At 73.9% G+C, this 55,897-nt stretch carries 50 protein-coding genes (2 of these 50 only partly in view); 23 read left to right on the forward strand and 27 right to left on the reverse strand.

The features are described from left to right. The 5 genes from ACFY8W_RS06730 to ACFY8W_RS06750 form a co-directional block, all read left to right on the forward strand. A protein-coding gene (locus ACFY8W_RS06730; protein ID WP_391101053.1) for an AMP-binding protein crosses the window boundary here: on the forward strand, positions 1–1,658 show its 3' portion. The gene continues 172 nt to the left of window position 1, outside the view; the window shows 1,658 of its 1,830 coding nt (coding positions 173–1,830); its start codon lies off the left edge, out of view; it ends in the stop codon at positions 1,656–1,658. A gap of 112 nt (positions 1,659–1,770) precedes the next feature. After that, positions 1,771–3,036, forward strand: coding sequence for an ABC transporter substrate-binding protein (locus ACFY8W_RS06735; protein ID WP_391101056.1), 1,266 nt, complete (start codon positions 1,771–1,773; stop codon positions 3,034–3,036). 13 nt (positions 3,037–3,049) lie between these two features. Then, a complete protein-coding gene (locus ACFY8W_RS06740) occupies positions 3,050–5,899 on the forward strand; it encodes an ATP-binding cassette domain-containing protein (protein ID WP_391101059.1) in 2,850 nt (949 codons plus the stop codon). Continuing rightward, positions 5,896–6,672 (forward strand): ATP-binding cassette domain-containing protein, encoded by a 777-nt coding sequence (locus ACFY8W_RS06745; protein WP_391101062.1) that lies wholly within the window; start codon positions 5,896–5,898, stop codon positions 6,670–6,672. Before ACFY8W_RS06740 ends, ACFY8W_RS06745 begins: the two co-directional genes overlap by 4 nt. Before the next feature lie 100 nt (positions 6,673–6,772). Next, positions 6,773–7,567 (forward strand): aldo/keto reductase, encoded by a 795-nt coding sequence (locus ACFY8W_RS06750; RefSeq protein ID WP_391101763.1) that lies wholly within the window; start codon positions 6,773–6,775, stop codon positions 7,565–7,567. A 149-nt stretch (positions 7,568–7,716) separates the two neighbouring features. On the opposite strand, the gene ACFY8W_RS06755 is transcribed toward ACFY8W_RS06750, so the two are convergent. Continuing rightward, the gene (locus tag ACFY8W_RS06755; protein ID WP_391101064.1) at positions 7,717–8,646 is read right to left on the reverse strand and encodes a methyltransferase; all 930 of its coding nucleotides are present in this window, start codon (positions 8,644–8,646) and stop codon (positions 7,717–7,719) included. 82 nt (positions 8,647–8,728) lie between these two features. Beyond that, a complete protein-coding gene (locus ACFY8W_RS06760) occupies positions 8,729–9,661 on the reverse strand; it encodes a cupin domain-containing protein (RefSeq protein ID WP_391101066.1) in 933 nt (310 codons plus the stop codon). A gap of 118 nt (positions 9,662–9,779) precedes the next feature. Here ACFY8W_RS06760 and ACFY8W_RS06765 point away from each other — a divergent pair, with 118 nt between their 5' ends. After that, complete coding sequence (locus ACFY8W_RS06765) at positions 9,780–10,709, forward strand: NmrA family transcriptional regulator (protein WP_391101068.1); 930 nt, start codon at positions 9,780–9,782, stop codon at positions 10,707–10,709. A gap of 14 nt (positions 10,710–10,723) precedes the next feature. Here ACFY8W_RS06765 and ACFY8W_RS06770 read toward each other — a convergent pair whose 3' ends face one another. After that, positions 10,724–11,674 carry a WYL domain-containing protein gene (locus ACFY8W_RS06770; RefSeq protein WP_391101071.1) on the reverse strand — a complete coding sequence of 317 codons (951 nt, stop codon included), beginning with the start codon at positions 11,672–11,674 and terminating at the stop codon, positions 10,724–10,726. A 39-nt stretch (positions 11,675–11,713) separates the two neighbouring features. Here ACFY8W_RS06770 and ACFY8W_RS06775 point away from each other — a divergent pair, with 39 nt between their 5' ends. Beyond that, on the forward strand, positions 11,714–12,202 hold the full coding sequence (locus ACFY8W_RS06775; protein WP_391101073.1) for a hypothetical protein: 489 nt from the start codon (positions 11,714–11,716) through the stop codon (positions 12,200–12,202). Between the two features lie 117 nt (positions 12,203–12,319). Here the strand turns inward: ACFY8W_RS06775 and ACFY8W_RS06780 are convergent, their stop codons facing one another. Both ACFY8W_RS06780 and ACFY8W_RS06785 read right to left on the reverse strand, forming a co-directional pair. After that, positions 12,320–13,078: a methyltransferase domain-containing protein gene (locus tag ACFY8W_RS06780; RefSeq protein ID WP_391101076.1), complete on the reverse strand. Its 759-nt coding sequence runs from the start codon at positions 13,076–13,078 to the stop codon at positions 12,320–12,322. 197 nt (positions 13,079–13,275) lie between these two features. After that, complete coding sequence (locus tag ACFY8W_RS06785) at positions 13,276–13,581, reverse strand: 4a-hydroxytetrahydrobiopterin dehydratase (protein ID WP_391101078.1); 306 nt, start codon at positions 13,579–13,581, stop codon at positions 13,276–13,278. A 106-nt stretch (positions 13,582–13,687) separates the two neighbouring features. Here ACFY8W_RS06785 and ACFY8W_RS06790 point away from each other — a divergent pair, with 106 nt between their 5' ends. Continuing rightward, positions 13,688–14,497, forward strand: a complete 810-nt coding sequence (locus tag ACFY8W_RS06790) for a helix-turn-helix domain-containing protein (protein WP_391101080.1) — start codon at positions 13,688–13,690, stop codon at positions 14,495–14,497. 8 nt (positions 14,498–14,505) lie between these two features. Here ACFY8W_RS06790 and ACFY8W_RS06795 read toward each other — a convergent pair whose 3' ends face one another. Beyond that, the gene (locus ACFY8W_RS06795; protein WP_391101082.1) at positions 14,506–14,922 is read right to left on the reverse strand and encodes a hypothetical protein; all 417 of its coding nucleotides are present in this window, start codon (positions 14,920–14,922) and stop codon (positions 14,506–14,508) included. A gap of 240 nt (positions 14,923–15,162) precedes the next feature. Between ACFY8W_RS06795 and ACFY8W_RS06800 the strand changes: the two genes are divergently transcribed. Beyond that, a complete protein-coding gene (locus ACFY8W_RS06800) occupies positions 15,163–16,362 on the forward strand; it encodes a low temperature requirement protein A (RefSeq protein ID WP_391101084.1) in 1,200 nt (399 codons plus the stop codon). Positions 16,363–16,515: 153 nt separating this feature from the next. Here ACFY8W_RS06800 and ACFY8W_RS06805 read toward each other — a convergent pair whose 3' ends face one another. From ACFY8W_RS06805 to ACFY8W_RS06825, 5 genes are all read right to left on the reverse strand, one after another. After that, the gene (locus ACFY8W_RS06805; protein WP_391101086.1) at positions 16,516–16,686 is read right to left on the reverse strand and encodes a hypothetical protein; all 171 of its coding nucleotides are present in this window, start codon (positions 16,684–16,686) and stop codon (positions 16,516–16,518) included. A gap of 50 nt (positions 16,687–16,736) precedes the next feature. Beyond that, complete coding sequence (locus ACFY8W_RS06810; protein WP_391101089.1) at positions 16,737–17,045, reverse strand: hypothetical protein; 309 nt, start codon at positions 17,043–17,045, stop codon at positions 16,737–16,739. 101 nt (positions 17,046–17,146) lie between these two features. Then, complete coding sequence (locus ACFY8W_RS06815) at positions 17,147–18,556, reverse strand: amino acid permease (protein ID WP_391101091.1); 1,410 nt, start codon at positions 18,554–18,556, stop codon at positions 17,147–17,149. A gap of 66 nt (positions 18,557–18,622) precedes the next feature. Then, entirely contained in the window at positions 18,623–20,827 is a 2,205-nt protein-coding gene (locus ACFY8W_RS06820) for a phage holin family protein (RefSeq protein WP_391101094.1), read from the reverse strand. A gap of 252 nt (positions 20,828–21,079) precedes the next feature. Continuing rightward, entirely contained in the window at positions 21,080–21,484 is a 405-nt protein-coding gene (locus ACFY8W_RS06825; RefSeq protein ID WP_391101096.1) for a hypothetical protein, read from the reverse strand. Positions 21,485–21,608: 124 nt separating this feature from the next. On the opposite strand from ACFY8W_RS06825, the gene ACFY8W_RS06830 reads away from it, so the two are divergent. Next, on the forward strand, positions 21,609–22,442 hold the full coding sequence (locus ACFY8W_RS06830; protein ID WP_391101099.1) for an MBL fold metallo-hydrolase: 834 nt from the start codon (positions 21,609–21,611) through the stop codon (positions 22,440–22,442). A gap of 34 nt (positions 22,443–22,476) precedes the next feature. Next, the gene (locus ACFY8W_RS06835; RefSeq protein WP_391101101.1) at positions 22,477–23,130 is read left to right on the forward strand and encodes a VTT domain-containing protein; all 654 of its coding nucleotides are present in this window, start codon (positions 22,477–22,479) and stop codon (positions 23,128–23,130) included. Here the strand turns inward: ACFY8W_RS06835 and ACFY8W_RS06840 are convergent. The 3 genes from ACFY8W_RS06840 to ACFY8W_RS06850 all read right to left on the reverse strand — a co-directional run bounded on the left by ACFY8W_RS06840 (position 23,110) and on the right by ACFY8W_RS06850 (position 26,833). Beyond that, complete coding sequence (locus ACFY8W_RS06840) at positions 23,110–24,147, reverse strand: MBL fold metallo-hydrolase (protein WP_391101103.1); 1,038 nt, start codon at positions 24,145–24,147, stop codon at positions 23,110–23,112. The genes ACFY8W_RS06835 and ACFY8W_RS06840 overlap by 21 nt on opposite strands. A 132-nt stretch (positions 24,148–24,279) precedes the next feature. Next, entirely contained in the window at positions 24,280–25,515 is a 1,236-nt protein-coding gene (locus ACFY8W_RS06845; RefSeq protein ID WP_391101105.1) for an aminotransferase class I/II-fold pyridoxal phosphate-dependent enzyme, read from the reverse strand. Positions 25,516–25,609: 94 nt separating this feature from the next. Further along, on the reverse strand, positions 25,610–26,833 hold the full coding sequence (locus ACFY8W_RS06850) for a molybdopterin-dependent oxidoreductase (protein WP_391101107.1): 1,224 nt from the start codon (positions 26,831–26,833) through the stop codon (positions 25,610–25,612). Positions 26,834–27,052: 219 nt separating this feature from the next. On the opposite strand from ACFY8W_RS06850, the gene ACFY8W_RS06855 reads away from it, so the two are divergent. Continuing rightward, complete coding sequence (locus ACFY8W_RS06855) at positions 27,053–27,568, forward strand: GNAT family N-acetyltransferase (protein ID WP_391101109.1); 516 nt, start codon at positions 27,053–27,055, stop codon at positions 27,566–27,568. Positions 27,569–27,692: 124 nt separating this feature from the next. Further along, the gene (locus ACFY8W_RS06860; RefSeq protein ID WP_391101112.1) at positions 27,693–28,517 is read left to right on the forward strand and encodes a methyltransferase domain-containing protein; all 825 of its coding nucleotides are present in this window, start codon (positions 27,693–27,695) and stop codon (positions 28,515–28,517) included. A gap of 313 nt (positions 28,518–28,830) precedes the next feature. Here ACFY8W_RS06860 and ACFY8W_RS06865 read toward each other — a convergent pair whose 3' ends face one another. After that, a complete protein-coding gene (locus ACFY8W_RS06865; protein ID WP_391101114.1) occupies positions 28,831–30,777 on the reverse strand; it encodes a DUF5107 domain-containing protein in 1,947 nt (648 codons plus the stop codon). Between the two features lie 135 nt (positions 30,778–30,912). On the opposite strand from ACFY8W_RS06865, the gene ACFY8W_RS06870 reads away from it, so the two are divergent. After that, positions 30,913–31,245: a DUF6204 family protein gene (locus tag ACFY8W_RS06870; protein WP_391101117.1), complete on the forward strand. Its 333-nt coding sequence runs from the start codon at positions 30,913–30,915 to the stop codon at positions 31,243–31,245. A gap of 300 nt (positions 31,246–31,545) precedes the next feature. Then, positions 31,546–31,947: a hypothetical protein gene (locus ACFY8W_RS06875; protein ID WP_391101119.1), complete on the forward strand. Its 402-nt coding sequence runs from the start codon at positions 31,546–31,548 to the stop codon at positions 31,945–31,947. A 7-nt stretch (positions 31,948–31,954) separates the two neighbouring features. Here the strand turns inward: ACFY8W_RS06875 and ACFY8W_RS06880 are convergent. The 4 genes from ACFY8W_RS06880 to ACFY8W_RS06895 form a co-directional block, all read right to left on the reverse strand. After that, positions 31,955–32,814, reverse strand: a protein-coding gene (locus tag ACFY8W_RS06880) for an IS5 family transposase (RefSeq protein WP_391101121.1) whose coding sequence is annotated in 2 segments (ribosomal slippage) — positions 31,955–32,460 and positions 32,460–32,814 — 861 coding nt in all. Because the reading frame shifts where the segments join, the coding sequence is not laid out codon by codon here. Positions 32,815–32,851: 37 nt separating this feature from the next. Beyond that, positions 32,852–33,442 carry a GNAT family N-acetyltransferase gene (locus ACFY8W_RS06885; protein WP_391101124.1) on the reverse strand — a complete coding sequence of 197 codons (591 nt, stop codon included), beginning with the start codon at positions 33,440–33,442 and terminating at the stop codon, positions 32,852–32,854. Positions 33,443–33,724: 282 nt separating this feature from the next. After that, positions 33,725–34,087 (reverse strand): hypothetical protein, encoded by a 363-nt coding sequence (locus tag ACFY8W_RS06890; protein ID WP_391101126.1) that lies wholly within the window; start codon positions 34,085–34,087, stop codon positions 33,725–33,727. After that, on the reverse strand, positions 34,084–34,326 hold the full coding sequence (locus ACFY8W_RS06895) for a DUF1049 domain-containing protein (protein ID WP_391101128.1): 243 nt from the start codon (positions 34,324–34,326) through the stop codon (positions 34,084–34,086). The genes ACFY8W_RS06890 and ACFY8W_RS06895 overlap by 4 nt, the downstream gene beginning before the upstream one ends. A gap of 176 nt (positions 34,327–34,502) precedes the next feature. Here ACFY8W_RS06895 and ACFY8W_RS06900 point away from each other — a divergent pair, with 176 nt between their 5' ends. Both ACFY8W_RS06900 and ACFY8W_RS06905 read left to right on the forward strand, forming a co-directional pair. Continuing rightward, entirely contained in the window at positions 34,503–35,252 is a 750-nt protein-coding gene (locus ACFY8W_RS06900) for a GntR family transcriptional regulator (RefSeq protein WP_391101130.1), read from the forward strand. 259 nt (positions 35,253–35,511) lie between these two features. After that, a complete protein-coding gene (locus tag ACFY8W_RS06905) occupies positions 35,512–36,591 on the forward strand; it encodes an adenosine deaminase (RefSeq protein WP_391101133.1) in 1,080 nt (359 codons plus the stop codon). A gap of 8 nt (positions 36,592–36,599) precedes the next feature. Here the strand turns inward: ACFY8W_RS06905 and ACFY8W_RS06910 are convergent, their stop codons facing one another. From ACFY8W_RS06910 to ACFY8W_RS06930, 5 genes are all read right to left on the reverse strand, one after another. Further along, positions 36,600–38,324 carry a CocE/NonD family hydrolase gene (locus tag ACFY8W_RS06910; protein WP_391101765.1) on the reverse strand — a complete coding sequence of 575 codons (1,725 nt, stop codon included), beginning with the start codon at positions 38,322–38,324 and terminating at the stop codon, positions 36,600–36,602. Positions 38,325–38,823: 499 nt separating this feature from the next. Further along, positions 38,824–39,768, reverse strand: a complete 945-nt coding sequence (locus ACFY8W_RS06915; RefSeq protein ID WP_391101135.1) for an LD-carboxypeptidase — start codon at positions 39,766–39,768, stop codon at positions 38,824–38,826. Further along, positions 39,765–41,765: an LpqB family beta-propeller domain-containing protein gene (locus ACFY8W_RS06920; RefSeq protein WP_391101137.1), complete on the reverse strand. Its 2,001-nt coding sequence runs from the start codon at positions 41,763–41,765 to the stop codon at positions 39,765–39,767. Before ACFY8W_RS06920 ends, ACFY8W_RS06915 begins: the two co-directional genes overlap by 4 nt. Positions 41,766–41,823: 58 nt before the next feature. After that, positions 41,824–43,158 carry a M20/M25/M40 family metallo-hydrolase gene (locus ACFY8W_RS06925; RefSeq protein ID WP_391101139.1) on the reverse strand — a complete coding sequence of 445 codons (1,335 nt, stop codon included), beginning with the start codon at positions 43,156–43,158 and terminating at the stop codon, positions 41,824–41,826. Continuing rightward, positions 43,151–43,984 carry a M55 family metallopeptidase gene (locus ACFY8W_RS06930; protein ID WP_384412168.1) on the reverse strand — a complete coding sequence of 278 codons (834 nt, stop codon included), beginning with the start codon at positions 43,982–43,984 and terminating at the stop codon, positions 43,151–43,153. Before ACFY8W_RS06930 ends, ACFY8W_RS06925 begins: the two co-directional genes overlap by 8 nt. Positions 43,985–44,249: 265 nt before the next feature. On the opposite strand from ACFY8W_RS06930, the gene ACFY8W_RS06935 reads away from it, so the two are divergent. Then, the gene (locus tag ACFY8W_RS06935) at positions 44,250–45,314 is read left to right on the forward strand and encodes a hypothetical protein (protein WP_391101141.1); all 1,065 of its coding nucleotides are present in this window, start codon (positions 44,250–44,252) and stop codon (positions 45,312–45,314) included. A 308-nt stretch (positions 45,315–45,622) separates the two neighbouring features. Here the strand turns inward: ACFY8W_RS06935 and ACFY8W_RS06940 are convergent, their stop codons facing one another. After that, on the reverse strand, positions 45,623–48,085 hold the full coding sequence (locus ACFY8W_RS06940) for a DHA2 family efflux MFS transporter permease subunit (protein WP_391101143.1): 2,463 nt from the start codon (positions 48,083–48,085) through the stop codon (positions 45,623–45,625). A 289-nt stretch (positions 48,086–48,374) separates the two neighbouring features. Continuing rightward, positions 48,375–48,818 (reverse strand): SRPBCC family protein, encoded by a 444-nt coding sequence (locus ACFY8W_RS06945; RefSeq protein ID WP_391101145.1) that lies wholly within the window; start codon positions 48,816–48,818, stop codon positions 48,375–48,377. Positions 48,819–48,954: 136 nt separating this feature from the next. Between ACFY8W_RS06945 and ACFY8W_RS06950 the strand changes: the two genes are divergently transcribed. The 3 genes from ACFY8W_RS06950 to ACFY8W_RS06960 all read left to right on the forward strand — a co-directional run bounded on the left by ACFY8W_RS06950 (position 48,955) and on the right by ACFY8W_RS06960 (position 52,296). After that, complete coding sequence (locus ACFY8W_RS06950; protein WP_391101147.1) at positions 48,955–50,010, forward strand: Rv2578c family radical SAM protein; 1,056 nt, start codon at positions 48,955–48,957, stop codon at positions 50,008–50,010. 94 nt (positions 50,011–50,104) lie between these two features. Beyond that, a complete protein-coding gene (locus tag ACFY8W_RS06955) occupies positions 50,105–51,706 on the forward strand; it encodes an alpha/beta fold hydrolase (protein ID WP_391101149.1) in 1,602 nt (533 codons plus the stop codon). 173 nt (positions 51,707–51,879) lie between these two features. Then, the gene (locus tag ACFY8W_RS06960; RefSeq protein ID WP_391101152.1) at positions 51,880–52,296 is read left to right on the forward strand and encodes a Rid family hydrolase; all 417 of its coding nucleotides are present in this window, start codon (positions 51,880–51,882) and stop codon (positions 52,294–52,296) included. Here ACFY8W_RS06960 and ACFY8W_RS06965 read toward each other — a convergent pair. Then, positions 52,293–52,907: a HEAT repeat domain-containing protein gene (locus ACFY8W_RS06965; RefSeq protein WP_391101154.1), complete on the reverse strand. Its 615-nt coding sequence runs from the start codon at positions 52,905–52,907 to the stop codon at positions 52,293–52,295. The genes ACFY8W_RS06960 and ACFY8W_RS06965 overlap by 4 nt on opposite strands. A 325-nt stretch (positions 52,908–53,232) precedes the next feature. Here ACFY8W_RS06965 and ACFY8W_RS06970 point away from each other — a divergent pair, with 325 nt between their 5' ends. Both ACFY8W_RS06970 and ACFY8W_RS06975 read left to right on the forward strand, forming a co-directional pair. Further along, positions 53,233–55,014: a 3-hydroxybutyryl-CoA dehydrogenase gene (locus tag ACFY8W_RS06970; RefSeq protein WP_391101156.1), complete on the forward strand. Its 1,782-nt coding sequence runs from the start codon at positions 53,233–53,235 to the stop codon at positions 55,012–55,014. 124 nt (positions 55,015–55,138) lie between these two features. After that, positions 55,139–55,897, forward strand: partial view of a TetR family transcriptional regulator gene (locus tag ACFY8W_RS06975; RefSeq protein WP_391101158.1) — the 5' portion only. It continues 84 nt past the right edge of the window; 759 of the gene's 843 nt are visible here — the first part of the coding sequence; its start codon is at positions 55,139–55,141; its stop codon lies beyond the right edge, outside the window.

Raw genomic sequence — 55,897 nt, forward strand, 5'->3', positions numbered from 1 at the left:
CGCTCGCGAAGGGTCTGATCGCGCAGGGCGTGCGGTTCGGCGACCGGGTCGCGATCATGTCGCGGACCCGCTACGAGTGGACGCTCTTCGACTTCGCGCTGTGGACGCTCGGCGCCCAGTCGGTGCCGGTCTATCCGACGTCCTCCGCCGACCAGGTGCTGTGGATGCTGCACGACGCCGAGGTGACGGCCTGCGTGGTGGAGCACGAGGACCACGCGATGACGATCGGCTCGGTGATCGACCGGCTGCCCCGGCTCCAGCGGCTGTGGCAGCTGGACGCCGGAGAGGGCGCGGTCGCCGAGCTGGTGACGGCGGGTGCGGACATCGACGAGGACGTGGTGCAGCGGCACCGCAGGGCGGTGACGCCCGAGTCCGTGGCGACGGTGATCTACACGTCGGGGACCACCGGCCGTCCCAAGGGCTGTGTGATCACGCACGCCAACTTCATGTTCGAGACGGAGATGCTGGTCGGCCGCTGGGAGTCGGTCTTCCACTCCCGGCCGGGCGACGAGGCGTCCACCCTGCTCTTCCTGCCGCTCGCGCACGTCTTCGGGCGGATGGTGGAGGTGGCCGCGGTACGGACCGGGGTGAAACTGGGGCACCAGCCGGTGCTCGCCGCCTCCGAGCTGCTGCCCGACCTCCAGGCCTTCCGGCCGAGTTTCGTGCTCGCCGTGCCGTACGTCTTCGAGAAGGTCTTCAACGCCGCGCGCCGCAGGGCCGAGTCGGAGGGGAGGCGGGGGCCGTTCGACAAGGCGGTGGAGGTGGCGGTCCGGTACGCGGAGGCCATGGAGCACAAGGCCTTCGGCATCGGCCCGGGCCCGTCGGCGGGACTGCGGATGCAGCACCAGTTCTTCGAGAAGACCGTGTACGTGAAGGTCCGGGAGGCGCTGGGCGGCCGGGTGCGGCACGCCATGTCGGGCGGTTCGGCGATGGACCGGCGGCTCGGGCTGTTCTTCGAGGGCGCGGGCGTGACGATCTTCGAGGGCTACGGCCTGACGGAGTCCTCGGCGGCGGCGACGGCGAACCCGCCGGAGCGCACCAAGTACGGCACGGTGGGTCAGCCGGTGCCCGGCACGACCGTGCACATCGCGGAGGACGGGGAGGTGTGGCTGCACGGCGACCACGTCTTCTCCGGCTATCTCAACAATCCGCAGGCCACGGGCGCGGTCCTGAACGACGGGTGGCTGGCGACCGGGGACCTCGGGATGCTCGACGAGGACGGCTATCTGACGATCACCGGGCGGAAGAAGGAGATCCTGGTGACCTCGGGCGGCAAGAGCGTGTCGCCGGCCGGTCTGGAGGAGCGGGTGCGGGCGCATCCGCTGGTGGCGCAGTGCATCGTGGTCGGCAACGACCGGCCGTACGTCGCCGCCCTGGTGACCCTGGACCAGGAGGCGGTGGAGCACTGGCTGGCGATGCAGAACCGGCCGCCGCTGCCGCCCGCCGAGCTGGTGCACGACGCGACCCTGGAGACCGAGATCCGGCGGGCGGTGGTGGCCGCGAACACCAGGGTCTCGCAGGCGGAGTCGATCCGCACCTTCCGGATCCTGGCCTATCCGTTCAGCGAGGAGCACGGGCTGCTCACGCCGTCCCTGAAGCTCAAGCGGAAGGCGATCGAGCAGGCGTACGCGGCCGAGGTCGAGGCGCTGTACCGCTGACGGCCGCCCCTCGTGCACGATGTGACGCATCATCAAGTGACGGTGCATCAGTTATTGACGGTTCATCAGGCCGGTCACAGAATGCGGTCACCCGACGGAGGGATGACCGACCGTGTCCAGAACGCTCCGCACCCTCGCCGCCGCGGCAGCGGCGCTCTTCCTCGCCACCGCCTGCAACTCCGCTTCCACGGGAGGCACTTCGGCCAAGCCCGGCGCCTCGGGCGGCACCGTACGGGGAGTGACCGCCGACACGGTCAGGGTGGGCGGGATCGTCTCCATGACGAGCGCCAGCGGCTACTCCAAGAAGGACACCGACCTCGGCGCGCGGGCCCGCTACGACCGGGCGAACGCCGAAGGCGGAATCAACGGCCGCCGGATCGAGTACCTCGGCGCGGAGGACGACGGCCAGGACCCGGCGCGCAACCTCGCCGCCGCGCGCAGGCTCGTCCAGCAGGAGAAGGTCTTCGCCGTCGCCCCGATGAGCTCGGTGACCTTCGCGGGCGCCGACTTCCTCGACTCCCAGGCGGTGCCCACCGTCGGCTGGGGCACCCTGCCCTCCTTCTGCGGGCCGAAGCACATCTACGGCTTCAACGGCTGTCTCGTCCCCACTCCCGGCGGCACCCTCAACCAGACCTGGCCCGAGGGCCTGGCCACCGTACTCGGCGGGGCGAAGGGCCGCTCGGTCGCCCTGATCGCGGGCGACAACGACGCCGGCAAGTTCGGCATCCGCACCTTCACCCAGGGCTTCAAGGCGGCCGGCTTCGACCTCGCCTACGCCAAGGCGGCCGTGCCCGCCGGTTCCCTGCCGAGCGACTGGTCCGCGTACACCAAGGAGATCCTGCGCTCCGGACCGGGCGGCAAGGCACCCGACGCCGTCGTGTCCGTGATGCAGACCCCGTACAACATCGGTCTGTTCACCGCGCTCAAGCGGGCCGGGTACAAGGGCGTGCTGTCCGACCCGACCGACTACGACCCGGGGCTGCTCGCCAAGGACGCCACGCGCCAGGCCCTCGACGGCGTGCTCGTGCTGCTCCAGTTCCAGCCCTTCGAGGCGGACGGCCCGGCGATGCGGCAGTTCAAGGCCGACATCAGGAAGGCGGCGGGCAAAGAGGTCCCGCTCAACATGCACATGATGACCGGGTACATGTCGGCCGACCTCTTCCTCGCCGTCGCCGCCAAGGCCGGCAAGGACCTCACCGTCGAGTCCTTCCAGCAGGCGGCGAACGGCTTCTCCGACACCGGCACCCTCGTCGGCGACCGGGCCGAACCCAAGGGCCAGAAGGAGAGCTTCGGCTGCGGCGCCCTCGTCCGGCTGACCGGCGGGCGGTACGAGGTGGCCGTACCGTTCCGCTGCTACCCGCCGATCCCGTTCCGGTAAGGAGCGCGGTGCCGTGGGTGACCTGCTCGGCTTCGTCCTGAGCGGTCTGGTCTCGGGCGCGCTCTACGCGCTGCTCGCGACCGGACTCGTGCTCTCGTCCGCCGCCTCCGGACTCTTCAACTTCGCGCACGGGGCGACCGCCTATCTGTGCGCGCTCGCCTTCCACGAGCTCCACTCCGGCTTCGGCTGGCCCGCCGTCCCGACCGCGCTGCTGCTCGTCCTGCTCGTCGCCCCCGGTCTCGGCTGGGCCCTGGACCGGCTGATGTTCCGCAAGCTGGCCAGGGTCGGCGAGACCGCCCAGATCACGGCCACGATCGGTCTGCTCGTCGCGCTGCCCGCGGCCGGGCTGTGGGCGGTCGAACTCCTGGAGCGGGCCGGAGCACCGGTGAAGCCGGCCGAGAACCAGTTCGGCCTGCCGGGTGTCGGGCCCAGCCCGGCGGTGTCCTGGCAGCCCTTCGAGGGCCTCGGCATCGACGGGGTCGGCGTCGACTCCGACCAGCTGATCACCTGGCTGGTCACGGCCGCGGTGGCGGTCGGTCTCTGGGCGCTGCTCCGGCACACCCGGCTCGGGCTGCGGCTGCGGGCCGCCGTCGACAACCGCGAGCTCGCCGAGCTGCGGGGCGTGGACGCCGACCGGCTGTCCTCCGTCGCCTGGATGCTGTCCTCGGGACTCGCCGGCCTCGCCGGCGTCCTCGCCACCCCGCTGCTCGGGCTCTCCGCGCACGACTACACGCTGTTCCTCTTCGTGTCGGCGACGGCGGCGGTGCTCGGCCGCTTCGCCTCCGTGCCGCTGGCCTTCGCGGGCGGGCTCGGGCTCGGCGTGCTGCAGAACCTGGTGGCCGGTTACGCGAGCTTCGCCGAGGGCGTCACCGGCTTCCGTACCGCCGTGCCCTTCCTCATCCTCTTCGCCGGACTCGTGCTGCTCGCCCGCCGGGAACGGGTCGCGGGCACCGCGGCCGCCGATTCGCCGCCCGACGACCGGCTCGCCGGGCTCGGGCCGGCACCGCGCCGGCTGCCGTGGGCGGTGGCGGCGGTACTGCTCGCCGTCGCCTTCTACACCGTCACCACCCCGTTCTGGAGCGGCATCCTCGCGCAGGGCCTGGCCGTCGGGCTCGTCTTCCTCTCCTTCTCGGTGGTCACCGGGCTCGGGGCGATGGTGTCGCTCGCCCAGGCCACGTTCGTGACCGGCGCGGCGCTGGTCGCCGGGCTCCTGATGAGCCGCGGCTGGCCGTTCGCGGCGGCGGCGCTCGCCGGTACGGCCGTGGCGGCGCTGCTCGGCGCGGTGGTGGCGCTGCCCGCGCTGCGGCTCGGCGGCCGTTCGCTCGCCCTGGCGACCCTCGCGCTGGCCTTCCTCGCCGACCAGGTCCTGTTCCAGTTCGGGTGGCTGCGCAACGGCGACACCGGCTGGGAGATCCCTCGGCCCGTCCTCGGGCCGCTCGACCTGTCGGACGACCGGGCGATGGGCGTCACGCTGGTCGTGCTGTGCGCGGCGGGCGTGGCGGGCCTGAGCCGGCTCCGGGGTTCGCGGCGCGGGCGCGCGATGCTCGCGGTCCGTTCGGCCCCGGCCGCCGCGGCGGCCTCCGGGGTGTCGGTGGTCCGGACGAAGCTGCTGGTGTTCACCGTGTCGGCGGCCCTCGCGGGCTTCGGCGGGGTGCTCTACGCCTCGTACAACACGCGGATCACGGCGACCGACTTCCCGGCGATGGCGGGCCTGGTGTGGCTGGCGGTGGTGGTCGCGGCGGGCGTCCGCAGACCGCAGTACGCGGTGGTGGCGGGGCTGGTCTTCGCGGTCGCGCCCCACCTCCTCGCGACGTACGTCACCGACTCCGCGCACCTGCCGGTCGTCCTGTTCGGCCTCGCGGGCCTGGCCCTGGCCAACGACCCCGACGGCTACGTGGCGGCGCTGCCGACGCGATGGGCGCGGCGGCGCGGCCGGCCGGCGGCCGTCGTCCCCCGGCCCCGCCCGGGTCCGCGGACCGGGCCGGAGCCGGTTGCCGGGCCGGGGCCGGCAGCCGGGCCGGGGCCGGCAGGCGAGGCGGCGCCGGTTGCCGGGCCGAAGCCGCGGGCCGAGACGGCGCCGGGGCCGGGATCCGGTTCGGGCTCCCGGCCCGGGGCGACGCCCGTCGCCGGGCCGGAGGCCGGCTCCGTACCGGCGGCCGCGTCCCCCGCCCTCGAGCTCGACGGCGTACGGGCCGGATACGGCGCCGGTGCGGACGTGCTGCACAGGGTCGGGCTCGCCGTGCGCGGCGGCGAGATCGTGGCCGTGCTCGGGGCCAACGGGGCCGGGAAATCGACCCTGTGCCGGGTCGCGGGCGGGCTGTTGCGGGTCCGGGACGGGGCCGTACGCGTGGGAGGTGCCGAGGCGCGGGCGGACACCGTCGTGGAGCGGGCGCGCCGTGGGGTGCGGCTCGCACCGGAGGGGCGGGGCATCTTCGCCGGTCTCTCGATCGAGGAGAACCTGGCGCTGCAGCTGTCCGCGGCCGAGGACCGGGAGGCCGTCTACGGCCGTTTCCCGGCGCTCGCCGCCCGCCGTACGGTGGCCGCCGGCTCCCTCTCCGGCGGGGAACAGCAACTGCTCGCACTCGCCCCGCTGCTCCAGCGCCCGCCGTCGGTGCTGGTCGCCGACGAGCCGTCCCTGGGGCTCGCGCCGCGCGTGGTCGACGACGTCTTCGCGCTCCTGACGGAGCTCAGGGCGCGGGGCACGGCACTGCTGCTGGTGGAGGAGAAGGCGGCCGAGGCGCTGGGGATCGCGGACACCGTCGCGTATCTGGCGGAGGGCCGGATCGTGTGGAGCGGACCGCGTGCGGAGGCGGACGCCGACCGGCTCGCCGACGCCTACCTGGGGATGGGGGTGCGTACGTGACAGGCGACGCCCTGCTGGAGGCGCGTGGGATCGGCGTCCGCTTCGGCGGAGTCCGCGCGCTCGACGACGTGACGGTCACGGTCCGCCCCGGCGAGATCTGCGGGCTCATCGGACCCAACGGCGCGGGCAAGACCACCCTCTTCGACGTGGTGTCCGGCATCCGCCGCCCGGACCGGGGCCGGATCCTGCTGGACGGCGCCGACATCACCCGCCGCTCCCCCGTCTGGCGGGCCCGGCACGGGCTGCGCCGTACCTTCCAGCGGCAGCAGCTCTTCGGGCAGTTGACCGTCGAGGACAACCTGGTCGTCGCCCAGGAGTGGCGCCGGGGCGGCGGCCGGTCCGTCACCACCGCCCGCCGGGCGCGGGCCGCCGAGGTGCTGCGCTCCTGCGGCCTCGACCCGCTCGCCGCGACGTACGCGGGCGTGCTGCCGGTCGGCCGGGCGCGGATGGCGGAGCTGGCGAGGGCGCTCGCCGATCCGCCGCGGCTGCTCCTCCTCGACGAGCCGGCCTCCGGCATGTCGGCCGGGGAGCGCGGCCGACTCGCGGCCGTGGTGCGGCACATGGCCGAGGAGGAAGGATGCGCGGTGCTGCTCGTCGAGCACCACGTCTCCTTCGTGATGGAACTGTGCGCCCGGGTCGTCGTGCTCGACCTGGGCCGGGTGCTCGCCGAGGGACCGGCGGACGAGGTACGCGCCGACCCGCGGGTCCGGGCCGCGTACCTGGGGACGCCGGCGAACGATTCCGGGCCGGACGGAATGCGATCGGCCCCGTGATCGTTGACGCTGTGAGGAATACCCCCGACGACGTAAGGATCCACCTCTCGTGAGCACGGACAACAAGGTCCCCTACCTCACCCTCAACAACGGCGTGCGCATGCCGCAGCTCGGCTTCGGCGTCTGGCAGGTGCCGGACGACGAGGCCGAGGCGGCCGTGACCACGGCCCTGGAGGCGGGCTACCGCTCGATCGACACCGCCGCGATCTACGAGAACGAGACCGGCACCGGCAAGGCGCTCGCCGCCTCGGGGCTCCCGCGCGAGGAGCTCTTCGTCACGACGAAGCTGTGGAACAGCGAGCAGGGCTACGACTCGACCCTCCGCGCCTTCGACGCCTCGCTCGCCAAGCTGGGCCTCGACCACGTCGACCTCTACCTGATCCACTGGCCGGTCCCGGCCAAGGACGCCTACGTCGACACCTACCGGGCCTTCGAGAAGATCCTGGCCGACGGCCGGGCCCGCGCCATCGGCGTGTCGAACTTCCTGCCCGGGCACCTGGACCGGCTCATCGGCGAGACCTCGGTCGTGCCCGCCGTGAACCAGATCGAGCTGCACCCGCAGCTCCAGCAGGCCGAGTCCCGCGAGGCGCACGCCGGGCACGGCATCGCGACGGAGGCCTGGTCGCCGCTCGGTCAGGGCAAGGGCCTCCTGGAGGTCCCGGCGATCGTGGCGATCGCGCAGAAGCACGGCCGCACTCCGGCCCAGGTGGTGCTGCGCTGGCACCTCCAGACGGGGAACGTGGTGATCCCGAAGTCGGTGACCCCGTCCCGCATCCGCGAGAACATCGACGTCTTCGACTTCGAGCTGGACGCCGAGGACCTGGCGGGCATCGCCGTGCTCGACGAGGGCCGCCGCCTCGGCCCGAACCCGGCGGAGTTCAACGCCGGCGCCTGAGCGGGACACGCCCGAGCCGGGAACGCCCGAGCGTGGACGCCCGAGCCGGGGACTCCCAAGCCGGGAAGAGGAAGCCTGCGGGAAGCGGGGCACGAGGTGGTCGTCCCACCACCGTGCCCCGCTCGCTTTACTCGCCGGGGCGCCGACCGTCAGACCTTGCGCGCCGTGTGGACGGTACGGGCGGTCAGCAGATAGGCGTCCGGGCGCCTGTGGAAGGACAGCGGGTCCGCCGGGTCGAGCAGCCGTTCCACGGCGGCGCGGTCGTCGTCCGCGAGGCGCTCCGCCAGGCCCTCCCGCAGCCGCTCGTAGTGGGCGACGATCTGCTCGCGCACAGGGTCCGGCAGCGGCGCCGGGATGTCGGAGAGGAAGCTGCGGGTGCCGCTGGGCGTGAGTCCGGCGTCGGCGAGGAGGGCGGCCCAGTCGTCGATCTCCTCCTTGCTGTCGGGCAGCGAGGCCCGCATCTCGCCGAACCACTCCGCGTTGACGGCGTCGATCCGGGCCTCCAGGCCGGGGCGGCCGACGCCCGCGTTCCATGGCAGGTGGCGCTGCGGGAGGCCGCCCTCGGCGAGGGCGATCAGACCGCCCGGGTTCAGCAGTTCGGCGAAGGACGCCAGGGCGGCCCGCTGGTCGCCGATGTGGTGCAGGGAGTTGCTGGCCCAGACGAGGTCGGCGGTGCCGAGGCTGTCGAAGTCGCCGGGGAGTTCGGCGCGCAGGGTGGCGACCCGGTCGCCGAGACCGCGCGCTGCGGCGCGTTCCCGGGCGAGCGCGAGGAGTTCCGGCGTGGCGTCCACGGCGACCACCTCGGCCTCGGGGAAGGCCTCGGCGAGCAGCGCGGTGACGACACCGGGTCCGCTGCCGACGTCGAGGACGCGGCGGACCGAACCCGCCGGGACGAGGGAGGCGAGCCAGGCGGCGGCCTCCGCGTAGAGGGGGCTCTGGGTCTCCGCCTGCCGGGTCAGCAGCGGGGCCATCTCGGCCCAGTCGAGGTGGGTGTGGTCATGCCCGTGGCCGGGACCGTGGCCCTTGCCGCCGTGGGTGCCGTGTCCGTGCCCGTGTCCGGAATGCTCGTGTGCGCTCATGGGCACAGCGTGCGGCGCGGCTGCCGGAAAGGCGAGAAAACTTGCCGGTCCGGCAAGCAGCCGCGGCATCGGACGCACCGGATCAGCCGCGTCCGCGATGCTCCTGCGGGCTGATCCCGCGGACCCGCTTGAACGCGGCGCTCAGCGCGAAGGCGCTGCTGTAGCCGACCTGGCGGGCGACGGCCTCCACCGTGGCGTCCGTACGGCGCAGCAGGTCGGCGGCGCGCGCGATGCGCCAGCCGGTGAGGTACGCCATCGGGGGCTCGCCCACGAGCTCGGTGAAGCGGCGGGCGAGCGCGGCCCGTGAGACGCCCGACCGGTCGGCGAGGGAGGCCACGGTCCACGGCTGTGCCGGGTCGTTCTCCAGGAGCCGCAGCGCCCGGCCGACGACCGGGTCGCCCATCGCCCGGTACCAGGCGGGGGCCTCGGCCCCGGGCCGGGAGAACCAGGCGCGGACGGCGGCGATCAGCAGCAGGTCGAGCACCCGGTCCAGGACCACGCTCTGGCCCGGCTCGTCGCGGGAGATCTCCTCTTCCAGGAAAGGCATCAGCGGGCAGTTCCACACCTCGGCGGGCAGGTGGAGCAGGCCGGGGAGCGCGTCGAGCAGCCGGCGGCTGACCTCGCCGGCCAGCAGATAGCTGCCGACGAGGACGGTGGTGCCGCCGTCGGAGGCATTGCCCCAGGTCCGTACGCCCAGGCTCATCGACTCGGCCAGCGGCTCGCCGCTCAGCGTGGCGCACCGGCCGCCGGGTCCGATGACGGCGGTCGGCGGGGCGTCGGAGGTGTGGGCGACCGTGTACGGCTCGGGGCCGCGGGCGATCGCGATGTCGCCCGGCCGCAGCAGTACCGGCGCCCCGCGGTCCGGCACGATCCAGGCCTCGCCGTCGGTCACGCACATCAGGCACAGCGGTGCCTCGTCCGCGATCCGTACGGACCAGGGCGGGGCCATGACCATGCGCAGGACGAAGGCGCCCTTGGCCCGGGGCCCGTCGAGGAGACCGGCGAGTGCGTCCATGGCGGCAAGACTAGGGCGTGCCCGGCGGACCGTGCCGGGGCCGGGGCGTGGACGGTCGCGTATGCGGGTGAGCCGGTGGAGCATGGGCACGCCGGCCCGCGACGACGAGTCTTGAGCCATGACGACGAACACGAACGAGAACGAGAGCGCGACCACGAGCACCAGCACCAGCACCAGCACCAGCACGCGGGCGAACGCGTACCCGTACGGCACGCGGACGGTTCTGGTGACGAGCGCGACCGGCAAGACCGGGCGGCGGGTGGCCCGCGGCCTGGAGGACCGCGGGGCGCGGGTGCGGGCCGGATCCCGTGCCGGCGCGACCCGGTTCGACTGGGAGGACCCGGCGACCTGGGGTCCCGCCCTGGACGGCGCGGACGCCGCGTACGTCGCCTACTATCCCGATCTCGCCGCGCCCGGCGCCGAGGAGGCCATGCGGGTCTTCGGCGGACTCGCCGCCCGGCACGGAGTGCGGCGGCTGACGCTGCTGTCCGGCCGCGGCGAGCCCGAGGCGGTGCGGGCGGAGGAGGCGCTGCGGGCGGCGTTCGGGGACGAACCCACCGTGGTGCGGGCCGCGTTCTTCGCGCAGAACTTCGACGAGGGGCTGCTCGCGGAAGGGGTCGCGGCCGGCACGATCGCGTTCCCGGCCGGCGACACGGCGGAGCCGTTCATCGACGTGGACGACCTCGCCGAGGTCGTCGTGGAGACGCTTCTCGGGGACGGGCACGCCGGCCTGGTGCACGAGGTGACGGGTCCGCGCGCGCTCACCTTCGCCGAGGTCGCGGCCGAGCTGTCGCGCGCCTCGGGCCGGGAGGTCTCGTACGTGCCGGTGGGCGAGGCCGAATTCGCCGGCATGCTGGCCGGGTTCGGCCTCCCGCAGCCCGAAGCGGACTGGCTGGCCGCGCTGTTCACGATGCTGCTCGACGGGCACAACACACCGGTGACGGACGGCGTGAAGCGGGTGCTCGGCCGTGAGCCGCGGGACTTCTCGGCCTACGCGGTACAGGCGTTCGGAGCGGCGGCCGCCCCGGCCGAGCCGTCTCAGGCGTAGCGCGCGGCGCCGTCTCAGGCGTAGCGCGCGGCGAGGGTGCGTACGGTGGCGGCGATCCGCGCGCGGAGGTCCTCGGGTGCGAGGACCTCCACCTCCGTGCCGAGGGCGAGCAGGGTGTCGTGGGCGTGGTCGGGTCCCTCGACGGGCAGCGTGGCCCGGGTCCAGCCGTCGGGCTCCGGGGTGCCGTTCTCGGCGAGCGCCCGGGCGGCGGCGCCGCTGAGCCTGGCGGCGCCGCGCGGGGAGATCCGTACGAGGGCCTCGCCCTGGTGGAGACGCCGGTGGAAGTCGGCCTGACCGGCCCGCCAGTGGGCGGCCAGGTCGAAGTCCTCCGGGACGACGGCCTCTTCGTCGGTGACGGTCAGGCCGAGGATCTGGTCGACCCGGTAGGTCCGCGGCCCCGGCCCGGCGACCAGGTACCAGCGGCCCGCCTTGAGCACCAGTCCGTACGGTTCGAGCCGCCGGTCGACGTCGGTGGGTTCCTTCCAGCGCCGGTAGCGGACGGCGAGGACGCGTCCGGTGCGGACGGCGTCGGCGACCTGTGGCAGGAAGGGCGCCTCGGTGTCCTCCGCGTACCAGCCGGGCGCGTCGATGTGGAAGCGGGTGCGCAGCCGGTCGACGTGGTCGCGCAGCGGCGCGGGCAGCGCGGCCCGCAGCTTGAGCTGGGCGTCGGCGAAGTGCGCGCCGAGCCCGAGCTCGTCGGCGGCGGCCGGCAGTCCGGCGAGGACGAGGGCCTCGGCCTCCCGTGCGTACAGTCCGGTGAGCTTCGAGCGGTACCCGGCGAGCAGCTGGTAGCCGCCGCGGTGACCGGCGTCCCCGTAGAGCGGGATTCCGGCCGCGTGGAGCGCCTCGACATCGCGGTAGACGGTGCGGACGGACACCTCGAGCTCCTCGGCGAGCCGGGCGGCGGTCATCCGGCCGTGGGCCTGGAGGAGCAGGAGGATCGACAGGAGCCGGCTGGACTTCACTGACACAAGATGTCAGTGAAGTGTTCCTACAGTCCAGCCATGGCTTTCGCAGAGAAGTACCTCCTCGCGCTCCCGCCGGTCGACGTGGGCGGCCGGCGACTGAAGCGCTACCACGTCACCGCCGATCCGGCCGGCATCGAGCCGGAGGTGGAGAAGGCGGCGTACGCGCTGCTTCCGGACCTCCTCCCGGAGCCGGACGGCACGGCGGCGGCCGGTTTCGTGGTGCTGCACCGGGGCGGCGACACGGGCGCGTACCTGAACACGTACAGCTGGGTGTGGGACAACGTGCTGCACTTCGCGGGCGCGGCGGCGGGCCAGCCGGCCCTCGACTGTCCGGACACCGACCCCACCCACTTCGTCCGCATCGAACCGGCGGTCCGCAACTGGATCGGCTGTGTCTGGGAGTTGCCGCCGATCGGCCACGAACGGGACGCCTGGGTGCGGCACATGCTGGCGCCGGAGGTGCCGGACCTGGCGGGCTACCTCGGCGACGCGCTGCCGTCCGGCATGACGGGGGCGGGCGCGTGAGCGTTCGGGGCCTGGGGTTGCGGACGGTCCCCACGCCGTCCAGGGACGCGGCCCGTTGGGAGCGGGCCTGCGCGCCGGCCGGTACCGAGGCGTGGGTGGTGAACCGGGTGATGGGGTTCAGCCGCGTGCGGCAGGGCGTCTGACGAAGCACGCGAGGCGGTACGCCGGGTCGGGGCGGGGACGGTCCTGGTCGGGGAGGCCGGCGAGTCGGGCGCACAGGGCGTCCACGTCCGCCGGGGTGCCCGCGAACCAGGAGGCGTAGTAGCCGCGGCGGAGCTTGCGGGCCGTGTCGCGCGGGGTGGTGCCCTGGCCATGGCCGGTGAACACGGTGCCGGGCATCGGGTCGAGGCCGTGGGCGGCGGCGTACGCGGTGACCAGCTCGGCGCGGTCGGAGCCGGCCGCGGCCGCGCGGTGCGGGCGGAGGACGGCGTCGATGTCGCTGTCGACGTCGTGGCAGGCGTCCTTGTCGACGGTCGTCAGGAACGCTCCGCCGGGCCGGAGCACGCGTGCCGCCTCGGCGACGATCTCCTCGGCGAAGGGCACGAGGTGCAGCAGCCAGACCGCGGTGACGGCGTCGACGGCCGCGTCCGGCAGCGGCAGCCGCCGGGCGTCCGCGCGAACCGCCCGCCCGGGCAGGCGGGCGGCGGCGGCGCGCAGCATCCCGTGGGCCGCGTCGGCGCCGAGGACGGTGAGTCCGGACCGGGCGATGCGTTCGGTGACGAGACCGGTGCCGCAGGCGACGTCCAGCAGGGTGCGGGTGCCGGGCGGCAGCAGCCGCAGCACGGCGTCGGCCGCCGCCGCGGCCCGCGGGACGCCGCCGCGGGTCGCGTCGTAGTGCGCGGCCTCGGCGTCGTAGTCGAGCAGCGTGTCCCCCATGCGGGAAATCCTATGCGGGAGCTGCGCGGGACCGGAGCGGACCTGTGCCCCGCACGGACCTGAGCGGGTCCCTGCGGGCGACGCGGGCGGGCATCGGCCGGACAGGGCGGAGGCGCCGGGCCGCTGTCACTCCGCCCCCGTGGCCGGGTGCCCCCGTCGCTGTCACTCCGCCCCGTGGCCGGGTGTCCGGGCCGCTGTCACTCCGCCCCGTGGCCGGGTGCCACCGCCTGGACCCGCTCGGCAAGTTCGAAGTCCTTGCCGGTGACGACGCCACCGGCGGAGTGGGTGTTCACCGCCAGGCCCACCGTGTTGTAACCGAGCGTCAGATCGCTGTGGTGGTCCAGCTCCTGCTGGATCTGGGCGATGTGCACGACGAGCGCGGTGGCGGCGAAGTGGTCGGCGAGACGGTAGTCCCGGGTGAGGCGGTCGCCGTCGACGGACCAGCCGGGAAGCTCCCGCAGGCGGTCCTCGATCTCCTTCTGCGACAAGGGGTCAGTGGGCACGTGGTGCTCCCTCCGGTCGTACGGCTGGTGGCGAGGGTGGTGCGTGATGGCGGAGCGGTCCCCGGGGAGAACGTACCCGGGTCCCCCTCTGAGATACCGTCTGGCCATGACAACTGTCGTGACCGACACGGGTGTGGGTCCACTGCTGCGCGGCTGGCGCGAGCAGCGGCGGCTGAGCCAGCTGGAGCTGGCCCTGAGGGCGGAATCGTCCGCGCGGCACATCTCCTTCATCGAGACGGGCCGGTCACGGCCGAGCGAGGAAATGATCCTCAAGCTCGCCGAGCACCTGGACGTGCCGGTCCGGGACCGCAACGCCCTGCTCCTCGCGGCCGGTTACGCACCGCGCTACACCGAGTCGCCGCTCGACGCACCCGAGCTGGAGACGCTGCGCGAGGGCATCGAGCAGCTGCTGCTGGGCTACGAGCCGTATCCGGCGACGGTCGTGGACGGCTCGTACACGGTGGTCGCCGCCAACCGGGCCGTCCAGATGCTGCTCGCGGGGCTGCCGGAGCACCTGCTGACGCCGCCGCTGAACGCCATGCGGATCACCCTGCACCCGGAGGGCCTCGCGCCGCGGATCCGCAACCTGCGGGAGTGGCGCGGTCATCTGCTCGCCCAGATGGAGCGTCAGATCGGTCTGGCCCGTTCGGAGTCGCTGCGCGCCCTGTACGAGGAGGTGTCGTCCTATCCGCTGCCGGAGGGGACGACGGACCCGGACGACCGGGAGGACCCGGAGCCGTACCCGTACTTCGCGCTGCCGCTGCGGATCGAGCACGACGGGCACGTGCTGTCGTTCGTGTCGTCGATCTCGACCTTCAACACGCCGATGGACGTGACGGTCGCCGAGCTGGCCATCGAGACGCTGCTCCCGGCCGACCCGGCGACGGTCGCGTACCTCCAGTCGGTGAGGGCGTAGCCGGTCGGTCAACGGGTGGCGGCTCGCAGGGCGGCCCACTGGAGCGCGGCGAAGCCGGCGACGGTGCCGGCCTGGAGCAGGGTCCACACCGCGCCCGCGGTGGTGGGGTCCAGCCGGCCGGCGAGTGCCACGACGCTGAGGACCGCCCACAGCAGGTTCGTGTGGACGACGGCCTGCACACCGCGGGCCGGGGGCTGCGGCCGGCCCGCGAGCAGGCCGACGCCCACGGCGTACACGGTGAGGAAGAGCCCGAGCTCGAACAGCAGGCCGCGCTCGATGCCGAGGAGCTCGCCGAGCGGTCCTGGGGCGGCGGCGTAGGCGAGTCCGTTGGCGCCGGTGACGACGGCGTCGAGAGCGAGGAACCGGCGCACCATGGACCGCGGCCGGGTGGTGCGGGAGAGACCGGTGAACAGGGCCTGGGACATGGCGATCACCCTCCTGGGAGGCGTTTCTGACGTTCTGACGGATGCGAGGGTCCGGTGCCCGGGCGGAGTGCGCCGCCCGGGACCCGGTGCTTCGAGAATGCCGGTGGCCGTCGCGAGGGTCGATTACGTCCCAGGTAATGCGGGCCCGGGGTAAGGTTCGCGCCGGATGGCCGGATGGCCGGATGACGCCGGCCCGTTCGCTTTCAGGGGGATGCCGTGGGGGGCAAGGGGCGGTCGCACATGGTGGCGACCGGGGACGACCACAAGGTGACGCCGGCGGAGCTGTTCTTCGACCTGGTCTTCGTCTACGCGATCACCCAGGTGACGGCCCTGATGGCGGCGGCGCCGTCGCCGGTGCGGGTGGTCGGGGCGATGGCGGTGCTCGCGCTGCTGTGGTGGTGCTGGTGCGCCTTCTCGTGGCTGGGCAACGTCGTACGGGCGGACTCGGCCGCGCTGTTCGGGGTGCTCGTCGCGGTCATGGCGACCGTGTTCGTGGTGTCGCTCGTGGTGCCGGAGGTGCTGGCCGACGCGCCGGGCGGGCTGCCCGCGCCTCTGGTGTTCGTGCTCGGCTACGGCGTCGTCCGCGTGCTGCACCTCGTGTCGTACCGTCTCGCCAGCCCTGGTGACAGGGTGCTGCACCGCACGCTGCGGCGCACGGCGCTGCTGTCGGTGGTGCCGCCGTTCGCGCTGCTGCTCGTGGGCTGCGCGTACGACGGGACGCCACGGCTGCTGCTCTGGCTGGGCGCGGTGGCGGTGGACTACGGCGCGATCTACGTGACCGGCGCGTCCGGGTGGCGGGTGAACTCGCCCGGGCACTTCTCGGAACGGTACGGCCTGATCGTCATCATCGCGCTCGGCGAGTCCATCGTGGCGATGGGCGTGGGCATGGAGGGCTTCCCGCTGACCGTGGCCGTGCTCGGTGCGTGCGCGGCGGGCCTGCTGCTCTCGGCCGGGCTGTGGGCGCTGTACTTCCGTCGCTTCGGCGAGCTCGCGGAACACCGGCTCGCGGCCCTGGACGGGGACGGGCGGACCCGTTTCGCCCGGGACGCGTACACGTTCCTCCACCTGCCGCTGGTGGCGGGCGTGGTGCTGTGCGCACTCGGCATGAAGAAGGTGCTCATGCAGGTCGCCGACACCGGCCACTACGGTCTGGCGGAGCCGCTGCACGGCACGGTGGCGTGGTCGCTGACCGGCGGGGTGGGTCTGTTCCTGCTCGGTTCGGCGGCGATCGTGCTGCGCTCCGCAGGGCCGCGGCCCACGGCGCTCCTGGTGGGCGGCGCGTGCTGTCTCTTCGCGGGTCCGCTGGTCGCCCGGGTGCCGGCCCTGCTCGCCCTCGGACTGCTCGCGCTGGCGGTGCTCGGCCTGGTGGTGGCGCACGGCCGACGGGGCCCGGAGCCGGAGCGGCCGGGCGCCGCCGGGGAGCTGCCGCTCACGGCGTGAGGGCGGGCGGGGGGGCCGGTGGACCGGGCGGCGGCGGAAGGCGGCCGGGCGGACGGACGAGGTCGTCCGCCCGGCCCCACGCCTCGCGCCCCGCGTCCGCGCGGTCGCCCGCGCGTCGGTCCACCGGCCCGGTTCGGGGTGGGTCGCGTCAGGTCACTCAGTTCGGGCTTCCGTCTCGGCGGTCCGCGTCGGGGCCGCGGACGTGCCGGACCGTTCCGGTGCGGGTTCCGTCTCGCGGCGCGGGGTGCGGTGTTCGGCGGTGCGGTCGCGGGCGGCCTCGGCGCGCAGCAGGGCGTTGAGCACGGCGAAGTGGTCGACGGGCATGGTGGTGCTCCTTGCGGTGGGGGGTGAGGGGTACGGAGAGGCAGGGCCTCTCAGCACCGCATCACCGCCGACCGGGGAGCCGCGCCGGGTGCCGCGGGTGCGGGAGCGGGCGCGGGAGCGGGGTCGCCCGCGGGTGCCGGGGGGCGGGGGCGACGGGGCGGCGCGGGCCGCCGTTCGCCGCGCGCGGGCGCGCTCGCCTCGGCTCCGGCCGCCTCGTGGGTCTCCGCACAGGGGTCGGCCGCGGCGGAGACGGACCGGCTTTCGCCCTCGGCGGCCGCGAGCCCGCCGCCGGTGCCCGCGCCGAGCAGCGCGGCGAGCACGAGCAGCACCGCGAGCGCGATCCGGGCGAGGGGCCTCATGGAGATCCGTACTGCCCCGCCGGGACGGCGGTGTTCCGGCCCGGGCGGGAGATCCGCCCGCCCGGCCTACGCTCCCGGCCCGGTTTTCACCGCACCGGGTGTCAGGCCGCGGTCCCGGCGGCGCGTCCCTTGCGGGCGGCCATCGCCGCGTACACGAGCACGCCGACGAACAGGAAGAGCACGCCCTGGTAGACGGCCGCGTAGCCGGATCCCGCGACCAGCCACAGCGAGAAGCCGAAGGCGGCGAGGGCGAGGACGCCGTCGCGGGCGAGTCGGGCCCGGGAGACCCGGTCCGAGCGGCCGGAGAGCAGGAAGTAGATCTGGGCGGCCGTGGAGAGCAGGTACGGCACGGTGGCGGTGAAGGTGGTGACGAGGACCAGGATCTCGAAGACGCCCTGGGTGCCGGCCGTGTAGTTGTAGACCGTCAGGAGCGAGGCGAGGACCACCGTGACGAGCACGCCGACCGTCGGGACGCCGCGCCGCTTGACCGTGAACACCTTCGGGAACAGGCCGTCGCGGGCGGCGGCATAGGGCGCCTGGGCGCTGAGCAGGGTCCAGCCGTTGAGGGCGCCGAGCATGGAGACGAGCGCCATGCAGGCGACCGCGGCGCCGCCCCAGGAACCGCCGAACATGACGTCGACGGCGTCGGAGAAGGGCGCGGTGGAGCCGACGAGCTCGTCGTGGGCGACGGTGCCGAACACCGCGAGCGTGCCGAGCAGGTAGACCGCGGCGGCGCCGAGGGTGCCGAGGACGGTGGCGCGGCCGACGTTGCGGCGCGGGTCTCGGACCTCGCCGGCGCTGACGGCGGCGGACTCGACGCCGAGGTAGCTGAAGAGCAGGATCGCGGCCGACGCGGACACGGCGCCGAGCGCGCTGCCGCCGCTCGCCTGGAAGGGCCCGAGGTTGGCGCTGTCGAAGAAGAACAGGCCGCCGACGGCGACGAGGACCAGCGGGACGAACTTGAGCACGGTGGCGACGATCTGCACCGCGCCGACGTAGCGGGTGCCGGCCAGGTTGGCGAGGGCCGGCAGCCACTGGATGAGCAGGGCGGCGGCGATGGTGGCGGCCGTGGACCCGTGGACGGGGACGAGCACGTCGAGGTAGCCGACGGCGGCGACGGCGAGGGCCGCGTTGGAGACCCAGGCCGTGATCCAGTACGACCAGGCGGCGAGGAAGCCGGCGAAGTCGCCGAAGGCGGCGCGGGCGTAGACGTAGGGTCCGCCGGTCTGCGGCAGGCGGTGGGCGAGCCGGCCGAAGACCAGGGCCAGGGCGATCGCGCCGAGGGTGAGGATGCCGAAGGCGACCAGGCTGATGGTGCCGAACGGGGCGACGGAGGCGGGCAGGAGGAAGATGCCACCGCCGATGATGTTGCCCATGACGAGGGCGGTGGCGATCGGGAGCCCGAAGCGGCGGGCGTGCCTGGTGGGCTTCGGGTCCTGCTCCCGGGCCGGTGCGGGGGTGGGCGTGGGGGCGGGAGCCTGCGCGGTGGTCGCGGCGGGGGCCGTGCTCATGGGGGGTGGTGCGCCTCTCGTCGTACAAACGCCACCATGGTCCGGATTCCGAGACGGGCTTCCAAATCACCCGTGTTTGTCCCGTACGGCGGGCCCGTCGGCCGGAAGAAACGCTTCCGCATGGCGCTTCGACGGGGAAATCTCCAGCGGCACCTGCGGTCCCTCGCTCTCCCGGAGCCAGCCGCGCAGCACCTGGTGCACGGCCTCCGCGCCGACCAGTCCGGCGGGCGGCGGCGGCAGCTCACGCGGCCACAGCAGGAAGGGAAGCGCCTGGTCGCCGCCCAGGCCGCCGTGCGAGCCGATCTGCTCCTCGAAGGCGTGGACGGTGCCGGTCGCCGGGTCGTACATCGAGTTGACCATGATGTCGGCGACGTGCGGGAAGCCGTCGGTCCGCCGTACGGCAGCGGCGGCGCCGGGACCGAAGACGGCGAGCGGCCCCTCGTCGGCGCGTCCGTCGGCTTCGGCGAGTTCGGCGAGTTCGGCGACCGGGACCTCGACGCCGTCGCGGGCCAGCACCACCGACCCGTGCTCCTCGCTCGCGACCAGCAGGAAGCCGATGCCGGGATGGTGGGCCAGGGTGCGCAGGAGCGCCGGGTGGAGCCGGTCGATCTCCTCACGGGTCATCCGGTGCGGCACACCGGGGAAGGAGACCAGGCCGAGGTTCCCCGAGGCCAGGACAACCGGCTCGGGAGCGCGCGCCGCGGCGACCGCCGCCGCCTCAGCGCCGTCCTGCCCGGCCTCCGCCGCCTCGTCGACGGGCCGGTGCAGCGCGCTGCGCAGCGCGTCCCGGGCCGCGTCCCTCGCCTCGGAACCTCCCCCGGACTCCGTCCGGGAGCGTCCCCGGGCACGCCGTACGCGGCGGGACACCGGCAGTCCGCAGCCGGCCCGCACCAGGTCGCGCAGGGTGAGCCCGTACGCGGACTCGAAGGTCTCTCCCGGGCTCTGCCCGTGGTCGGACAGCAGCACGATCCGGTACGGGCGGGGCGCGTGCTCGGCGACCTTGGCGATCAGCGCGATCGACCGGTCGAGCCGGGCGAGGACCTGGTCGGTGTCGCGTCCCCGCGGTCCCGAGTGGTGGGCGACCTCGTCGTAGGCGACCAGGTCGGCGTAGACGGCGGTGCGCCCGGCGAGCATGTCGCCCATGACGGCGGCGACCACCACGTCCCGCTCGACGACGGTGGCGAAGGCCCGGACGAAGGGGTAGAGGCCGCCGCGCGAGACCCGCGGGGACTCGCCGCGCAGCCGGGCGCGGATCGACTGCCGCACCTCGCGCAGGACCTCGGCGACGAAGGACCCCGCGGTGCGGACCGCGTTGGCGGGGTCGGAGAAGTACGCGAAGTAGCCGGAGCGCGAGCGGTTGCGGCGGCCGCGCCGGGCGGCCACCGACAGGACGAGCGCGAGCTGGTCGGCGCCGCCGCTGAACAGGTTGCCGCGCGAGGCGCCGTCGAGGGTGAGCAGCCCGCCGTCGCCGGTGCGCTCGACGGCGCGGCGCTGGAGTTCCACGGCGCTCGCGGGCCGGTTGGACACCATGAGCCGGCCGGTGTCCTTCTCGTACCAGCGGAAGGCGGGCACGTCCTCGTTGGAGCCGTGCAGGATGCCGAGCTGGCTGGCGCCGGTCTGGCTCGACCAGTCGGTGCGCCACGGGGTGAGGGTGTGGGTGGTGGCGAGCCAGTCGGCGACCGTCGGCATCCGGCCGTCCGCGACGGCGTCGGACAGCACCCGGTGGCCGACGCCGTCGAGTTGGAGGAAGACGGTGCCGGGGGCGGGCTCGGCGCCGGCGCGGGCGGTCCGCGGCCGCTTGCGGTCGGTGAGCCGGTAGAGCCGGCGCCGGTACGCGCCGTCGTCCCGCACGGCCAGCGCGGTGGAGGTGGCGGAGGCGACGGCGGACATCACGGCGGCGACGACCACAGCGGTCTCGGGCGCGGCGGCGCCCCGCCCGTCGGGGATCAGCCAGAGGGCGACGATCAGCAGCGAGCCGTTGAGGAAGAACACCAACAGGCCGAGCACCAGGGCGGGTACGAGCAGCAGGGCGCGCACGATCAGCGGCCACACGATCGCGCTCAGCAGACCGAAGGCGCCCGCGCCCAGGGCCGCGGTGAAGGCGATGACGGTGAGGCTGTCGCCGTCGTCGGACTGGAGCTGGAAATCGGGCAGGAGGCCGGCGAGGAGCAGCAGGGTGAGCGTGGAGACCGCCCAGACCGTGATCACCCGCAGCAGGGCGCGGCCCGCGCTCCGCCAGCGGGCGGGGATCCTTCCTCGCCGTTCGCCCACGCCCGGTTCACCTTTCGCCCGTTTCCTGCCCCAAGCGTGGCACAACGGCGCCGGGCCGAGCGCGGCGACAGGTGTTCGACGAACGTCCGACGGATGTTCAGGAGCGGCCGCCGTCGGAGCGGCGGGAGGCCCGGCCGGGGCTCAGGAGCCGACGCACCCCGGCCGGGGCTCAGATCCGTCGTACCCCGCCAGGGGCTCAGGAGCCGTCGTACCCCGCCAGGGGCTCAGGAGCCGTCGTACCCCGCCAGGGGCTCAGGAGCCGTCGTACCCGGCAGTGGGCATGGAGAGCCTGCGGTGCACCCCGGCCTTCATCGGCGCGTCGTACGCCGGTTCGTCGAACCCGGCGGTCTCGAGCCGTACGCCGCGCCGCTCGCACTCGGCGTGGAAGGCAGGGACGTCGGTCAGCGCGCGGGCGAGCACCCGGTCGTTCGGCGCGACGAAGAGGTCCACGGCCCCCTCGTCGACGTCGGCCCACAGCGCGTCGTGGTCCGGCCTGATGCCGTAACAGAACAGCTGGCGTGCCACCACGTAGCCCTTGTCCCTGGCCCAGCGGACGCACATGGCGTGCTGGCTGCGGGTGTCGACCAGGAAGGGGTCGTCGTCGAGCTCTTCGAGCGGGGTGAGGCTGGCGATCGCCGCCACCCGAACGTCGTCCATGGACCGACCCTACTGTGTCCGGGGCGCGCCGAGGAGGGGTCCGGTATACCAAGGAGGGCGCTCCGGCGAAGTCCGGCCACACCCGCGGCTCCGGACATTTACCCTCGTTACGGATGGGGAACGGATGGGAAGCGGCGCGGACGGCCGTCCGGCCGGGCCACGACAGGAGAGGGGCGGCGGGCCGGTGGAAGTCACCTGGTGGGGTCATGCCACGTGCACGGTCGAGGACTCCGGGGTCCGTCTCCTGACCGATCCGCTCTTCGCGCGCCGGCTCGCGCACCTGCGGCGCCGGCGCGGCCCGCTGCCGCCGCCGGAGGCCGCGCGGGCCGAGGCCGTCCTGGTGTCCCACCTGCACGCCGACCACCTCCATGTGCCCTCGCTGGCCCTGCTGGCCCCCGGAACGCTGCTGGTCGTGCCGGCCGGCGCCCCCGCAGCCGTACCGGCGCTGCGCCGCCTGGACCGCCGGGGGCTGCGGCTCGCGGAGCTCGCGCCGGGCGAGGAGGTTGCCGTGGCGGGCGTGACGGTACGGGCCGTGCCCGCGCTGCACGACGGCCGGCGGCTGCCGTTCGGCCCGCACCGCTCCCCCGCGCTCGGATACGTGGTGGAGGGCGAGGCCCGTACCTACTTCGCCGGTGACACCGGCCTGTTCGACGGCATGGCGGACGCGGTCGGCCCGGTCGACGTGGCGCTGCTCCCGGTCGGCGGCTGGGGCCCGTACCTGGGCCACGGGCACCTGGACGCGGGCCGGGCCGCGCAGGCGCTCGCCGCGCTGTCCCCGGCCGCCGCGGTCCCGGTCCACTACGGCACGTACTGGCCGATCGGCATGGACGCGATCCGCCCGCACGAGTTCCACGCCCCGGGCGACGAGTTCGTCCGGCACGCGGCCCGGCTGGCCCCGAAGGTGGCCGTGCACCTGCTGGGGCACGGCGAGCGGGTGCGGCCGGAAGTGGCGCGGTGAGGCGGGCCCGCCCGGCGCGGCCGGAGGTCGCCCGGTGATCGACCGGCTGATCACGGCGGTGCGGGAGCTGCCGCCGGAGTCGACGCAGCAGGCGGTCGGCTATCCCTCGCTCTTCCTGCTGGTGGCGCTGGGCGCGCTCGTGCCGGTGGTGCCGACGGGTGCGATCGTGAGCTCGGCGGCCGTGGTGGCCTTCCACCAGACGGATCCGTTCGCACTCCTTTTCGTGTTCCTGGTGGCGTCGTCCGCCGCGTTCGCCGGCGATCTGGGGCTGTACTGGCTGGGGCAGCGCGGGGTCCGCTCCCGCAACGGCTCGCGCTGGCTCGCCGCCCTGCGCTCCCGGGCCACGCCGGACCGGCTGGCCCACGCCCAGGAGCGGCTCGACAGCCACCAGGTGCCGGTGCTCGTCCTCTCGCGCCTGGTGCCGGCCGGGCGGATCCCGGTGATGCTGGCCTGTCTGCTCGCCGGGATGCCGCTGCGGCGGTTCGCCCGCGGCGACCTGCCGGCCTGTCTGGCGTGGGCGGCCACGTACCAGCTCATCGGCATCCTCGGCGGTTCGCTCTTCCCGGAGCCCTGGCAGGGCGTGGTGGCCGCGGTGGCGCTCACGGTGCTGATCAGCGCGGTCCCCGCGGTGTGGCGGCGGCTGCGCGGGCCGTCGCGCTCCTCGCGGTCAGGGGGCGAGCACGCGTGAGGCGCCGACCGGCAGGTCCCACAGGTCCTCGCGGGGCAGGCCGGCCTCGTCCCAGGCGGCCCGGACACGGGTGAGCGGTTCGAGGACGGGCTCGGAGGAGAGCACGAAGGTGGCCCAGTGCATGGGAGCCATCCGCCGCGCCCCGAGGTCCCGGAAGGCGCGGACGGCCTCCTCGGGGTCGGTGTGGACGTCGCTGAGCCACCAGCGCGGCTCGTACGCGCCGATCGGCAGCAGGGCCAGGTCGATGCCGGGGTGTCGGCGGCCGATCTCGGCGAACCAGTGGCCGTAGCCGGTGTCGCCGGCGAAGTGGACGCGCCGCCCGGCGCGGTCGGTGAGCACCCAGCCGCCCCACAGGGAGCGGCAGGTGTCGAGCAGGGTGCGCTTGGACCAGTGGTGGGCGGGGACGAAGTCGAAGCGGACGCCGCGGAGTTCGGCCGCCTCCCACCAGTCGAGCTCGGTGACCCGGGAGAAGCGGCGCCGGGTGAACCAGCGGCCGAGTCCGGCGGGGACGAAGACCGGCGTGCGGCGGGGCAGCCGCTTCAGGGTCGGCGCGTCGAGGTGGTCGAAGTGGTTGTGGCTGATGACGACGGCGTCCACCGGCGGCAGGTCCTCCCAGCGGACGCCGACGGGGGTGAGGCGGGCCGGGGTGCCGAGGATGCGGCGGGACCAGACGGGGTCGGTGAGGACGGTGAGCCCGCCGATGCGCAGCACCCAGCTGGCGTGGCCCACCCAGGTGACGGCGAGGGTGTCGGGCCCGGCCTCGGGCAGCGGCCCGGGGGCGAAGGGCAGCCGTGGGATGTCGCGGAGCCCTTCGGGGCCGGGGCGGACGGCGCCTTCGCGGGCGAGCCTGGCCATCGCGCGGACGCCGGGCAGCGGCGCGGTGAGCCGGTCGGCGAAGCTGCGCGGCCAGTCGTGCCGCAGTCGGCCGAGGGGCTGGAGCGCGGGGGCGGGCTGCGGGGCGTGGGGGGTGCGGGCGGAGTGCGGGGCCCGGGCCGGCCGGGCCGTCTGTTCCGTCATCTCTGCGGCCTCCGTCTGTTCCGTCAACCGTCTGTTCCGTCAACCGTCTGGTGCGTCGACGTCTGATGCGTCGACCGTCTGATGCGTCGACCGGTCCGTCTCTCCGCCGGAGCGGCTCGCCAACCGCTCCCTTCATGTGTCCAGTTCGTCGAGCGCCTCTCCGAACGAGCTCAACGCCCTTGCCACATGGGGCAGTTCCCCGGGCCTCGGCGAGGCCAGCGCTTCGGTCCGCTCTTCCTCGGTGCTGCCCAGGAAGGCGGCCGTGTCGAACCGCGCGCGCAGGGCCCCGAGTTCGTCGCCGAAGCGGTGGCCGCCGGGGACAGGGGTGCCCAGCCGGGCGCTGAGGTGGTTCTCCAGTTCGAGGGAGTCGGTGACGCCGCGGGCGGCGAGCCCGGCGCGCAGCGGGCCGAGGTCGGCGTAGACGTGCCGGCCGGCCTGCGGCGGGCGGGCGAGGGCGCCGGCCGCGAGCACCGCGTGGTGGACGGCGGCGGCCACCCGGCCGTGCAGGTCGGCGGTGCGGCGGGCCCGTACCGTGACGTCCTCGGGTTCGTCGAGGGCGTGCGCGGCGGCGGGCGCGAGGGGGCCGGGGACCAGGGCACCGAGCGCGGTGAGGATGTCGAGGGTGCGGGCCCGGTGGTCGGCGTAGCGGTCGGCGCGCGACGGGGCGGAGGGCGGGAAGCGGGCGACGGCGCAGGGCCAGGCGGCGGGTGCGAGGGCACCGGCCAGGTCGGTGAGGACGGTGACGTCGTCGGGGCACATCTCGGCCGGGCTGAGCAGCACGGTGTCCTGCGGCCGGTGAAGGGTGTCGCGCCAGGTCTCGTCGCTGATGATGTGGAGGCCCTCGGCGACGGCGGCCTCGCAGGCCTCGCGGACGAGCTCGGGCGGGGCGACGGTGGCGGTGGGGTCGTCGGCGACGGAGAGCAGCAGCAGCCGGGGACTGCCGCCCTCGGCACGGACCCGCCGGACGGTCTCCAGGAGGGCGTACGGGTCGGGGACGCCGCCGCATTCGGCGGGCGTGGGCACGTGGTAGGCGGGGCGGCCGATGAGCCGGGCCTGCGGGGTCCACCAGGCGGGGCAGGGACGGGGCAGCAGCACGTCGCCGCCGTGCGCGGCGATCAGAGCGAGCAGCAGGGGCTGGGCACCGGGTGCGGCGACGACGTCCTCGGCGTGGGTGCGCAGTCCGCGGCGCCACCAGTAGCCGGCGGCGGCCTCGCGCAGGACGGGCCCGCCGCCGGGCGGCTCGGGCTCGGTGCGGTCGACGGCCGCGGCGAGGAGCGCGGCGAGGCCGGGCAGCACGGGCAGGCCCGGTTCCGGCGCGGGCGGCCCGTAGCGCACCGGTCCTCGGCTCTCCGGGGCCGTCTGCCGCATGTCCGGAACCTCCTCGTGGCCGCGCGCGGGCACCGGGGCGCACAGGAGCGGCGCCCCGGTGTCCTTTATACGGAGGTTTGCCGGTTCCCGCCCCTCACACGACGGTGACGGGGTGCCGGACGACCGCGTCGAAGAGGTATCCCTGGGTGTTGTGCACGGTCCGCTCGGGCTGGACGTTCCCGGCCGCGTCGGTGACCCGGGACAGCAGGGTGGCGGGCCCGGTGTCGCGCGGCCGCCAGAAGGTCGTCCAGCGCACCCAGCGGCCGGGCACGGGCCGGTCGACGATCCGGGCGAGCCGCCAGTGGGCGCCGCCGTCGGTGGAGACCTCGACCTTCCGCACGGACGCGTGCGCGGACCAGGCCCGGCCGTCGAGCCGGTGCGTCCTGTCCGCCTCCAGGGTGGCGCCGAAGGGCAGCTCGTAGGCGCTCTTGAGGGTCTGGAGGGTGAGCGGGGCACTTCCGCCGGGCGGGTGGGCCGGGCCGAAGAGCCGGTAGTAGTCGGTGGACCAGGGCGAGGACAGCGGGGTGCGGGAGACCTGGATGTCGCCGAGCCACTTGATCGAGGCGACGCCGACCCAGGACGGCACGACGAGCCGGACGGGGAAGCCGTGGTCGTACGGCAGGGGCTCGCCGTTCATCTCGTACGCGAGGATCACGTCGTCCAGGGCCTTGGCGACCGGCAGCGGGCGGCGGACCCGGCCGAGGTCGACGCCTCCGGTGACGTACGGGTCGTCGAGGCCGCGCGGCATCACGTCGACGGCGTCGGGGGCGAGGCCGGCGAGACGCAGCACGTCGGACAGGCGCGCGCCGCGCCAGCGGGCGGCGCCGACGGCGCCGAGGGTCCAGGAGGTGCCGCTGACGGGCTCGCCCTGCTGGGTGGTGAAGAGGCTGCGGCCGTTTCCGGCGCACTCGATCAGGGCCGTACGGGTGACGGGGAACAGGTCGCGCAGCTGCCCGTAGGTGAAGTGGACGGGCTCGCGGCCGTGCAGGCCGTCGCCCCAGACGGTGAGCCGCCAGTCGGCGGCCTCGAGGACGGGCGTGGAGGTGTGGTTGCGGACGAAGAAGCGGTCCGTCGGAGTGAGGAGACCGGTGTCCCGGAAGGTCTCGAAGCGCGCCTCGGCGTTGGTGCCGCGGATGGTGAAGTACTCGGGCGGGAGCGGCTTGACGATGCCGGGCGCGCCGGCGGCCGCGGAAGCGGTCCCGGCGCGGGCGGCAGGTACGGCCGCGGCGGACAGCGTCCCGGCGGCGGAGAGCACGGGAGCGGCGGCGAGCGCCTTCAACAGGGTGCGGCGGTCGGGCACGGCGGGTCTCCTCGGCACGTCGGGGCGTCGGGGCGTCGGGGCGTCGGGGCGTCGGGGCGTCGGGGCGTCGGCCACACCCTAGGCGCGGAGAGCGGGCGGTGCCCGCCCGTTCACCGGCCTGTCATATGAGTGTTCGTCATGTCCGACCGGAGACCGAGGGGCGGCGGCGGGTGGCAGGCCGAGGAGTCCGGCGAGACTGGCGGACGGCAGGCGGAGGAGTCCGGTGAGACTGTACGGATGAACGCGACCGAACCGACCCGACTCGCCGCCGCTCCGCTGCGCGGAGCCCGCCTGGACCTCGAACCCCTGCGGCCCGGCCACGCCGCCGAGCTCGCCGACGCCCTCGCCGACCCTGCGCTGCACGCCTTCGTCGGCGGAGCGCCGCTCACCGAGCCGGAGCTCCGTGCCCGGCACGCCCGGATGCTCGCGGGCTCGCCGGATCCCGCCGTCTCGTGGTGCAACTGGGTGCTGCGTCTGCGCGGCTCCGGCGAGGCGGTGGGCACCGTGCAGGCCACAGTGGGTCCCGAGGGCGCCGAGATCGCCTGGGTGGTGGGCACACCCTGGCAGGGCCGTGGCCTGGCGCGGGAGGCGGCGGTGGCCCTGGCCGACTGGCTGCGGTCGCGGGGCGTGCCCGCGCTGGTCGCCCATGTCCACCCGGACCACCATGCCTCGGCCGCGGTGGCCGCGGCGGCGGGTCTCGCACCGACGGAGGTGTTGCAGGACGGCGAGCGCCGCTGGCAGTGGCCTCGGTGAACTCCCCTCGCCCTGCGGTCCGTCCAGCGATCGATTCCATATACTGAGAACGGGGTCTCAGGATGCGAATGGTCGGCGTACGGTGACAACGAACGCAGCGCCCGCTCAACGAAGGAGCCCGGTCATGCCGTCGTCCACGCCTCCGCGCGAGACCGCCACGTACACCCACGGCCACCACGAGTCCGTGCTGCGGTCGCACAGTTGGCGCACCGTCGAGAACTCCGCCGCCTACCTGATCCCCGAACTGCGCTCAGGACTGGACGTCCTGGACGTCGGCTGCGGGCCGGGCACGATCTCCGCCGATCTGGCGGAGCGGGTGGCGCCCGGCCGGGTGACCGCGGTGGACGCGGCTGAGGGCGTGCTGGCGAAGGCACGGGCGGCGGCGGCCGAACGGGGCGTGGCCAACGTGGAGTTCGCGGTGGCCGACGTCCACGCCCTGGACTTCCCCGACGACTCGTTCGACGTCGTCCACGCCCATCAGGTGCTGCAGCACGTCGGGGACCCGGTGCAGGCGCTGCGCGAGATGCGGCGCGTGTGCCGGCCGGGCGGCGTGGTGGCGGCCCGGGACAGCGACTACGGCGCCTTCACCTGGTTCCCGGCCTCGCCCGTCCTGGACCGCTGGCAGGACCTGTACCGGCGCGTGGCCGCCGCCAACGGCGGCGAGCCCGACGCGGGCCGTCGGCTGCTGTCCTGGGCCCGCCGGGCCGGGTTCACCGACGTCACCGCCTCCGCCGGCGTGTGGTGTTTCGCGGGCCCGGAGGAGCGCGCCTGGTGGAGCGGCCTGTGGGCGGACCGCACCACCGATTCGGTCTACGCGAAGCTGGCCGTCGAGGGCGGCCACGCGACCAGCGGGGAACTGACGGAGATCGCCGGGGAATGGCGCGCCTGGGGCAAGGAGGACGACGCCTGGTTCATGGTGCCGCACGGCGAGATCCTGTGCCGGGTGTGAGGTGGCGGCGGATGTGAGGTGGCGGCGGGTGCGAGGGATGCGCCGCTCGCCGGAGACGGGCCGAGGACCGGGCGACACCCCGGCAGAGGACCGGGCGGCACCTTTGCCGAGAGCCTGGCCGAGGGAACGGCGACGCTCCGGCCGAAGACCCGGCGACACCCCGGCGGAGGACCGGGCAGCACCCTGGCTGAGGACCCGGCGACACCCCGGCCGAGGGCCCGGCGGCACCCTCGCCGAGGGCACGGCCGAGGGCACGGCGACGCTCCGGCTGAGCGCGCGCGGTATCCGGCCCGGCCTTCGGCTCCCGCCCGGCTCAGCTCGGCCGCATGCGGAACTCGTAGGCGTACGGCAGGGGTTCGTCCGTGAGCCGGGACCACAGCTCGCCCAGCTCCTCGGCGCCCTCCTTCAGGTCGGCCACCTCGAAGCCCTCGTCGAAGACGGCGCGGGCCTCCGCCGTGCGCCCCTCCGCGAACAGCAGTCGCGCCTCCAGGTAGCGGAAGGCGCCACGCGCCCGGACGTCCTCGGGAAGCCGGGACAGCACGGCACGGGCCTCGGCGGTCCGGGAGGCGGCGAGCAAGACGGTGACCGTCTCGCGCCCGAGGGCGGCGGTCACGAGCGGATCGCCTCCGTACTGGTCCTCGAACGCCTCGGCACAGCGCTCGGCGGCCCGCTCCAGGTGCCCGTCCTCCCGGTCGGCCACGGCCAGGCAGTAGAGCAGCGGCCAGCGCTCGGCCGCGTTCTTCAGACCGCGCTCCCAGCTCCGTACCGCCTGGGCCAGGTCGCCCGCCGCCCACTGGGCCACGCCCAGGTGGTACTCGGTCACCGGGTCGGCCGGAGCGGTCTCCAGCATGTCCCGCCACGCGTCGGAGACCGGCGTGGGCCCGGGCGCGGCACCCGGCTCCGGGGCGGGCAGGGCGCCCGTGCGGAGCAGGTCGAGCCACGGCCGCTGCTCCGCGCCCAGGAGCGAGGCTTCGAACGGCGTGCCCGGCAACTCGTACCGACCGCGCAGCACTTCGAGCGCGCCCCAGCCCGAGCCGATCGCGAGCCGCCGGCCCGGCTCGGTGTCGGCGGCGGCACGCCACCGCTCGTACGCCGAATCGACCTCGGCGCGCGGCACGGCCTCGGCGAGGGCCTGCTCGACGCTCGCGCGGGCAGCGGTCCAGTCCTCGCCGAGCGCCGCCGCCGGGTCGGCGGTCAGCGGCCCGTACACCTCCAGCCAGGACACCTCCTCCCCGGCCTCCAGGGTCGGGTGCTCCAGCTGGGTGCGGGCGAGACCCGCCTGGATCTCGGCGTAGCCGGGTGTGCCGGGCTCGGTCAGCCACTCCTGCCAGCGGCGCCCGCCGCGGCCGGTGCCCCACACGAAGAGCTTGCGGCCGAGCAGGCCGTCGGTGGAGGTCTGCACCAGGCCGGCACCGTGCTCGTCGAGCGCGGCGATCCAACGCCGCTGCCCGTCCGGCAGCGCGTAGAAGTAGTCGCCGGCGTGGGTGCTCTCCAGCGGGTACGTGCGGTCGGTGCCGTCGTCGGTGCGCGGCACCGGGACCCGGCGCAGGGCGTGGGCGTAGCCGAAGTGCCAGGCGGTGTCGGCGGGTGCGAGGACCCTGCGGTCCTCGGGGACGGCCGTGTTCGACCACCAGTAGCAGGGCACGGCCCTCTCGTGCGGGTTGCGGATCCGGATCCCGACGCGCAGGTGCTCGGCGTCCTCGGGCAGCCACAGGTCGACCTGGAAGGGCAGGTCGCGCAGCCGCTCCCACTCCCACAGCCGCAGCATCTCGCCGCCGTCGGGCGCGGGGACGACCGCCGCGTGCAGCGGCGCGCAGGACAGGGTGGTGTGGCCGCGGGCGCCGATGTTCCACTCGATGCCGCCGGAGAACCAGGCGCCGTTGAGGGCGAACGCGGCGGGCTGCAGCACCGGGTTCCGGTAGAGGAGTTCACGGCCGGTCGGCTTGTGGAGCAGCGAGTGGACGCGTCCGCCGAGGCCGGGGAGCACGGTGACGCGCAGCCGGTCGTTCTCGAGCTCGATCGCTTCGAGGGCGGTGGGGGTGCGCTCGCGCCCGTACCCGTCGCGCATCCGGGTGGGCAGCAGGGTGCGCAGCGGGGCGTGGCCGAGCTGCCGGGCCATGTCGCGGGGCAGTCCGGCCCGGTCCCGCTCGTCGACCGCGGGGGTTACGGGCCCGCCGATGCGGTGGAGGGCGGGCAGGGGGTTGTCCGGGCCCAACTGCGCCGCGGGCAGGGTGAGTACGGCACGTCGTACGGTCGTCATGTCGACCATGGAACACGGCGGAACCATCCCTGGCCAGAGGGTGGACAACGGCCTCCGAAGGCTTGACCGGGAAATTCCGTTGCGCCCTGCACCGGTCGCCCTAGGGTGGTGCTTTTACCGAGGAGGGCGCCAGGCATGGGCACGCAGCACACGTACCGGGTGATCGTGCGGGGCACGTTCGACGGACTGTCGGAGGAGAGCCGGAGCCGGCTGCTCGCCGAGGCCGACGAGCACGGCATGTCGGCGATGCGCTTCACGGAGGAGGGCTCGCTCGCCTACGACCGGACCCTCAAGCACTTCTCGTACCGCGTGATCGTCGTGTCCGACGCGGAGGACGGCGAGGAGATGGCCGGGGCGATCGCGGAGGACCGGGTGGAGCGGGCCCTGAAGGAGCAGGGACACGGCTTCGGCGGGCTGCGGTCCTCGGTCACCGACATGGACACCATGAAGATCAACTACAAGCGCTGACGCCCGGCCGACGGTAGGCGGACCGGCGGTAGCGATTGCCTGTAGGCGGTTGGCGGTCGCCACGCCGACGTCCGGCTGCCGGCTGCCGGCAGGCTTCGACCTGGGGCGTGTTTCTCAGATCTGTCTATGACATCGTCGTTCTCGTGATCGAGTCATGGCCGACTCGGCGACTTCTAGGGGCAGCGTCGCCTGGCGCAGGGGGAAGGCATGGTTCACAGTCCATTCAACGTTTCTTCGGCGCATGACCAGAGTATGCGCTGGAAGCTTGGCGGGTCTGGGTCGGCTACGTGGTCGTGGTCGGTGAACGATGCCGAACAGATGGTGCGCGCCTCGTACGTAGGGCCTGAGGTCCTGGCCGGGTTCATGAACGGTGTCCAGGCTCTGCTCCTCGGGTGCAGTGCGACCTTCGTGACGTTCTTCGGCGAGCCGAGCGGGACGAGAGTCTTCTTCAACCAGACAGAGAAGGAAGTCTTCGTTCAGATAGTGGAGTTCGCGGACCTGAACGAGCCGGCGTCCTGGTGGTCGAACGCGAGACTGGTCTGGGCAGGTCGGGTACAAACAGAGGCGTTCGTCAGTGCCTTCATGGCCATGATCGAGGAGCTTCTCTCCGAGCATGGGACACACGGGTACAGGAGGCGCTGGGGCTACGAGTTCCCCGTCTTGGAGTGGGCGGCCCTTCAGGCAGCGCACAGCTCCCGCTGACTCGAACCTAGACCCGCGTCCAGATCAGGATGGCTGCGATGTGCAGTGCGGCCTGATAGGCGATGGCGAGCTTGTCCGTTCGCATGGCCAGACCACGCCATTGCTTGAGGCGATTGATGCACCGCTCAACGGCATTGCGCTGCTTGTATGCCTCGGTGTCGAAGCCGGGCGGGCGACCACCGGCGCGACCTCGCCGCAGTCGGTGACCGACCTGGTCAGCGGGCTGCGGGATCACGGCACGGATACCTCGCCGCCAAAGATGCGCACGGATCGCACGGGATGAATACGCGCGGTCCGCCAGGACGACGTCCGGGCGGGTCCTCGGCCTTCCGGTTCCGCTTCGGGGAACACGGATACCGGCCATGACGGTCTCGAAGGCCGGGGCGTCGCCCGCTTGGCCAGCGGTGACGCGGAGGGACAAAGGCCGTGCATGGCTGTCGCTGACGAGATGGACCTTCGTACTCAGGCCGCCGCGGGAACGTCCGAGCGCGTGGTCATCGGGCTCGACACGAAACGGCGCCCCTTTTTCCTGGCTCCGGCGGCGTGCTGGTGGGCCCGGCAGACAGTCGAGTCCACCGACACGGTCCAGCCGATGTCGTCAGCACCGTCGGCCGCTGCCAGGAGCGCGGCGAGGATCTGTTCCCAGGTGCCGTCCACGGCCCACCTGAGCAGCCGTTTGTGAGCGGTCTGGAATGAGCCCAGCTCATCCGGCAGGTCCCGCCAAGGCGAGCCGGTGCGGTACTTCCACGCGATGGCCTCCAGGGTTCGACGATGGTCGGCCCATCGCCGACCACGGACCGGATCGGCCGGCATCAACGGCTCGATCCGGTCCCACATCGCATCAGTGATCACACACCGGACAGACACATCCGATCAACCGACGAGCAGACCAAGGAGACACGCCCTAGCCGTGGGCGGTCGACAGCCTGGTGGTCTTCGGCCGGCGGTCTTCGGGCCGGCGGTCGGCGGTCGTCGCCCAGCGCTCGTGGTCGCGCCAGGCGCCGTCGATGAACAGCATCGCGGGCGAGAAGCCCTCCAGGCGGAAGCCGGCACGCCGGACCAGGGCGCGGGAGGCGGTGTTGGCGGGCTGGATGTTCGCCTCCAGGCGGTGCAGCCCAAGCGGCCCGAAAGCGTACGCGAGGACGAGCCCGAGGCCTTCCGAGAGCAGCCCGCGCCCGGCGGCGTGCGCGAAGGCGCCGTAGCCGAGGGCACCGGAGAGGAACGAGCCCCGGACGATGTTGTTGATGTTGACGAACCCGGCGATGCCGCCGCCATCCCGCTCGCACACCAGGAATCCGGCCCTGGCCGGGTCCTCGATCAGCGGGCGGGCGTAGGTCTCGTACGCCTCCGCCGTCTGCGGCGGGAACAGCCACGGCGTGTGCAGCGCGCGGCTCTCCCGGGCGCGGGCGGTGAACTCGTCGGCGTCGGCGTAACGGAACTGCCGCAGGCCGACGCGGGCCCCGGTGACGAGATACGGGCCAAGATCGTCGGACATGGCCCCAGGCTACCGCCGCGCGGTCCGGTCCGTACCGAGGTCCGGGCCGGGCACCACGGCCGACGACGGCGGTGAGGGGGCGGGGCCGGAGGGTGCCCACCTCGGGCTCGGCGCCGGAGACGCCCGCCCCGGAGCCGGCGCCGGACTGGACCACGCCGGCGCTGAGCCCGGGACCGCCCGCCCCGGCTCACCACCACAACCGACCGTCCCGGCCCAGCACCACCGACCGTCCCGGCCCAGCACCCCAACCGCCCGCGCAAGCCTCGGCGCCGGGCCCAGGCCTCAGCGGCGGGCCGCCGTCACTCGGGCCGGGCAGGTCTCGCCCTTCTTCACCACGCCCACCACCACCCGCCCGCGCGCCGCGCGTTCCGCGCCCGGCGCCGGGTACTGGGTGCAGACCCACCAGTTCGGCGGCCAGAGCACCCGACGGTCCCGGCCACCGACGTCGTGGACGTCCAGCCGGGTACGCGGCGCCAGGACGGTGAAGACCCGCCACAGGCCCCGGCCGAGCAGGTCGGGCATGGGCTGCCGCCCACCGGCGCGCTCCGCGCCCTCCTCCTCGCCCACCGCCGGCTCCGCGGAGCTCACGGCCACCGCCGCGAGCGCGAGCACGGCACCCGCGCCGAGCAGCGCGGCCCGCCTCACTTGCGCCTCCGGGCGGCCGCGTAGTAGCCGCAGCCCGCGCTGAGCAGGGCGGTCACGAGGAGCGCGAGGTAGAGCGGCATCGAGACCTCGGGGACCAGCAGTCTGATCCGTACCTGGTGGGTGTTCTCGAAGATGAACACGAGCAGCAGGACCGCGACGACCGCGATCGCGATCCGGCCGGGGGTGAGGACTCCACCCGCCCGGGTCCCGTCCGTGCTCGATGTCTCCCTGCGACTCATGGCCGGCCTCTCCTCCGTCGTGCGTCCCCCCAGGATGGGCCGATTCCGCGGGTTCGGCGGCGGCGAAGGCACCCGTCCGAGTGACTTGTCAGACAACAGCGGGCCGCTACGGTAGACGCGGCGGACGTGACCGCGCACCTCACGGGTGCGGGCGCCAGCACGAGGAGGACCGATCCGTGGCAGCCGGCGGACAGCGACGACGCCCCGTCGTCGCACTCTACGAACGGATCGCGGACGCCATCCACGACGGCACCTATCCCCCGGGCTCCACACTCCCCTCCGAGCCCAGGCTCGCGGGCGAACTCGGCGTGAGCCGCCCCGCGCTGCGCGAGGCGCTGCTGCTGCTCCAGGAGGACGGGCTGCTCACGGTGCGGCGCGGGGTGGGCCGGACGGTCAACGCCCATCCGCCGCGGCGCGGCTTCGAGCACGTCCAGGCACTGGAGGAGCTCCTCGGCACCGCCGTCCCGCTGCGGGTGCGAGGGCTGCTGCGCACCGTCGAGGAACCCACCGACTTCACGACGCAGCACCTGCTCGCCCCGGCCGGCGCGGAGCTGCGCTTCTGGGAATCCGTGCTGACGGGCGAGGCGGGTCCGGCGGTCCTGAGCCATGAGTGGGCGGCGGCCGACGAGGTCCTGGAGCGGGCGCACCCGGCCTTCGCGGAGGCCCTGCGCACGGCGGTGGCGCCCGAGCGGACGTCGATGCTGGGGATCCTCGCGGGCGCCTCGCGGGGTGTGCCGCTGGGCGCGCACAGCGCGGTGACGGCCACGTTGCTCGGGCGGCGCAGGGGCGAGCAGTTGGGGCGGCCGGCGGACACTCCGGCGGTGCTGGTCACGCAGGTGGTGCGGGTCGAGGAGACACCGGTCCTGGCGGCCAAGCACATGCTGCCGACGGGCGCGCCCGCGCTGCCGGTGCTGCAGTCGAACTGAGCCGCGGGGCCCCGGCCGCTGGGCCCGGGAGCTCGACGACGTCCACGCCGGGCACTCCCCGGCCACGGCGAGTGGGCCACCGACGGCACTCCCGGGGTGACGCCGCCGTGCGGTGGGTGCGCCGGCGGGCGGGCGGCCGGGTGGTGCCGGGATGCGGCGCCTCCGCGAGCCCCTTCCCGCCGCCGCTGTCCCCGTCGCCGCAGGCCCTGTCGCCACCGTCACACCATCGGGTGCCTGCGGTGGCGTACACTTCCCCGCCATGCACTTGTCTGACAACCCTGCCTCCCCTGCCGTCGCCGACTGGATCCGCAAGGCTCCGAAGGCCGTCCTGCACGACCACCTCGACGGCGGGCTGCGCCCGGCCACGATCATCGAGCTGGCCCGTGAGTGCGGCTACACCGCGCTGCCCACCGAGGACCCGGCCGCGCTGGCGGTCTGGTTCCGGGACGCCGCCGACTCCGGATCCCTGGAGCGGTACCTGGAGACCTTCGCCCACACCTGCGCGGTGATGCAGACCCGCGAGGCGCTGGAGCGGATCGCGGCCGAGTGCGCCGAGGACCTGGCCGCCGACGGGGTCGTCTACGCCGAGGTGCGCTACGCCCCCGAGCAGCACCTCGAGGCCGGTCTCACCCTCGACGAGGTCGTCGAGGCCGTGAACGCGGGCTTCCGCGAGGGCGAGCGCCGCACCGGCGGCCGGATCACCGTCCGCGCCCTGCTCACCGGCATGCGGCACACCGACCGCTCCCTGGAGATCGCGCAGCTGACCGTCGCCCACCGTGACAGCGGCGTGGCCGGCTTCGACATCGCCGGCGGCGAGATCGGCAACCCGCCGGGCCGCCACCTCCCCGCCTTCCAGCACCTGAAGCGGGAGAACTGCCACTTCACCATCCACGCGGGCGAGGCCGTCGGCGCGGAGTCGATCCACGAGGCCGTGCAGGTGTGCGGCACGGAGCGGATCGGGCACGGGGTGCGGATCACCGACGACATCGCCGAGGACGGCACGCTGGGCCGCCTCGCCTCGTACGTCCGCGACAACCGCATCGCCCTGGAGGTCTGCCCGACCTCCAACCTCCAGACGGGCGCGGCCAAGGACTACGCCTCGCACCCGATCGACGAGCTGCGCCGGCTCGGCTTCCGGATCACGCTCAACACCGACAACCGGCTGGTCTCCGGCACCACCATGAGCGAGGAGTTCCAGCACATGGCGGACGCCTTCGGTTACGGCCCGGAGGTCTTCGAGGAGTTCACGGTCGCCGCCCTGGAGGCCGCCTTCCTGCCGCTGCCGGAGCGGCAGCGGCTGATCGACGACCTGGTCCGCCCCGGCTACGCGGCGCTCTGACGACGACGTCAGTTCACGACCGGAAGCTCCAGCGTCCCCGTGTCGTCGGGGGCGCTGGTGATGGTCACCGGCTTGATGCCACGGTTGCCGAAGTACGCGGTGTCGCTGCCGGCGATGACGAGCTGGAGCCGGTGGCCGGTCTCGTACCGGTGCACGATGGCGGGCAGCTCGACCGTGAACGGCCGGGTGACGTCGGGCACCCGTACCGGTGCGACGAGCCGGTTGACCAGGGTCTTCGTGCCGTCCGGGGCGATGTCGTAGACCTTGGCGAAGAGCACCAGCTTGTCGGCGGCGTCGCCGGAGTCCTGGACGGCCTCGGTGCGGGGTGACTCCACCCGCAGCCGGGCCTTCGGCGCGCCGACGACGTCGACCGGCTCGCTCAGCGGGCCGCTGGTCCAGGCGGCGTAGGTGCCGGGTGTGTCGTACGGCTGCGGGTCGGGAAGGCCGATCAGGCCGGTGAGCGAGCTGCCCGAATGGCTGGTGGGGACGAGCCAGTTGGCGTAGGAGCGGCTGCCGAGGGCGACCTTGTTCCGGTTGTCGACGAGCTTGCCGTCTCCGGAAAGGTAGAGCTTCCGGTTGTGGGCGGGGACGGCGCCGGCGGTGCCGTAGCCGCTCTGCCAGGAGCGGTAGTAGGCGAACTCGGGGCCGGTGTCGGCTGCCGTGTTGCCGCGCAGGTGGCGGTCGAACCAGGCGAGGACGCGCCGGCCGACGTAGCTCGCCTCCAGGTCGCCGCCGCCCAGGTCCAGTTCGCCCGGGGCGGCACCGCCGCTGTGGCCCCAGGACTGCCAGATCATCTTGGTCTCGGTCCCCTGGGCCTGGAGCCTCCGGTAGGTGTCCGTGGCCTCGTTGAGGTCGAACAGGCTGTCGGACTGGCCCTGGACGACGAGGGTCGGCGCCTTGACCCGGTCGAGGTACGAGACGGGCGAGACGCTGCGGGCGTAGGCGAGCATCTTCTCGGTCTCGGCCTGCGGGTAGCGGCCCGAGTTGAGCAGCCGGACGGTGTCGCAGGCGTCGGTGACGAAGTGCAGACAGCCGATCGAGTTGATCCGGCTCGGGTCGAGGGAGGGCACGAGCAGCGGCTGTCCCTCGCCCATCAGGTAGAAGCCGTTCGCCCACTGCCATTTGAAGACCCCGGGCGTGGCGCGGTCGGCGCTGTTCGGGGCGAGGGAGTAGGCGAGGTCGTTCCAGGTGACCAGGGGGACGAGGGCGTCCAGGCGGGGATCGGTGGCGGCGGTGGCGAGCTGGACGGCCCCGCCGTAGGACCCGCCGATCATGCCGACCCGGGGGTCACCGGCGCCGTCCTGGCTGACGAAGTCGGCGCGGGTGCCGTCGTCGGCGGCGCGGGTGCCGGCGAGGAAGTCGACGAGCCGGGCGGCGGCCCGGCCGTCGCTCCGCGGGTCGTCGAGGGAGATCAGGCAGCCGCTCTTGCCGAACCCGAGGCCGGAGTAGACGAGTCCGACGTAGCCGCGGGCGGCGACGGCCTTGCCGATGGCGTCGGTGGAGCCGTCGTTCTTGCTGCCGCCGAAGCCGTTGGTGGCGAGGACGGCGGGCGCGGGGTGGCCGGCGTCCACTCCCGCCGGGCGGTAGAGGTCGGCGTCGACGGCGCAGGTCCTGCCGCCCGCCTCGACGGTGAAGCGCAGCGGGGTGACGGTGTACGGGGCGGGCTCGGCACCTCGCGCGGGGGCGGCGAGGGCGAGCGGCGCCGCGAGCGCGGCTGCGGCCGCGAGTGCCAGGGCCTTGCGGGATCTGCGGGATCAACGGGATCCGCCGGTTCTGGGCAGGGCACGGGCACGGGACACGAAGACCTCCACACCGAGGACGCGCGAACGACCTACCAACTGGTAGGTACGGGGCCGCGCTCATGGTGTGACACGTGTCAGAGGGTCGTCAACGAGCAGGACAAACGTTGTTGACGGAGATTCAGTGAAGGTGCGGCAGGACACTGCGGCACGGTGAGGTCGGGGCGTGGTCGCCGGCCCCGCCCTGCCTCGGCGTCGCCCGGCACCCGGCACCCGGCACCCGGCACCCGGCACCCGGCACCCGGCATCGTCCACCCCACCCCGCCTCGGCGTCGTCCGGTCCCCCGGCCACAGCGTCGCCCGGCACCCCAGCCACAGCATCGTCCGCCCCGCCCCGCCGCAGCGTCCTCCGGTCCGCCCGGCCACAGCGTCGCCCGGCACCCCGGCCACAGCGTCGTCCGCCCCGCCTCAGTCTCGTCCGGCATTCACGGCCTCAGCTCAGTGCCGGCACGTCCAGGGTGAGCGTGCCCGTCTCCGTGTCCAGGACGCCCGGGATGCCGAGGGGCACGGTCGGCGCGCTCTCGTGGTGGCCGAAGCCCATGTTCTCCAGGACCGGGACGCCGAGGCCGCCGAGGCGGTCGGCGAGCACCTCGCGGACCTCGTCGTACGGCCCGCACTCCTCCCAGGATCCGAGGCCGATCGCGGCGACGCCGTCCAGCCAGCCGGAGCGGAGCAGTTGGGTGAGCATCCGGTCCAGGCGGTACGGCTCCTCCCCCACGTCCTCCAGGAGCAGCAGCCCCCCTCGCGCGGAGGGGCGGGCGTGCGGCGTGCCGAGGTCGGCGGCGAGCAGGGCGAGACAGCCGCCGAGGGTGACGCCGTGGGCGCGGCCCGGTGCCAGGGCGGTGGCGGTGTCCAGGCCGATGGTGCGGACCGACTCGGGTGCGAAAAGGGTGGCCCGGAGGGACTCCTGGGTGCGGGCGTCCTTGAGGAAGGCCGCGGCGGCGACCATCGGGCCGTGCAGGGTGGCGAGCCCGAGGCGGACGGCGAAGGCCTCGTGGAGGGCGGTGACGTCGCTGTAGCCGACGAGCACCTTGGGGCCCGCGGCCCGTATCGCGGTCCAGTCGAGCAGGTCGACCATGCGCTGGGCCCCGTAGCCGCCGCGGGCGCACAGCACCGCGGAGACGTCCGGGTCGCACCAGGCCTCGGTGAGGTCGCGGGCCCGGTCGGCGTCGGCGCCGGCCAGGTGGTCGAGGGCGGGGTGGGTGTCGAGGACGTGCGGGGCCACGACCGGGTCCAGGTCCCAGCCGCGCAGGATGTCGAGCCCGGCCTGGAGGCGGTCTTCCGGTACGGGCCCGCTGGGCGCGACGACGGCGACGCGGGCGCCGGGACGCAGCCGGGGCGGCCGGACGAGTCCACGGGGCGGGAGTCCGTGGGTCATGACCTGAGCTCCAGTTCGGCGACGTCGGCCCGGTCGATGCCGAAGGTCCTCGCGTACAGGGCGAGTTCGGCTTCCAGGGCCCGGGTCATGGTGTCGGCGCGGCGGAAGCCGTGGCCCTCGCCGTCGAAGGCGAGGTAGCCGTGCGGGACGCCCCGCCCGGCCATGCGGGCGAGGAACCGCTCGGCCTGCGCGGGCGGGCAGATGACGTCGTCGAGTCCCTGGAGCAGGAGGAAGGGCGCGGTGATCCGTTCGGCGTGCTCCAGCGGGGAGCGGTCCCGGTAGCGGGCGGGGACCTCGTCGAGCGGGCCGATGAGGGAGCGCATGTACTGCGACTCGAAGTCGTGGGTCTCGTCGGTGGCCCAGGCGGCCGGGTCGAGGATGGGGTAGATGATGGTGCCGCAGGCGTACACGTCGCTGTGGGTGAGCGAGGCGGCGGCGGTCCAGCCGCCCGCGCTGCCGCCGCGGATGGCGAGCCGTGCGGGGTCGGCGGTGCCCTCGTCGGCGAGGGCGCGGGCCACTGCGGCGCAGTCCTCGACGTCGACGACGCCCCACTGTTCGCGCAGTCGCTCGCGGTACTCACGGCCGTAGCCGGTGGAACCGCCGTAGTTGACCTCGGCGACGCCGATGCCCCGGGAGGTGAAGTAGGCGATCTCCAGGTCGAGGACGAGCGGGGCGTGGCCGGTGGGGCCGCCGTGGGCCCAGATGACGTAGGGCGGGAGCTCGTCGCAGGGCGGCGTGCGGTCGGGGTTGTGCGGCGGGTAGACGTGGGCGTGGACCTCGCGGTCGTCGGGTCCGGTGAAGGTGCGGATCTGGGGTTCGGGGTAGTAGACGGGGTCGACCGGGTCGTGGTGCGGGGAGCCGATGACGCGGGCGCGGCCGGTGCGGGTGTCCAGCTCGACGACTTCGTAGGCGCTGCGCGGACTCGCGGCGACGCCGACGACCCGGGTGCCGTGGACGGCGAGGTCGGCGGTCCATTCGGTCCAGGGTCCGGCGGCGTCGACGAGTTCGCCGCTGTCGGGGTCGAGTATGCCGAGGGCGGTGGCGCCCTTGCCGTGGACGACAGCGATCAGTCCGCTCTCCAGCGGCTGGAACCAGGCGAGGCCGATCTTCCACAGCGGCCCGCCGAACTCCTCGGCCCGGGGACAGAGCGGGACCGGCGCGTCGGCGGCCTCGCCGTCCTCGCCCGTGGTGCGGTAGAGGTTCCACCAGCCGGTGCTGTCGCCGAGGTGGAGCAGCTGTCCTGCGGCGGTCCAGGCGATCTGGGGGACGGACTCGTCAGGGCCGCCGGCGACGACGCGCGGGGCCGTGAAGGCGCCTTCGGGGGTGATCTCGGCGAGCAGGACCTCGGTGCCGTCCCAGGGCATGCGGGGGTGGTCCCAGGCGATCCAGGCGGCCCGTCGGCCGTCCGGTGAGACGCGCGGTGCGGTGACGAACCGGTGGGCGCCGTCGGTGAGTTCGCGGATCCGCGCGCGGTCGTCGGCGGCGGAGCCGTCGAGCGGTACGGCGGCGATGACGCGGCGCACGTCGGTGGGCGCGGGTCCGGTGAACTCCTCCAGGACGCACCAGACTTCGGCGCGCTCGGGCAGCAGCACCGGGTCGGCCCAGCGCAGACCGTCGCCGGTGCCGGAGACGGGCGTGAGCGGGCGCGGCTCCGGGCCGCCCGGCGCGTCGGGCTCGAAGGCGTAGAGCCGCTGGTCGGAGTGGTGGCAGAAGACGACGAGCGGGGTGCCGTCGGCCCGTACCGTGCCGGCCCACGGCCGGCCGCCGTACTCGATGACCCGGCTGCGGACGTTCCACGGGGCGGGGAGCATCGACTCCTCGGTGCCGTCGTGGCGGCGGCGCACCAGGGCGCGCCGCCCGCCCTCGGCCGGCCGTGGGGCGGTCCACCACACCTCGTCGCCGACGAAGCCGACGTACTCGGGCCGTCCGTCGTGTGCGGCGGCGAGCGCGGCGCCGATGGGTGACGGCCAGCTGCCGTAGGTGGCCGTGGGTGCCATCAGGATCCCCCCTGTACGGGTCGTGCGGGTGTGACGGGTGGAGCGGGGCGCGGTGCCGTCAGGCGTCCCGCAGGTAGTGGTCGAGGACGCGGACGCCGAAGTGCAGGGCGTCGACGGGTACGCGTTCGTCGACGCCGTGGAACAGCGCGCCGTAGTCGAGGCCCGGCGGCAGCTTCAGGGGCGAGAAGCCGTAGCCGGTGATGCCGAGGCGGGAGAACTGCTTGGCGTCGGTGCCGCCGGACATGGAGAAGGGGATGACGTGTCCGTCCGGGTCGAAGCGCTCGACGGCGGCCCGCAGTCGGGCGAAGGTCGGGGAGTCGACCGGAGCCTCCAGCGGCACTTCGCGGTGGTGGAACTCCCAGTCCACGTCGGGGCCGGTGAGCAGGTCCATGGTCTCGGCGAACTCCTCCTCGCCGCCGGGCACCATGCGTCCGTCGATGTAGGCGACGGCCTGGCCCGGGATGACGTTGACCTTGTAACCGGCTTCCAGCATCGTCGGGTTGGTGCTGTTGCGCAGGGTGGGCTCGACGAGGGCGGCGGCCGGTCCGAGCTTCTCCAGGAGCCGGTCGGCGTCGAACCCGGGGGCGTCGAGGTCGGCGTCGATGCCGTACAGCGCGGCGAGTTCGGTGAGCGCGGCCCGCACGGTCGGGGTGATCCGGACCGGCCATTCGTGGTCGCCGATGCGGGCGACGGCCGAGGCGAGGCGGGTCACCGCGTTGGCCGTGTTGACCTTGGAGCCGTGGCCGGCCCGGCCGCGGGCGGTCAGCTTGACCCAGGCCGTGCCGCGCTCGCCGGCGGCGATCGGGTAGAGCGTGGTGGCCGGGTCGGGATGGAAGCTGAAGGCGCCGGACTCGCTGATGCCCTCCGTGCATCCCTCGAAGAGGGCTGCGTGACGGTCGGCGAGGAAGCCCGAGCCGTCCTCGGCGCTGGCCTCCTCGTCGGCGGTGTAGGCGAGGACGATGTCACGGCGCGGCCGGAGGCCCTGCCTGGCCCAGGAGCGGACGACGGCGAGCACCATCGCGTCCATGTTCTTCATGTCGACGGCGCCACGGCCCCACACGGTCCCGTCGCGGACCTCGCCGGAGAAGGGGTGCACGGTCCAGTCGGCGGGCTCGGCCGGCACGACGTCGAGGTGACCGTGGACGAGGAGGGCGTCGGCGGAAGGATCGGTGCCCGGGATCCGGGCGACCACGTTGGTGCGGCCCGGGGTCCGCTCCAGGAGGGTGGGCTCGATCCCGGCGTCGGCGAGGCGCTCCGCGACGTACTCGGCGGCGGGCCGCTCACGGCAGTCGCCGCCGCCCCGGTTGGTGGTGTCGATGCGGATCAGCTCGGAGGTGAAGGTGACGACCTCGTCGAGGGCCGTCCCGTCCGGGCCGTGGTGCTGCTCAGCCATACTGTTCCTCCACGGCGGCGGACACGATCGTGGTCACCGCCTTGAACGTGCGGATTGCCTCGTACATCGTCTCGCTGGTGTAGGCGGCCCGCCGCTCGCCACTCCGCTCGGCGCCGGGGACCACCGTGGCGGCGGCGGCCAGGTGTTCGGCGTCGAACTCCAGCTCCACCGTGAACGGCCCGCCCCGCACCGGCTCGTGCCGCACGGCCAGGGCGGTCGCCTCCTTGGCGGCGGCGCGGATGTCGGCGGCGGTCCTGGCGGGCGTGCGGCACACCGCCGCGTACCGCGAGACGTGGTCCTTGACGGCGACCTTGTGTGCCTCCGGCGCGTATCCGAGGGCGTCCTCGCAGGTCAGGTCGTCGCCGGTGACGAGGATGACGGGGACCCCGAACTCGGCCACCACGCGCGCGTTGAGCAGGCCCTCGCTCGCGCGCACCCCGTCGAGCCAGACGCCGGTGATGGAGTTGGCGAGATAGGTGTGGGCGAGGACGCCCTCGGCGCCCGCGCCGGTGTGGTAGCCGACGAAGGCGATGCCGTCGACGTCCCCGTGCTGCACGCCCTCGACCATGGACAGCGACTTGTGGCGGCCGGTGAGCATCTCGGCCCGCTCGTCGAGCCGCTCCAGGAGCAGGTTGCGCATGGACCAGTGGGCCTCGTTGATGAGCACCTCGTCGGCGCCGCCGTCGAAGAAGCCGAGCACCGCCGCGTTCACGTCCGAGGTGAACATCGAGCGGCACCGCTCCCATTGCGGGGTGCCGGGCAGCACGTCGGCGGGCCAGGTCACGCCCGTGGCCCCTTCCATGTCGGCGCTGATGAGGATCTTCATGCCTGGCACCGTACGCGCCGTGCCGTGACCCTCACCACCCCTGTGGAAAAGTGTCGAAGGCGTGGACCGGTGGCGGTGACGGGTGCCGGTGATTCGGGCGAATCCTTTCATCACGTACGTATAGGCTGACGGCCGCAGTTTTCGTCGTCCGCGGCCCGGACTCGGACCCTAGCCCGGTCACGGGCTGCCCCGATCCCGACCCGGCCCCGACATCGATCCGACCGTTCCCGACCCGGCCTCGATCCCGACCCCAGGAGACTTCTCGGTGACCACCTCGCTCGTACCGTCCGGCATCCCCGCTCCCGTCGACACCGGTGAGTGGGTCGAACCCGCCGCGCAGTCCGTCGCCGAGGCCGTGGTGCGCGACGCCCGTGACTTCGGGGTGTACGCGCGGACCGGCGGCTGGGCCTTCGCGCTCAAGGTGGCCCGCAGCGTGCGGCCCGGCGGCCAGCACGCCGAGGGCTCCGAGAAGGTCTCGGCGAAGGCCTTCGCCGAGCTCGCCGGCTGCTCCGCCGAGCGGGTCATGCGCTACTACAAGGCCTGGGACATGGCCGCGGACGACGGCTTGGTGCCGCAGTTCGAGGCGCTGCTGCCCGGCGAGGACGTCGACCTGCCGGACGCCGACGTCTGGCTGTCCTACTACTCCTCCCGCAACAGCGCCACCTCCGTGCGCGGCCACGCGATCACCGCGGCGGCCGAGGCCGAGGGCATCAAGGCGACCAAGGCGCTGGAGGTGGCGGAGAACCCGACCGCGCTGCGCGCCGCGATCCTCGCCGACCCGGGCACCGCGGAGGCCGCGCGGGGCGCGCTGCTCGACCGCATGAAGGAGGACCCGGCGCTGCAGACCGAGATGGCCCGGGCCATCGCCCGCGCCGGCGACCTGAAGAAGGCGGTGGCGCAGGAGGCGAAGGCGGCGGACCGGATCGAGTACGTCCGGCAGATCGCCGAGGGCGGCCAGATCAGGACGCCCGCGGGCCGGACCGTGGCGGCGCCGGCGGAGCTGCGCGCCGAGGCCGAGCGGCACCTGTCGCTGATCGACGAGCTGGACGACTCGGAGGAGGCCGGCGAGTGGGCCGGCGAGGCCTACGACTCCGTGAGGACGCTGGTCGCCGAGGCCGTCGAGGCGGACCCGGAGCTGCGCGTCCAGGAGCGCCGGACGAAGTTCTACAACAGCCTGCAGAAGGCGACGAAGGTCTTCGAGGAGCTGACTCTCGACGAGGTCCTGGAGGAGGACGTCGTCGAGGAGGACATGCTCCAGCGCCTGGAGGCCCTGCAGGAGGCGATCGGCGCCTGCATCAACGCGCTGCGCAAGGCGACCACCGCCTCCTGAGGCCACTCCGGCCGGCCCGGCGGGGCGCCGCCTTCCGACCGCCCCGCCGCCCGGCGGTTCCACCACCGGGCCGTTCCGCCTCCCGGCTGCCCTCAGCCGCGGCCTGCCCGTTCCGTCACCGGCTGCTCCGCCGCCCCGCCACCTGGCCGCCCGGCCGCCCCGCCCGCCTGACCGTCCCGCCTCCTTCCGCCTCGGGGGCCGTCCGGCCGCCTGGCCGTCCCGCTTCCCCGCTTCCCCGCTTCCCCGCCGCCCCGCCGCCCGGCCGTCCCGCCTCCCCGCCCCCCGTCTGCCCCGCCCCCCGTCGGCCCTCAGTCCTCGTGGCCGAGGTGGAGGTCGCGTTCCGTGCGGCCGCCGCCCGCGATCTGGAGGACAGTGGCCACCGGCGGGTAGCCGGCGGTGATCACCGTGTACTCGCCGGAGGACAGGTCCACGAAGCGGAAGGTGCCGTCGTTTCCCGTGGTGAGGGTGTCGACGACGTTGCCGGCCGCGTCCAGCAATGTGACCCGGGCGTCCTCCACGGGGCGGCCGCCGCCCGCCCGTACCGTGCCGCGGAGCACCGCGCCGCCGGCCAGCTCGATGTCCTGCCGGGTCTCGCGGGAGGACTGCACGCTGACCGGGAGCGCGGCGGGCCGGAAGGCGGGGGCGCTGGCCGCCAGGGTGTACTCCCCCGCGACCAGTTCGTCGATCGCATAGCCGCCCTCGCGCCCGCTGCGCGTAGAGGCCACGACGTCGCCGCGCACGTCGGTGAGGGTGACCGCCGCGTCCCGTACGGGCGTGCCGTCGGCGGTGACGACTGCGCCGGCGAGCCGCCCCGCGCCGCCGAGGACGACGTCGAGCTCGACCGGGCGCTCCCCCACGGTGACCGACACGGCCTGCGGCTGGTGGCCGCCGGCGGCGGCGATCAGGACGTACGGACCGGGGCCCGGCACGCTGAGCGCGTACCGCCCGTCGTCGCCGCTGCCGCCGCGGCCGACCTGGCGGCCCTGGACGTCGATGAGGGTGAGCGCGGCGCGCGGCACGCAACTGCCGTCGTGGTGCTGGACGGTGCCGCAGACGGGGACGCCGGCGAGCGGCGGGACGGTCCGCCGTCCTGTGGTGGTGGTGGCGGTGGCCGTCGTGGCCCGGGCGTGCGGAACGGGAGGGGCCGGGGCCTCGGTGGCGGGGGCGTGGTGGGACACCAGCGGTTTCTCCTTGAGAAGGAAGGCGAGGGCGAGGCCGAGCGCGAGGACCGGCACGAGGTAGAGGAAGATCCGGGGCATCGCGTCGGCGTACGCCTGCACGAAGGCGTCGCGCAGGGCCGGCGGCAGCGCGTGGACCGTCTGCGGGGTGATGGAGTCGGCGGGCGGCAGCGCGGCGGCGGCGCCGTCCGTGGGCAGCCGATCGGCGAGCGCGTCGTCGAGGCGGGCGGCGAAGAGGGTGCCGAAGACCGCGGCACCGACGCTGCCGCCGATCTGCCGGAAGTAGTTGTGGGCGCTGGTCGCGGTGCCGAGGTCGGCGGGGCGCACGGAGTTCTGCACGGCGAGCACCAGGACCGGCATGACCAGGCCGATGCCGACGCCGAGGACGGCCTGCCAGAGGCTGTGCTGGAGGCGCGGGGTGTCCGCGTCCATGTGGGAGAGCAGCCACATGCCGAGGGTGGCGACGGCGCCGCCGGCGATCGGATAGGCCTTGTAGCGGCCGGTACGGCTGATGAGCTGGCCCGACACGACGGAGGCGACGACGATGCCGCCCATCAGCGGGAGCATGAGCAGACCGGACTCGGTGGCGCTGGCGCCCTCGACCATCTGCAGGAACGTGGGCAGATAGCTGGCCGCGCCGAACAGCGCGATGCCGACGACGGCCCCGACCAGGCTGGTGACGGTGAAGACGGAGTCGCGGAACAGCCGCAGCGGGATGAGGGGCTCGGGCGCGAAGCGCTCGACGACTAGGAAGAGGACCGCGGCCGCGGCGGCGGCTGCGCCGAGGCCGAGGATGACGCGGGAGTCCCAGGCGTACTCGGTGCCACCCCAACTGGTCAGCAGCACCAGGCAGGTGGAGGCCGCGGCGAGCAGGAGTGCGCCCAGTACGTCGAAGCGGGCGCGGGTGACGGGCTTGGGCAGCTTGAGAACGGCGGCGACGACGGCGAGGGTGACGAGTCCGAACGGCACGTTGAAGTAGAAGCACCAGCGCCAGGAGACGTGGTCGGTGAAGAAGCCGCCGAGCAACGGCCCGGCGACGGAGGCGAGTCCGAAGGCGGCGCCGATGAGGCCCATGTAGCGGCCGCGTTCCCGGGAGGGGACGATGTCGGCGATGATCGCCTGGACGCCGATCATCAGTCCGCCGGCGCCGGCGCCCTGGAGCGCGCGGAAGGCGATGAGCTGGTCCATGGTGCGCGACCAGCCGGCGAGGCCGGATCCGATGACGAAGACGACGATCGCGAAGAGGAAGACGCCCTTGCGCCCGAGGAGGTCGCCGAGCTTGCCGTAGACGGGCAGGCCGATGGTGGCGGTGAGCAGATAGGCGGTGATCGCCCAGGACATTCGGTCCAGGCCCTGGAGTTCGCCGACGATCTTCGGCAGGGCGGTGGCGACGATCATCTGCTCGAGCGCGGCGAGCAGCAGCGCGAGCACGAGGCCGCAGAAGACGAGCCGGACGCGGCGCGGGTCGAGGGCGGCCGGGGGCTCGTCGGGCGGTGGCGTCCGGCCGTCGGGCGGGTCGCCCGCGAGGAGCGGGGCCGTGCCCTCGGCGGCCGCTGTGCCCTCGGCGTGCTCGGCCAGCGTGATCGCACCCACGTACTGCTCCCCTCGTCGCGGCGTCTGCGCGCGTCATTCTTCGCATTGGGCGCGAAGGGGGAGCAAGTCGGGCGGTACGGGAGGAGCGTGGGCCGTCCGGGGCCGAACGGGCCTATGGGGCGGCGCACTTGGGGCGCTCATCAGGGCATTTGCCGGGCGGCGCGCGACCCCCGGGTGCGCCGGGCACTCTTGCGGGGGTCGCGCGGAAACCACTCGAATCGGTGAGGGATCCGGGCGTTACTTCCCGGTTCCGGTTTCCCGAGGCTACTTACCGGGAGGGTTTCCCGGGCTACTTCTCGACCTCGGCGGCGAGCTTGTCGAGCACCGCGTCGTAGATGCGGCCGAGACCCTTGGGCGCGAAGGTCCTCTCGAAGAAGCCGCCGATGCCGCCGGCGCCGTTCCAGACCGTGCTGACGACGGCCTTGGACCGGCCCTCGCCGGCCGGCGTGACGGTCCAGGTGGTGACCATGGAGGAGTTGCGGTCCTTCTCGACCAGCTGACCGTCGGTGGGCTCACTGACCTCCAGGAGGCAGTCGCGGACGCGCTTGCTGGTGGCCTGGAGCTTCCAGTGGACGAGGGTGCCCTCGCCGTCGCCGCCCTCGCGCACCTCGTACTCACTGAAGTGCTCGGGGAGCAGCTTCGCGCGCGTCCCGGAGTAGTCGGCGAGGGTGTCGAACACCGTCTCCGCGTCGGCGGCGATGATCCGCTCCGTCGTGGCCTCGACCTGCGCCATTGCACTTCCTCCAGCTTGATCTCTCGGGGATGTGCCCCAAGCCAATCACCTGGGGGCCGGGGCGCGAAATCCGGGTTGCGGCGATCAAGGGAACATGTGTTCTAATCTGGGACCACCCGTCACCGAGGAGGCGTCCATGCGCTGGGACCATCTGGCCGGCTCTCCCGCGGCTCCCGCCGCCCCCGCCGACATCGCCCTGTTCGGCACGGACGCGGTCACCACCCGTACGTTCGACACGCCCGAGTTCCGCGGCATCACGTTCCACGAGGTGCGGGCCCGGTCCATCGTCAACCGGGTGCCCGGCGCCTCCCGCATGCCGTTCGAGTGGACGGTCAACCCGTACCGGGGCTGCACGCACGCGTGCGTGTACTGCTTCGCCCGCAAGACGCACAGCTATCTGGACCTCGACACCGGCATCGGCTTCGACTCGCAGATCGTGGTCAAGGTGAACGCGCCGGAGCTGCTGCGCTCCCAGCTCGCCTCCCGCCGCTGGCAGGGCGCGCACATCGCGATGGGCACCAATGTCGACTGCTACCAGCGCGCGGAGGGCCGCTACCGGCTCATGCCGGGGATCCTGGAGGCGCTGCGGGACCACGCCAACCCGTTCTCGATCCTCACCAAGGGGACGCTGATCCTGCGCGACCTGGAGCTGATCCGGCAGGCCGCCGACGTCACCGAGGTCGGGGTCTCCGTCTCCGTCGGCTTCACCGACCACGAGCTGTGGCGGACGGTCGAGCCCGGCACCCCGGCCCCCGAGCGCCGCCTGGACGTCGTGCGCACCCTCGCCGGGCACGGCATCGGCTGCGGGGTCCTGATGGCCCCGGTCATCCCGTTCCTCGGCGACCGGCCCGAGCAGCTGCGCGCCACGGTGCGCGCCATCGCCGAGGCCGGCGCCACCTCCGTCACCCCGCTGGTGCTCCATCTTCGGCCCGGCGCCCGCGAGTGGTTCATGACCTGGCTGGGCCGCCACCATCCCGGTCTGGTCGGGCGCTACGAGCGGATGTACGCGGCCGGGGCCTACGCACCGACCTGGTACCAGCGCCGGATCACCCGTCAGGTGCACGAGCTGGCGGACGAGTTCGGCATAGGTCCCGGCAGACGGGAGGCGTCGCGGTCGCACCGCGGGACGCCCCTGCCCGACCACCACGCGCGCGCGGCGGAATCCGGGCCCGAGCAGCTCACCCTCCTGTGACCGCCACTCCCTTGACGGTGCGTCACGTCCGCCGAATGGGTCAACTCTCGGCGAAGACGGTCCTGGTGAGCCGTGTACGGGGCACGGACGCCGTATGAGACCCCGCGCAGGAAAGCTGATCGCCGCTGGGGCGCTGGTCGCCGGGACGGTCACCGTCCTGCCCGCCACCGCCACTGCCACCGCCGCGGCCGAACCCGGGCCGGCGGCCCGTCCCCACGCTCCGCTCGCCTGGGCGGACTGTCCGACCAAGGCGTACCCGAAGCTGCAGTGCGCCACCCTGAAGGTGCCGCTGAACCACGACGAACCGGCCGGGCGGAACATCACGCTCGCCCTGACCCGGGTCGCGCACACCGCGAAGACCTTCCAGGGCCCGCTCCTCGTCAACCCCGGCGGGCCCGGCGGCAGCGGGCGCGGCATGGCGGGCTACGTGGCCGCCGCGCTGCCCGCGAAGGTGGCCGCGCAGTACGACGTCATCGGCTTCGACCCGCGTGGCGTCGGCAAGAGCGAACCCGCCCTGAACTGCCTCCCCGGCCACTTCGACCCGGTCAGGCCCGACTCCGTGCCCGGCGGCGCCGACGGCGAGCGGGCCGGCGTCGAGCGCGCCGAGGCCTTCGCCGAGGCCTGCGGCGACAAGTACGCCGACGTGCTGCCGTACATCGACACCGTCTCCACCGCCCGCGACATGGACGCGATCCGTGCGGCGCTCGGCGCGCCGAGGCTCAACTACCTCGGCTACTCCTACGGCACCTACCTCGGTGCCGTGTACGCCCGGCTCCACCCGGAGCGGGTGCGGCGCATGGCCCTGGACTCCGTCGTCAACCCGCACGGAGTCTGGTACGAGGACAACCTCGCCCAGGACTACGCCTTCGACACCCGGCACAAGGACTTCGCGGCCTGGGTGGCCCGCAACGACGACGCCTACCGGCTCGGCACCGACCCGGCCGCCGTCGAGGCCGCCTGGTACGGGATGCGGGAGGAGCTGCGCACCAGGCCCGCGAGCGGCAAGGTCGGCCCCGGCGAGCTGGAGGACACCTTCCTGCCGGGCGGCTACTACAACGGCTACTGGCCGAAGCTCGCGGCCGCGTTCTCCGCGTACGTCAACGAGCGGGACGGCGCTCCGCTGGTGAAGGCCTACGAGGACTTCGGCGCCGCGGACGCCGCCGCCGAGAACGGCTACTCGATCTACACGAGCGTCCAGTGCCGGGACGCGGCCTGGCCTCGGGACTGGAACGTCTGGCGGAAGGACAACTGGGACGCCCACGCCAAGGCGCCGTTCTCCACCTGGAACAACGCCTGGTACAACGCGCCGTGCGCGTTCTGGCCGGTCGACCCGCTGACCCCGCCGGACGTCACCAACGACAAGCTGCCGCCGGTGCTCGTCCTCCAGGCCACCGACGACGCGGCCACGCCGTACGAGGGCGGGGTCGCCCTGCACCGGATGGTCCGCGGCTCCAGCCTGGTCGTCGAGGAGGGCGGCGGCAACCACGGCGTGACGCTCGCCGGGAACGACTGCATGGACGAGCACCTCGTCGCCTACCTCTCCACCGGAAAGGTGCCCCGCGGTGCGGACGGCGCGGAGGCGGACGCGGTCTGCGAGACCCTGCCGGAGCCGGAGCCCGCGAAGGCCACGGCGACCCGCGGCACCGCCCCGGATGCCGGAGCCACGCTGCACGGGATGCTCGGGCACGTGCGCTGAGGCCGCTCGGCCGGCTCGGCCGGCTCGGCCACACGGCCCAGGAGGTGTCTCCCCGATCCAGGTACCAGGAGGTGTCTCCCCGATCCAAGTGATCGAGGGGACACCTCCTGGCTCGTCCGCGGGCCGGCCGGGGGCGGGCCGGAGTGTCAGTGGCGTGGGTCAGGATGTGAGGCATGAGCACGCACCTGACCCATGTCCCGGCCCCCGCGGGCCTGGCCCCCAGCCCGCAGTACAGCCATGTCGTGTGGGGCACCGGCCGGTTCGTGGCCGTCTCCGGCCAGATCGCCCTCGACGCCGGGGGCGCGGTGGTCGGCGCCGGGGACCCGGACGCCCAGGCCCGCCAGGTGTTCGCGAACCTCGGCCGCTGTCTGGCCGCCGCCGGCGCGGACTTCGGGGACGTCGTGAAGCTGACGTATTTCGTCACGGACATGGCGCACCTGCCCGCGGTCCGGGCGGCCCGCGACGCCGCTTTCGGCGCGCTCCCGCTGCCGGCGAGCTCGGCGGTCCAGGTGAGCGCCCTGGTGCGGCCCGAACTCGTCCTCGAGATCGAGGCCTTCGCGCTGATACCCGAGGACCGGCCGACCGTCTAGCCTCTGTCGCCGAGCCGTCCCAGCGCCTCTCGCGCCGCTCCCCCGAACCTCGGGTGCGGCAGGGCCGCCTCCAGGACCCCGCGGGCCTCCGGGTCGCCCAGCGCACCGAGCCCCTCGACGCAGGCGAGGCCGACCCGCCAGTGCGGGTCGCCGGGCGCGAGCCTGCGGCGCAGGACCGCGACGAGGGCCGGCACGCTCTCCGGCGCCCGGAGGCCGGCGAGCAGGCGGACGGGCAGCAGCGCGTAGGCGACGCGGAGTTCGTTGGTGGCGAGCGCGGCGGCGGCCCGCGCGGTCCGTGGGTCACCGAGGCGGGTGAGGGCGTGGGCGGCGGAGACGCAGCGCTCCGGGTCGCGGTGGTTGAGGAGGAGGACGAGCGCCTCGAAGGCGCGCGGGTCACCCGCCAGGCCGAGTCGGAAGGCGGCGATCTCACGGGCCCAGAGCGGCTGCCCGGGAGCGGTGAGCGCGCGATGGAGTTCCTCGGTGCCGAGCGGCCCGGCGAGTTCTTCGAATGCGGCGGGAACGGCCCCTTCTGCATTCCCGATCTCTTCACGCAAACGATCGATCATCGAGCAGAATTCGGGATCCTCGGGAAGTTCCTCGGCGATTTCCATGAATCCGAGGCTATCCGCGATCCAGATCACACTTTCCCAACTTCCCAGGACTGGCGCGCTCGTTACCGGGCAGTTAATCTCAGGTGAGCGGGCCACCCCCCGCACTTCTCACGACGGCCTGGTGACGCAGCCGTCTTGGGGTACCCCCATCCCGAAGGTTTGGGGGAGTTCGTTCGGTTCGGCAGTTTCGACGTGACTCCGGGACAGGGTCCGTCCTCGCTTTTTCCGCGCCCCCGGGCTCTCATCCGCCCTCCGGGCCCATCGCGCCTTCCCCTTTTTCCGCGCGCTGCCTTCAGTCGTCACTCTTCCTCCCAGGAGTCCCCTGATGGACATCCCTCTCTCCACCATCGCCGTCGTCGGTCTCGGCACCATGGGCACGGGCATCGCCGATGTCCTGGCCCGGGCCGGCCGCGAGGTCATCGGCATCGACATCGACGAGACCGCGGCCGCCAAGGCCGTCGCCGCCCTGGAGGCCTCCACCGCCCGCGCGGTGGCCCGTGAGCGCATCACGGAGGAGGAGCGGCAGGACGTCCTCGCCCGGTTCCGTACCTACTCCGAGCTCCAGGCCGCCGCCGACGCCGACCTCGTGATCGAGGTCGTGCCCGAGTCGTACGAGACCAAGCAGGAGGTCTTCCGGGCCCTGGACGGCATCGTCCGGCCCGGCACCATCCTCGCCACCGGCACCAACGCGCTCTCGGTGACCCGGCTCGCCGCCGACTCCGCGCACCCGGAGCGGGTCCTCGGACTGCACTTCTTCACCCCGGTCCAGGCGATGAAGCTGGTCGAGGTGGTCTCCTCGGTGCTGACCGACCCGCGGGCCGTCGAGGCCGTCACCCGGCTGGCGCAGGAGCTCGGCAAGGAGCCCGTCGCGGTCGGCGACCGGCCCGGCTTCGTCGCCGACGGACTGCTCTTCGGCTACCTCAACCAGGCCGCCGCCATGTACGAGGCCAAGTACGCCTCCCGCGAGGACATCGACGCGGCCATGCGCCTCGGCTGCGGCCTGCCGATGGGCCCGCTGGCCCTGCTCGACCTGATCGGCATCGACACCGCCCGTACCGTCCTGGAGGCGATGTACGCCTCGTCGCGGGACCGGCTGCACGCCCCGGCCCCGATCCTCAAGCAGCTCAGCGAGGCGGGCCTGACCGGCCGCAAGTCCGGCCGCGGCTTCTACACCTACGAGGCCCCCGGCTCGGCCACCGTCGTGCGCGACGCCCTCACCCCGCCGGACTCGGTCGCCGCCGGCGGCGGCCGTGAGGTCCGCTCCGTCGGCGTGGCCGGCTCCGGCACCATGGCCTCCGGCATCGCCGAGGTCTTCGCGAAGGCCGGTTACGAGGTCGTCCTGGCGGCCCGCTCGCAGGAGAAGGCCGACACCGCCAAGGCGCGGATCGCCAAGTCCCTCGGCCGCTCCGTCGACAAGGGCCGGATGACCGGCGAGGCCCGCGACGAGACGCTGGCCCGGATCGTCCCGGCCGGCTCGCTCGACGCCTTCGCCCAGGTCGACCTGGCGGTCGAGGCGGTCGCCGAGGACCTGGAGATCAAGCAGGACCTGTTCGCCCGCCTGGACAAGATCTGCAAGCCGGGCGCCGTGCTCGCCACCACCACCTCCTCACTGCCGGTCGTCGCGTGCGCCAGGGCCACCTCGCGCCCGCAGGACGTCATCGGGATGCACTTCTTCAACCCGGCGCCGGCCATGAAGCTGGTGGAGATCGTCCGTACCGTCCTGACCGCGGACGACGTCCACGCGACCGTCCGCGAGGTCACGGCGAAGATCAAGAAGCACGGCGTGGACTGCGGCGACCGGGCCGGCTTCATCGTCAACGCGCTCCTGTTCCCCTACCTCAACAACGCGATCAAGATGGTCCAGGAGCACTACGCGACCCTGGACGACATCGACGCCGCGATGAAGCTGGGCGGCGGCTACCCGATGGGTCCGTTCGAGCTCCTGGACGTGGTCGGGCTGGACGTCTCGCTCGCCATCGAGAAGGTCCTGCACCGCGAGTTCCGCGACCCGGGTCTGGCCCCGGCGCCGCTGCTCGAGCACCTGGTGGCCGCCGGCTGCCTGGGCCGGAAGACGGGGCGTGGCTTCCGCGAATATGCCCGCCGCTGAGGCCGCCGACGGGTCGTACGGGGGATGGGGAGGGCTGCTCAGCCCGCCGGGTACCGCCGGTGCCGGGCCGGGCTCCCCTCCCCCACCTGGGCACACTTCCGCTCCGATGCAGTACGTTCGGGACATGTCCAAGGCCGCGAAGACACCCCGTGCCACGTCCACGCCCGACTCTCCCGAGAGCGCGGCGGGGACCCGCGCCGCCGCGCAGCGGCTGAAAATGCGCCGGGAGCTGGCCGCCGCGGCCATGGAGCTGTTCGCCACCAAGGGCTACGAGGCCACGACCGTCGACGAGATCGCGGCGGCGGCCGGGGTGGCCCGGCGGACCTTCTTCCGGCACTTCCGCTCCAAGGAAGAGGCCATCTTCCCGGACCACGACGACACCCTGGTGCGCGCCGAGGCGGTGCTGAACGCGGCCCCGCCGCACGAGCACCCGCTCGACACGGTGTGCCGGGGGATCAAGGAGGTCATGAAGATGTACGCGGGCTCGCCCGCCGTCTCCGTGGCCCGCTACCGGCTCACCCGTGAGGTGCCGACGCTGCGGGAGCGCGAGATCGCCTCGGTGGCCCGCTACGAGCGACTCTTCACCCGCTATCTGCTCGGTCACTTCGACGAGCGCGACCACCACGACGGCAACGACGACCCGCTGCTCGCGGAGGTGGCCGCCTCCGCGGTGGTCACCGCGCACAACCACGTGCTGCGGCGCTGGCTGCGCGCGGGCGGTCAGGGCGACGTGGAGGCCCAGCTCGACCACGCCTTCGCGATCGTGCGGGAGACCTTCGGCACGGGCATAGGCGCGCGGCCGGCCGCGCCAGGCGGCACGACCACCGAGCCGGCCCCGTCGGCCGCCCCGGCCGCCCCGGCCGCCACGGCGTCCACCACGGGC

This window comes from Streptomyces sp. NPDC012637 (genome assembly GCF_042954805.1).
Taxonomy (GTDB): Bacteria; Actinomycetota; Actinomycetes; order Streptomycetales; family Streptomycetaceae; genus Streptomyces.

Bases quoted from the DNA above. Each gene is read 5' to 3' on its own strand.
- ACFY8W_RS06750 (WP_391101763.1), top strand. From the start codon at position 6,773: ATGCCGCAGCTCGGCTTCGGCGTCTGGCAGGTGCCGGACGACGAGGCC.
- ACFY8W_RS06755 (WP_391101064.1), bottom strand. From the start codon at position 8,646: ATGAGCGCACACGAGCATTCCGGACACGGGCACGGACACGGCACCCAC.
- ACFY8W_RS06760 (WP_391101066.1), bottom strand. From the start codon at position 9,661: ATGGACGCACTCGCCGGTCTCCTCGACGGGCCCCGGGCCAAGGGCGCC.
- ACFY8W_RS06765 (WP_391101068.1), top strand. From the start codon at position 9,780: ATGACGACGAACACGAACGAGAACGAGAGCGCGACCACGAGCACCAGC.
- ACFY8W_RS06775 (WP_391101073.1), top strand. From the start codon at position 11,714: ATGGCTTTCGCAGAGAAGTACCTCCTCGCGCTCCCGCCGGTCGACGTG.
- ACFY8W_RS06780 (WP_391101076.1), bottom strand. From the start codon at position 13,078: ATGGGGGACACGCTGCTCGACTACGACGCCGAGGCCGCGCACTACGAC.
- ACFY8W_RS06790 (WP_391101080.1), top strand. From the start codon at position 13,688: ATGACAACTGTCGTGACCGACACGGGTGTGGGTCCACTGCTGCGCGGC.
- ACFY8W_RS06795 (WP_391101082.1), bottom strand. From the start codon at position 14,922: ATGTCCCAGGCCCTGTTCACCGGTCTCTCCCGCACCACCCGGCCGCGG.
- ACFY8W_RS06800 (WP_391101084.1), top strand. From the start codon at position 15,163: ATGGTGGCGACCGGGGACGACCACAAGGTGACGCCGGCGGAGCTGTTC.
- ACFY8W_RS06805 (WP_391101086.1), bottom strand. From the start codon at position 16,686: ATGCCCGTCGACCACTTCGCCGTGCTCAACGCCCTGCTGCGCGCCGAG.
- ACFY8W_RS06810 (WP_391101089.1), bottom strand. From the start codon at position 17,045: ATGAGGCCCCTCGCCCGGATCGCGCTCGCGGTGCTGCTCGTGCTCGCC.
- ACFY8W_RS06815 (WP_391101091.1), bottom strand. From the start codon at position 18,556: ATGAGCACGGCCCCCGCCGCGACCACCGCGCAGGCTCCCGCCCCCACG.
- ACFY8W_RS06825 (WP_391101096.1), bottom strand. From the start codon at position 21,484: ATGGACGACGTTCGGGTGGCGGCGATCGCCAGCCTCACCCCGCTCGAA.
- ACFY8W_RS06830 (WP_391101099.1), top strand. From the start codon at position 21,609: ATGGGAAGCGGCGCGGACGGCCGTCCGGCCGGGCCACGACAGGAGAGG.
- ACFY8W_RS06840 (WP_391101103.1), bottom strand. From the start codon at position 24,147: ATGACGGAACAGACGGCCCGGCCGGCCCGGGCCCCGCACTCCGCCCGC.
- ACFY8W_RS06845 (WP_391101105.1), bottom strand. From the start codon at position 25,515: ATGCGGCAGACGGCCCCGGAGAGCCGAGGACCGGTGCGCTACGGGCCG.
- ACFY8W_RS06855 (WP_391101109.1), top strand. From the start codon at position 27,053: ATGAACGCGACCGAACCGACCCGACTCGCCGCCGCTCCGCTGCGCGGA.
- ACFY8W_RS06860 (WP_391101112.1), top strand. From the start codon at position 27,693: ATGCCGTCGTCCACGCCTCCGCGCGAGACCGCCACGTACACCCACGGC.
- ACFY8W_RS06865 (WP_391101114.1), bottom strand. From the start codon at position 30,777: ATGACGACCGTACGACGTGCCGTACTCACCCTGCCCGCGGCGCAGTTG.
- ACFY8W_RS06870 (WP_391101117.1), top strand. From the start codon at position 30,913: ATGGGCACGCAGCACACGTACCGGGTGATCGTGCGGGGCACGTTCGAC.
- ACFY8W_RS06885 (WP_391101124.1), bottom strand. From the start codon at position 33,442: ATGTCCGACGATCTTGGCCCGTATCTCGTCACCGGGGCCCGCGTCGGC.
- ACFY8W_RS06895 (WP_391101128.1), bottom strand. From the start codon at position 34,326: ATGAGTCGCAGGGAGACATCGAGCACGGACGGGACCCGGGCGGGTGGA.
- ACFY8W_RS06905 (WP_391101133.1), top strand. From the start codon at position 35,512: ATGCACTTGTCTGACAACCCTGCCTCCCCTGCCGTCGCCGACTGGATC.
- ACFY8W_RS06915 (WP_391101135.1), bottom strand. From the start codon at position 39,768: ATGACCCACGGACTCCCGCCCCGTGGACTCGTCCGGCCGCCCCGGCTG.
- ACFY8W_RS06920 (WP_391101137.1), bottom strand. From the start codon at position 41,765: ATGGCACCCACGGCCACCTACGGCAGCTGGCCGTCACCCATCGGCGCC.
- ACFY8W_RS06925 (WP_391101139.1), bottom strand. From the start codon at position 43,158: ATGGCTGAGCAGCACCACGGCCCGGACGGGACGGCCCTCGACGAGGTC.
- ACFY8W_RS06930 (WP_384412168.1), bottom strand. From the start codon at position 43,984: ATGAAGATCCTCATCAGCGCCGACATGGAAGGGGCCACGGGCGTGACC.
- ACFY8W_RS06945 (WP_391101145.1), bottom strand. From the start codon at position 48,818: ATGGCGCAGGTCGAGGCCACGACGGAGCGGATCATCGCCGCCGACGCG.
- ACFY8W_RS06950 (WP_391101147.1), top strand. From the start codon at position 48,955: ATGCGCTGGGACCATCTGGCCGGCTCTCCCGCGGCTCCCGCCGCCCCC.
- ACFY8W_RS06955 (WP_391101149.1), top strand. From the start codon at position 50,105: ATGAGACCCCGCGCAGGAAAGCTGATCGCCGCTGGGGCGCTGGTCGCC.
- ACFY8W_RS06960 (WP_391101152.1), top strand. From the start codon at position 51,880: ATGAGCACGCACCTGACCCATGTCCCGGCCCCCGCGGGCCTGGCCCCC.
- ACFY8W_RS06965 (WP_391101154.1), bottom strand. From the start codon at position 52,907: ATGGAAATCGCCGAGGAACTTCCCGAGGATCCCGAATTCTGCTCGATG.
- ACFY8W_RS06970 (WP_391101156.1), top strand. From the start codon at position 53,233: ATGGACATCCCTCTCTCCACCATCGCCGTCGTCGGTCTCGGCACCATG.